This is a genomic window from Acinetobacter sp. AB03 (assembly GCF_058107045.1).
Genome location: NZ_JBUEBA010000002.1, coordinates 2,505,789 through 2,563,459 on the forward strand (window position 1 = coordinate 2,505,789; position 57,671 = coordinate 2,563,459).

59 protein-coding genes and 1 pseudogene (1 of these 60 only partly in view) are annotated in these 57,671 nt (G+C 42.8%); 16 read left to right on the forward strand and 44 right to left on the reverse strand.

The annotated features are described in order from the left end of the window. Positions 1–32: 32 nt before the first annotated feature. From ACY3FQ_RS12740 to ACY3FQ_RS12765, 6 genes are all read right to left on the reverse strand, one after another. Entirely contained in the window at positions 33–881 is an 849-nt protein-coding gene (locus tag ACY3FQ_RS12740) for a class II glutamine amidotransferase (RefSeq protein WP_010326014.1), read from the reverse strand. A 168-nt stretch (positions 882–1,049) separates the two neighbouring features. Then, positions 1,050–1,952, reverse strand: a complete 903-nt coding sequence (argB, locus tag ACY3FQ_RS12745) for an acetylglutamate kinase (RefSeq protein ID WP_004984290.1) — start codon at positions 1,950–1,952, stop codon at positions 1,050–1,052. 10 nt (positions 1,953–1,962) lie between these two features. Continuing rightward, the gene (locus tag ACY3FQ_RS12750; RefSeq protein ID WP_010326013.1) at positions 1,963–3,390 is read right to left on the reverse strand and encodes a phosphomannomutase/phosphoglucomutase; all 1,428 of its coding nucleotides are present in this window, start codon (positions 3,388–3,390) and stop codon (positions 1,963–1,965) included. A 196-nt stretch (positions 3,391–3,586) separates the two neighbouring features. Next, positions 3,587–4,039 carry a dUTP diphosphatase gene (gene dut / locus ACY3FQ_RS12755; protein ID WP_004694889.1) on the reverse strand — a complete coding sequence of 151 codons (453 nt, stop codon included), beginning with the start codon at positions 4,037–4,039 and terminating at the stop codon, positions 3,587–3,589. Between the two features lie 43 nt (positions 4,040–4,082). Continuing rightward, the gene (locus tag ACY3FQ_RS12760; RefSeq protein WP_004694892.1) at positions 4,083–6,122 is read right to left on the reverse strand and encodes a UvrD-helicase domain-containing protein; all 2,040 of its coding nucleotides are present in this window, start codon (positions 6,120–6,122) and stop codon (positions 4,083–4,085) included. A 127-nt stretch (positions 6,123–6,249) separates the two neighbouring features. Beyond that, positions 6,250–6,900: a YiaD family glycine zipper/OmpA-like lipoprotein gene (locus ACY3FQ_RS12765; protein ID WP_004694894.1), complete on the reverse strand. Its 651-nt coding sequence runs from the start codon at positions 6,898–6,900 to the stop codon at positions 6,250–6,252. A gap of 257 nt (positions 6,901–7,157) precedes the next feature. Between ACY3FQ_RS12765 and yihG the strand changes: the two genes are divergently transcribed. From yihG to ACY3FQ_RS12795, 6 genes are all read left to right on the forward strand, one after another. Next, entirely contained in the window at positions 7,158–8,090 is a 933-nt protein-coding gene (yihG, locus tag ACY3FQ_RS12770; protein ID WP_004694896.1) for a 1-acylglycerol-3-phosphate O-acyltransferase, YihG family, read from the forward strand. 10 nt (positions 8,091–8,100) lie between these two features. Continuing rightward, positions 8,101–9,150, forward strand: coding sequence for a hypothetical protein (locus ACY3FQ_RS12775; protein ID WP_004694898.1), 1,050 nt, complete (start codon positions 8,101–8,103; stop codon positions 9,148–9,150). Positions 9,151–9,273: 123 nt separating this feature from the next. Beyond that, the gene (minC, locus tag ACY3FQ_RS12780; protein ID WP_078389443.1) at positions 9,274–10,005 is read left to right on the forward strand and encodes a septum site-determining protein MinC; all 732 of its coding nucleotides are present in this window, start codon (positions 9,274–9,276) and stop codon (positions 10,003–10,005) included. Between the two features lie 69 nt (positions 10,006–10,074). Next, entirely contained in the window at positions 10,075–10,887 is an 813-nt protein-coding gene (gene minD / locus ACY3FQ_RS12785) for a septum site-determining protein MinD (protein WP_010326008.1), read from the forward strand. 2 nt (positions 10,888–10,889) lie between these two features. After that, on the forward strand, positions 10,890–11,162 hold the full coding sequence (gene minE, locus ACY3FQ_RS12790; protein WP_004694905.1) for a cell division topological specificity factor MinE: 273 nt from the start codon (positions 10,890–10,892) through the stop codon (positions 11,160–11,162). Positions 11,163–11,283: 121 nt separating this feature from the next. After that, positions 11,284–11,571, forward strand: coding sequence for a PA4642 family protein (locus ACY3FQ_RS12795; RefSeq protein WP_004694907.1), 288 nt, complete (start codon positions 11,284–11,286; stop codon positions 11,569–11,571). A gap of 56 nt (positions 11,572–11,627) precedes the next feature. Here the strand turns inward: ACY3FQ_RS12795 and ACY3FQ_RS12800 are convergent, their stop codons facing one another. The 3 genes from ACY3FQ_RS12800 to ACY3FQ_RS12810 form a co-directional block, all read right to left on the reverse strand. Next, positions 11,628–12,533, reverse strand: a complete 906-nt coding sequence (locus ACY3FQ_RS12800; RefSeq protein WP_279691920.1) for an AEC family transporter — start codon at positions 12,531–12,533, stop codon at positions 11,628–11,630. Between the two features lie 56 nt (positions 12,534–12,589). Then, positions 12,590–15,685, reverse strand: coding sequence for a DNA translocase FtsK (locus ACY3FQ_RS12805; protein WP_005400170.1), 3,096 nt, complete (start codon positions 15,683–15,685; stop codon positions 12,590–12,592). A gap of 121 nt (positions 15,686–15,806) precedes the next feature. Further along, positions 15,807–15,938: a hypothetical protein gene (locus tag ACY3FQ_RS12810; protein WP_264754357.1), complete on the reverse strand. Its 132-nt coding sequence runs from the start codon at positions 15,936–15,938 to the stop codon at positions 15,807–15,809. A 42-nt stretch (positions 15,939–15,980) separates the two neighbouring features. On the opposite strand from ACY3FQ_RS12810, the gene trxB reads away from it, so the two are divergent. The 3 genes from trxB (at position 15,981) to ACY3FQ_RS12825 (ending at position 18,589) form a co-directional block, all read left to right on the forward strand. Next, positions 15,981–16,934, forward strand: coding sequence for a thioredoxin-disulfide reductase (trxB, locus tag ACY3FQ_RS12815; RefSeq protein WP_279691918.1), 954 nt, complete (start codon positions 15,981–15,983; stop codon positions 16,932–16,934). Between the two features lie 86 nt (positions 16,935–17,020). Then, complete coding sequence (gene aat, locus ACY3FQ_RS12820; RefSeq protein ID WP_005400172.1) at positions 17,021–17,752, forward strand: leucyl/phenylalanyl-tRNA--protein transferase; 732 nt, start codon at positions 17,021–17,023, stop codon at positions 17,750–17,752. Positions 17,753–17,773: 21 nt separating this feature from the next. Continuing rightward, positions 17,774–18,589: an arginyltransferase gene (locus ACY3FQ_RS12825; RefSeq protein WP_005400173.1), complete on the forward strand. Its 816-nt coding sequence runs from the start codon at positions 17,774–17,776 to the stop codon at positions 18,587–18,589. Between the two features lie 29 nt (positions 18,590–18,618). Here ACY3FQ_RS12825 and rimI read toward each other — a convergent pair whose 3' ends face one another. The 7 genes from rimI to ACY3FQ_RS12860 all read right to left on the reverse strand — a co-directional run bounded on the left by rimI (position 18,619) and on the right by ACY3FQ_RS12860 (position 26,541). Further along, the gene (gene rimI, locus ACY3FQ_RS12830) at positions 18,619–19,077 is read right to left on the reverse strand and encodes a ribosomal protein S18-alanine N-acetyltransferase (protein WP_279691915.1); all 459 of its coding nucleotides are present in this window, start codon (positions 19,075–19,077) and stop codon (positions 18,619–18,621) included. Positions 19,078–19,181: 104 nt separating this feature from the next. Further along, the gene (locus ACY3FQ_RS12835) at positions 19,182–20,063 is read right to left on the reverse strand and encodes a metal-dependent hydrolase (protein WP_489774150.1); all 882 of its coding nucleotides are present in this window, start codon (positions 20,061–20,063) and stop codon (positions 19,182–19,184) included. A gap of 293 nt (positions 20,064–20,356) precedes the next feature. Beyond that, positions 20,357–21,547: an elongation factor Tu gene (gene tuf / locus ACY3FQ_RS12840; protein ID WP_004692776.1), complete on the reverse strand. Its 1,191-nt coding sequence runs from the start codon at positions 21,545–21,547 to the stop codon at positions 20,357–20,359. Positions 21,548–21,640: 93 nt separating this feature from the next. Beyond that, a complete protein-coding gene (gene fusA / locus ACY3FQ_RS12845) occupies positions 21,641–23,776 on the reverse strand; it encodes an elongation factor G (protein WP_005400176.1) in 2,136 nt (711 codons plus the stop codon). A gap of 130 nt (positions 23,777–23,906) precedes the next feature. Beyond that, positions 23,907–24,377, reverse strand: coding sequence for a 30S ribosomal protein S7 (gene rpsG / locus ACY3FQ_RS12850; protein ID WP_004694929.1), 471 nt, complete (start codon positions 24,375–24,377; stop codon positions 23,907–23,909). 177 nt (positions 24,378–24,554) lie between these two features. Beyond that, positions 24,555–24,929 carry a 30S ribosomal protein S12 gene (gene rpsL / locus ACY3FQ_RS12855; protein ID WP_002050319.1) on the reverse strand — a complete coding sequence of 125 codons (375 nt, stop codon included), beginning with the start codon at positions 24,927–24,929 and terminating at the stop codon, positions 24,555–24,557. Positions 24,930–25,083: 154 nt separating this feature from the next. Beyond that, positions 25,084–26,541 (reverse strand): EcsC family protein, encoded by a 1,458-nt coding sequence (locus ACY3FQ_RS12860; RefSeq protein WP_489774152.1) that lies wholly within the window; start codon positions 26,539–26,541, stop codon positions 25,084–25,086. Positions 26,542–26,819: 278 nt separating this feature from the next. Between ACY3FQ_RS12860 and ACY3FQ_RS12865 the strand changes: the two genes are divergently transcribed. Both ACY3FQ_RS12865 and ACY3FQ_RS12870 read left to right on the forward strand, forming a co-directional pair. Beyond that, positions 26,820–28,049 carry a beta-ketoacyl synthase N-terminal-like domain-containing protein gene (locus tag ACY3FQ_RS12865; protein ID WP_004694933.1) on the forward strand — a complete coding sequence of 410 codons (1,230 nt, stop codon included), beginning with the start codon at positions 26,820–26,822 and terminating at the stop codon, positions 28,047–28,049. Positions 28,050–28,072: 23 nt separating this feature from the next. Then, positions 28,073–28,525 (forward strand): CopD family protein, encoded by a 453-nt coding sequence (locus ACY3FQ_RS12870; RefSeq protein WP_005011820.1) that lies wholly within the window; start codon positions 28,073–28,075, stop codon positions 28,523–28,525. An 81-nt stretch (positions 28,526–28,606) separates the two neighbouring features. Here the strand turns inward: ACY3FQ_RS12870 and ACY3FQ_RS12875 are convergent, their stop codons facing one another. The 5 genes from ACY3FQ_RS12875 to ACY3FQ_RS12895 all read right to left on the reverse strand — a co-directional run bounded on the left by ACY3FQ_RS12875 (position 28,607) and on the right by ACY3FQ_RS12895 (position 34,271). After that, positions 28,607–29,713, reverse strand: a complete 1,107-nt coding sequence (locus tag ACY3FQ_RS12875; protein ID WP_279042848.1) for an acyltransferase family protein — start codon at positions 29,711–29,713, stop codon at positions 28,607–28,609. A gap of 183 nt (positions 29,714–29,896) precedes the next feature. Next, a complete protein-coding gene (locus ACY3FQ_RS12880; protein ID WP_176537218.1) occupies positions 29,897–31,339 on the reverse strand; it encodes an amino acid permease in 1,443 nt (480 codons plus the stop codon). A 141-nt stretch (positions 31,340–31,480) separates the two neighbouring features. Then, positions 31,481–31,840 (reverse strand): RidA family protein, encoded by a 360-nt coding sequence (locus ACY3FQ_RS12885; RefSeq protein ID WP_004694941.1) that lies wholly within the window; start codon positions 31,838–31,840, stop codon positions 31,481–31,483. 37 nt (positions 31,841–31,877) lie between these two features. After that, a complete protein-coding gene (gene alr / locus ACY3FQ_RS12890) occupies positions 31,878–32,975 on the reverse strand; it encodes an alanine racemase (protein ID WP_201950171.1) in 1,098 nt (365 codons plus the stop codon). A gap of 36 nt (positions 32,976–33,011) precedes the next feature. Then, a complete protein-coding gene (locus ACY3FQ_RS12895) occupies positions 33,012–34,271 on the reverse strand; it encodes a D-amino acid dehydrogenase (protein WP_218645688.1) in 1,260 nt (419 codons plus the stop codon). A 137-nt stretch (positions 34,272–34,408) separates the two neighbouring features. On the opposite strand from ACY3FQ_RS12895, the gene ACY3FQ_RS12900 reads away from it, so the two are divergent. Beyond that, on the forward strand, positions 34,409–34,873 hold the full coding sequence (locus ACY3FQ_RS12900) for an Lrp/AsnC ligand binding domain-containing protein (RefSeq protein ID WP_004694947.1): 465 nt from the start codon (positions 34,409–34,411) through the stop codon (positions 34,871–34,873). 84 nt (positions 34,874–34,957) lie between these two features. Next, the gene (locus ACY3FQ_RS12905; protein WP_201950164.1) at positions 34,958–35,701 is read left to right on the forward strand and encodes a sporulation protein; all 744 of its coding nucleotides are present in this window, start codon (positions 34,958–34,960) and stop codon (positions 35,699–35,701) included. 97 nt (positions 35,702–35,798) lie between these two features. On the opposite strand, the gene ACY3FQ_RS12910 is transcribed toward ACY3FQ_RS12905, so the two are convergent. Further along, positions 35,799–36,443, reverse strand: a complete 645-nt coding sequence (locus ACY3FQ_RS12910; RefSeq protein WP_201950162.1) for an HAD-IA family hydrolase — start codon at positions 36,441–36,443, stop codon at positions 35,799–35,801. 93 nt (positions 36,444–36,536) lie between these two features. Between ACY3FQ_RS12910 and ACY3FQ_RS12915 the strand changes: the two genes are divergently transcribed. Next, positions 36,537–37,304, forward strand: coding sequence for a hydroxymethylpyrimidine/phosphomethylpyrimidine kinase (locus ACY3FQ_RS12915; RefSeq protein ID WP_183174418.1), 768 nt, complete (start codon positions 36,537–36,539; stop codon positions 37,302–37,304). Between the two features lie 30 nt (positions 37,305–37,334). Here the strand turns inward: ACY3FQ_RS12915 and ACY3FQ_RS12920 are convergent, their stop codons facing one another. The 9 genes from ACY3FQ_RS12920 to rpe all read right to left on the reverse strand — a co-directional run bounded on the left by ACY3FQ_RS12920 (position 37,335) and on the right by rpe (position 44,239). Next, positions 37,335–37,988 (reverse strand): nuclease-related domain-containing protein, encoded by a 654-nt coding sequence (locus ACY3FQ_RS12920; protein WP_419381116.1) that lies wholly within the window; start codon positions 37,986–37,988, stop codon positions 37,335–37,337. A gap of 121 nt (positions 37,989–38,109) precedes the next feature. Continuing rightward, a complete protein-coding gene (locus ACY3FQ_RS12925; RefSeq protein ID WP_279691599.1) occupies positions 38,110–38,595 on the reverse strand; it encodes a methylated-DNA--[protein]-cysteine S-methyltransferase in 486 nt (161 codons plus the stop codon). 33 nt (positions 38,596–38,628) lie between these two features. After that, complete coding sequence (gene sugE / locus ACY3FQ_RS12930) at positions 38,629–38,946, reverse strand: quaternary ammonium compound efflux SMR transporter SugE (RefSeq protein ID WP_010325989.1); 318 nt, start codon at positions 38,944–38,946, stop codon at positions 38,629–38,631. Positions 38,947–39,028: 82 nt separating this feature from the next. Next, complete coding sequence (gene sugE / locus ACY3FQ_RS12935) at positions 39,029–39,346, reverse strand: quaternary ammonium compound efflux SMR transporter SugE (RefSeq protein ID WP_005400191.1); 318 nt, start codon at positions 39,344–39,346, stop codon at positions 39,029–39,031. Between the two features lie 233 nt (positions 39,347–39,579). Further along, complete coding sequence (locus tag ACY3FQ_RS12940) at positions 39,580–40,506, reverse strand: copper resistance protein B (protein ID WP_201950151.1); 927 nt, start codon at positions 40,504–40,506, stop codon at positions 39,580–39,582. Beyond that, the gene (locus tag ACY3FQ_RS12945) at positions 40,493–40,786 is read right to left on the reverse strand and encodes a hypothetical protein (RefSeq protein WP_201950148.1); all 294 of its coding nucleotides are present in this window, start codon (positions 40,784–40,786) and stop codon (positions 40,493–40,495) included. Before ACY3FQ_RS12945 ends, ACY3FQ_RS12940 begins: the two co-directional genes overlap by 14 nt. After that, complete coding sequence (locus ACY3FQ_RS12950; protein ID WP_201950145.1) at positions 40,773–42,602, reverse strand: copper resistance system multicopper oxidase; 1,830 nt, start codon at positions 42,600–42,602, stop codon at positions 40,773–40,775. The genes ACY3FQ_RS12945 and ACY3FQ_RS12950 overlap by 14 nt, the downstream gene beginning before the upstream one ends. A 45-nt stretch (positions 42,603–42,647) precedes the next feature. After that, complete coding sequence (locus ACY3FQ_RS12955; protein ID WP_201950135.1) at positions 42,648–43,121, reverse strand: hypothetical protein; 474 nt, start codon at positions 43,119–43,121, stop codon at positions 42,648–42,650. A gap of 431 nt (positions 43,122–43,552) precedes the next feature. Continuing rightward, on the reverse strand, positions 43,553–44,239 hold the full coding sequence (gene rpe / locus ACY3FQ_RS12960) for a ribulose-phosphate 3-epimerase (protein WP_201950130.1): 687 nt from the start codon (positions 44,237–44,239) through the stop codon (positions 43,553–43,555). A gap of 178 nt (positions 44,240–44,417) precedes the next feature. Between rpe and ACY3FQ_RS12965 the strand changes: the two genes are divergently transcribed. Continuing rightward, the gene (locus ACY3FQ_RS12965; RefSeq protein ID WP_004984216.1) at positions 44,418–44,693 is read left to right on the forward strand and encodes a DUF2218 domain-containing protein; all 276 of its coding nucleotides are present in this window, start codon (positions 44,418–44,420) and stop codon (positions 44,691–44,693) included. A gap of 17 nt (positions 44,694–44,710) precedes the next feature. Here the strand turns inward: ACY3FQ_RS12965 and ACY3FQ_RS12970 are convergent, their stop codons facing one another. From ACY3FQ_RS12970 to ACY3FQ_RS13010, 9 genes are all read right to left on the reverse strand, one after another. Continuing rightward, positions 44,711–45,766: a M48 family metallopeptidase gene (locus ACY3FQ_RS12970; RefSeq protein WP_201950127.1), complete on the reverse strand. Its 1,056-nt coding sequence runs from the start codon at positions 45,764–45,766 to the stop codon at positions 44,711–44,713. Between the two features lie 10 nt (positions 45,767–45,776). Then, positions 45,777–46,886, reverse strand: coding sequence for a YjgN family protein (locus ACY3FQ_RS12975; protein WP_004694984.1), 1,110 nt, complete (start codon positions 46,884–46,886; stop codon positions 45,777–45,779). A gap of 126 nt (positions 46,887–47,012) precedes the next feature. Then, positions 47,013–47,849 (reverse strand): S-formylglutathione hydrolase, encoded by an 837-nt coding sequence (gene fghA, locus ACY3FQ_RS12980; protein ID WP_279042872.1) that lies wholly within the window; start codon positions 47,847–47,849, stop codon positions 47,013–47,015. A gap of 23 nt (positions 47,850–47,872) precedes the next feature. Further along, on the reverse strand, positions 47,873–49,249 hold the full coding sequence (locus ACY3FQ_RS12985; protein ID WP_201950125.1) for a C13 family peptidase: 1,377 nt from the start codon (positions 49,247–49,249) through the stop codon (positions 47,873–47,875). Between the two features lie 123 nt (positions 49,250–49,372). Next, complete coding sequence (locus ACY3FQ_RS12990) at positions 49,373–50,191, reverse strand: class I SAM-dependent methyltransferase (protein WP_419381117.1); 819 nt, start codon at positions 50,189–50,191, stop codon at positions 49,373–49,375. Beyond that, positions 50,185–51,009 carry an undecaprenyl-diphosphate phosphatase gene (locus ACY3FQ_RS12995; RefSeq protein WP_005400203.1) on the reverse strand — a complete coding sequence of 275 codons (825 nt, stop codon included), beginning with the start codon at positions 51,007–51,009 and terminating at the stop codon, positions 50,185–50,187. The genes ACY3FQ_RS12990 and ACY3FQ_RS12995 overlap by 7 nt, the downstream gene beginning before the upstream one ends. Positions 51,010–51,021: 12 nt before the next feature. After that, positions 51,022–51,687, reverse strand: a complete 666-nt coding sequence (tsaB, locus tag ACY3FQ_RS13000; protein WP_201950123.1) for a tRNA (adenosine(37)-N6)-threonylcarbamoyltransferase complex dimerization subunit type 1 TsaB — start codon at positions 51,685–51,687, stop codon at positions 51,022–51,024. Between the two features lie 128 nt (positions 51,688–51,815). Beyond that, the gene (locus tag ACY3FQ_RS13005) at positions 51,816–52,346 is read right to left on the reverse strand and encodes a gamma carbonic anhydrase family protein (protein WP_005400205.1); all 531 of its coding nucleotides are present in this window, start codon (positions 52,344–52,346) and stop codon (positions 51,816–51,818) included. 23 nt (positions 52,347–52,369) lie between these two features. Further along, positions 52,370–52,972, reverse strand: coding sequence for an NUDIX hydrolase (locus tag ACY3FQ_RS13010; RefSeq protein WP_005400206.1), 603 nt, complete (start codon positions 52,970–52,972; stop codon positions 52,370–52,372). A 123-nt stretch (positions 52,973–53,095) separates the two neighbouring features. Between ACY3FQ_RS13010 and ACY3FQ_RS13015 the strand changes: the two genes are divergently transcribed. Then, positions 53,096–53,644 carry an NUDIX hydrolase gene (locus tag ACY3FQ_RS13015; RefSeq protein ID WP_010325974.1) on the forward strand — a complete coding sequence of 183 codons (549 nt, stop codon included), beginning with the start codon at positions 53,096–53,098 and terminating at the stop codon, positions 53,642–53,644. A 12-nt stretch (positions 53,645–53,656) separates the two neighbouring features. Here ACY3FQ_RS13015 and filD read toward each other — a convergent pair. The 4 genes and pseudogenes from filD to filA all read right to left on the reverse strand — a co-directional run. After that, positions 53,657–55,315, reverse strand: a pseudogene (filD, locus tag ACY3FQ_RS13020) (putative pilus system OmpP1/FadL family transporter FilD). Positions 55,316–55,327: 12 nt separating this feature from the next. Beyond that, on the reverse strand, positions 55,328–56,446 hold the full coding sequence (gene filC, locus ACY3FQ_RS13025; RefSeq protein ID WP_407079329.1) for a putative pilus system protein FilC: 1,119 nt from the start codon (positions 56,444–56,446) through the stop codon (positions 55,328–55,330). A gap of 59 nt (positions 56,447–56,505) precedes the next feature. Then, a complete protein-coding gene (gene filB, locus ACY3FQ_RS13030; protein WP_004695004.1) occupies positions 56,506–57,339 on the reverse strand; it encodes a putative pilus system C39 family peptidase FilB in 834 nt (277 codons plus the stop codon). A gap of 187 nt (positions 57,340–57,526) precedes the next feature. Further along, positions 57,527–57,671, reverse strand: partial view of a putative pilus system protein FilA gene (filA, locus tag ACY3FQ_RS13035; RefSeq protein WP_201950110.1) — the 3' portion only. 812 nt of this gene lie beyond the right edge of the window; the window shows 145 of its 957 coding nt (coding positions 813–957); its start codon lies off the right edge, out of view — the gene reads right to left on this strand; it ends in the stop codon at positions 57,527–57,529.

A 57,671-nucleotide genomic window follows, 5' to 3' on the forward strand; every position in this document is an offset into this window, starting at 1 on the left:
ATGCTTTTATATTCCAATCATTTTGAAATAAATTAATATTGATCCGCTTTAGTAACGCGTTTTAAAGACGGATCTTTGGCTTCTCGGATTAAACGTTCCACATGGGTCATTTGGTGGCGTATCGCTTTGCCATATTGAAATAAAATCATTTCCCCTGGTGCAAAGGCTGTCCACGCTTCATTTTGAGTCAACGGTTCGGTAGTAATCACGGCCACGCGATCCTCTGCGGTAGTCACTTGACTAAAATCGACTTCAACATCAATGTCGATCAGCTGCGCAGGTTTAAATGGGTACTCACGCACCAACCAATGCAGTTTGGTAATGGCATAACTAAACAAGGCTTGTCCATTCGATAAACAAAAATTGAACGTGCCATGCTCCGCAATCCGTGGAGAAATATCCGTTAATAAATCAAAAACTTGATCTAGACTTGGCTCGATATAGCCAAACTTGTTCACCAGCTGATCAAGTAAATAGCAAAATGCACGTTCACTGTCGGTATTGCCAACTGGGGTAAAGCGTCCTGAAAGTACAGGATCAAAGTCATGCAAATCGCCATTATGCGCAAAAATCCACTGTCGCCCCCATAGCTCACGGCTAAATGGATGTGAGTTTTCTAAGTTAATTTTTCCCTGCGTCGCTTTGCGGATATGGGCAATCACATTGCGTGATTTGATCGGATAGTTCCGAATTAATTCAGCAATCGGCGACTCAACTGCAGATTGATTGTCAACGAATAAACGGCAGGCTTTATCCTCAAAAAAAGCTATCCCGAAACCGTCACAATGGTCTGAAGTAATCCCCGCGCGCTGTGAAAAGCCTCGAAATGAAAAGGTAATATCAGTCGGTGTTGCACAGTTCATTCCGAGCAGTTGGCACATAATCTTGATCTTATTTAAACATATTTATTTATGATGGTTTTATTGTGCATGAGTCCTGACTGGCTTGCAATTCACAATGCTTCATAACCCGAACACATTCACGCATAAAACTATTTTTATAAAATGCATAGGCCTAAAAAAAGCCTCCGAAGAGGCTTTTTTAAAATGCTAGTGTTTATTACTGCGATTGGTAATTAATGTACCGACACCATGATCGGTGAAAATCTCCAACAACGTTGCATGTGGCACACGACCATCCACAATATGCGCGCTTACCACACCACCTTTCACCGCATCTAGAGCACAACCCACTTTCGGAATCATCCCGCCGTAAATCACGCCCGTTTCAATGAGACGGTCAACTTCTTGGGTGGTTAGACCCGTGAGCAGGTTTTTATTTTCATCTAAAACACCTGAAATATTGGTCAACAAAATCAGCTTTTCAGCACCTAAAGCTTCAGCCACTTTTCCAGCCACCAAATCCGCGTTGATGTTATAAGTATTGCCCTCTTCATCCACACCTAAAGGTGCAATCACAGGAATAAAATCACCACTGGTAAACATTTCCAATACATCGGTTTTAACACTGGTCACTTCGCCCACTAGGCCTAGATCAATTTTTTGTACCGTGCCATCTTCCGCAGTTTTTTCCATCAGTAACTTTTGTGCACGCAGTAAATTACCATCTTTACCCGTTAAACCAATGGCACGACCGCCATGTTGGTTAATCAAGTTCACGATAGATTTATTCACACTACCGCCCAACACCATTTCAACCACTTCCATGGTCGCTGGATCGGTCACTCGCATACCATCAATACGATCCGACTCACGCCCCAATTGCTTTAAAAACGAATCCACTTGTGGACCGCCGCCATGCACCACGATTGGATTTAAACCGACGGTTTTTAACAAAACGATGTCACGTGCAAACGAGCTCTCAAGCTCAGGATCGGTCATTGCATTGCCACCATATTTCACTACTAGCGTTTTTCCAGCAAAACGTTGAATATACGGCAAAGCTTCAGTCAGGACTTGTGCTTTGTCGAGGCCAGTATGTTGATGTGGCATGTGCCTCTCCTTAATGGGCGTCTAATAGGTCTTGTGCAATCTGCGGATAATCTGCCGTCAGCATGTGCACAAAGTTATGGCGAATTTGATGGAGCCGCTGATCACTGTCCGCGTCGAAACGCACGGTAAAATACTCGCCCGTATTCGATGCTCGAATAATGCCAAATCCATCCTCAAAATCAAGTCTTACGCCATCAATTTTACTCATTTCTGCTTGAAAGTGCTGACTTTGTTTTTCCACATTCGCTAAAACCAGCGCGGGTGAAATCTGATGGGTGCTGATATAAATATCCTCTGTACTGGCACGTTCTGGGTAGTCTGCCAGTGCTTCGGACAAAGTGCATTGCTTCAAACTTAAGTATTCCAGCACACGTAGTGCGGCATATAAACCATCGTCATAACCAAAGCCACGACCATCATTAAATACATAATGCCCTGCATATTCACCGCCAAAAACCGCATGCCCTTCAGATTGCGCCAAATATTTCCGCAAAAAAGAACTACCTGTGCGAATCATTTTTGGAATACCGTGATGGGCCAATACTGTATTTCGAACCATGGTGGAACATTTCACATCAAAAACCACTTCATGTGCTGGATGATCAGCCAAACACATGTGCGCAAACAAGGACAATAAACGGTCTGCTGAAATGATTACGCCCTTTTCATCAATCAATACAACACGGTCACCATCCCCATCAAAGGCAATACCGATATCGGCATGCTGCTGTTGCACGGCGTTTCGTAGTAGATCTAGATGTTTGGCTTGAGATGGATCGGGGGCATGTTCAGGAAATTCACCATTGGCCTCACAGCGTAAAGCATGCACCTCACAGCCGAGTTTCTTTAAGACCAAAACGGCACAACGCCCCGCTGAACCGTATAAACCATCCACCACGACTTTATAGGGTCGCGGTTGAGGCATGAGCTGTATATCATTGAGCAATGCCGCCTGATAAGCCAGACAATATTCAGGCACGATCTGATGTGGCAACGTTTGCCAGTTCATCTCTGCATGGCTGTCAAAATATTCATTTGCATCGCGTGCCACCTGTTGGATTGCCTCAGGTAAAGGAGGCTCACCCTGCATAATCCATTTGATCCCATTATCCGACTTCGGATTGTGGCTGGCTGTCACCATAATGCCATTGCCGTCGAACTGACGTGCCGTGTAATACAACACAGGACTAGCACAACATCCGATGATTTGCGCATCTAAGCCCTGTTTAAGACATTCTTTGTAAATAATTTCTGCAAAAGCAGGACTGCTTTGTCTAGCATCATAACCAATGGCTAAACGTGTCTGCCCAGTCTTTAAATATTGAGTTGCGAGCGCTTGTGTAATGGCACGAATCAGCTCAGCACTCATAACATCCAATTTGCCACGGATGTCATAGGCACGAAAAATATGTGCAGGAAATTTTGGCTGAAAATCCATAGGTCTAACTTCTAATTTATTCAGATCAACAGCTCTTTCAGCTGTCCTTGTTGTTATGCTTAACGCTGGGTTTAATTTTACTAAGGATTCAAAAAAGAGTTGTAACTTTTTATGAACTAAAAATGATCATTCAGCATTAAAACAACAAAGCCTCTTTCAAGGAGAGGCTTTGTTGTTTTACTTTATCACTGAGAGATTAGTTTTGACCAGTATGTCCGAAACCACCTGCACCACGTTCTGTCGCTTCAAATTCATTTACAATATCGAACTGGGCTTGAATCACAGGTACGAGTACATACTGTGCAAGACGTTCACCTGGCTCTAAACTGAAAGCTGTTTGGCTACGGTTCCAAACCGACACCATCAATTCACCTTGATAGTCCGAATCAATTAAACCCACCAAGTTACCCAAAACAATGCCGTGCTTATGACCTAGGCCTGAACGCGGTAAAATTAAACCAGCAAAGTGTGGGTCTTCAATATAAATAGATAAACCTGTTTTGACCAAAACAGTTTGTCCCGGTTCGATGACGGTCGCAGCATCGACACATGCACGAAGGTCTAAGCCTGCTGAACCCGTTGTCGCATAGGTTGGCATTGGCCATTCATTGCCTAAACGTGAATCCAACACTTTAACCTGAACTTTCATTCTCTTTTTCCTAGTACAATAAATTTCTAAAATAAAAAAATATTTAGCGCTTAATCAATGCACGTAAATTATCTAAATAATGCTGCGCTTGTAATTTCGGATCGACATTGCCCGCCAGTTTCTTTTTACGCCCCAGCCATTCCAACTCATCTTGCGGCAACTCATCCAAGAAACGACTTGGTGTCATTTGCTTCATTTGACCGCCCGCCTTACGTTGTTCTGCAAGCGTGATGGTTAAACCCTGACGCGCACGGGTAATGCCCACGTACATCAGGCGACGCTCTTCCTCAACCGTATCTGCGGCAATCGAGTTTTTATGCGGCAGTAACTCTTCCTCAAGACCGATCAGATAGACATATGGAAACTCAAGCCCTTTGGATGCATGCAGCGTGAGCAGGTTTACTTTGTCAGTGTCTTCTTCTTCTTGCTGCTGCTCTAACATATCCAGCAACACCATTTTACGAATTACACTTTCAATGTTTTTCTCATCAACATCTTCAGCACGGTTAATCAAACTTTGAATACTGCTATACAACACTTCAATATTATCCAGCTTGGTTTTTTCTTGCGCAGGCGTCGCCGCAGACTCTTTGACATAGTCGATATAACCCGCTTCAACCATCATCTTGCGAATAATCGGTACAGGTTCATCATCCTCAAGCAACTCACGGGTAAAGGTGGTAATAAAGTCTGCAAACTCCGCCAACTGCGTGGTGGCTTTTTTAGGAATCACCATGGTGAGACGTTGATCACCCGCTGCAGAGAGCAAAGACAAATGATTTTCTTGTGCAAACAGACCCAGCTTTTCTAAAGTCACAGGCCCAATGGCACGTTTAGGTGTATTGATAATTCGCAAAAATGCACTGTCATCTTCAGGATTAATAATGACGCGCAAATAACTCATCACGTCTTTGATTTCAGCTCGTCCGAAGAACGACTGACCACCTGATAATTTGTACGGAATCTGCATTTGACGCAGTTGTGTTTCCAGTGCACGTGCTTGAAAATTACCCCGATACAAAATGGCGTAATCTTTCCAATTTTTACCATTCATCAGTTTATGCGTAATTAAGTCTTTTACTACACGTTCTGACTCATCGTCATCATTGCGGCACGTAATCACTCGAATTACTTCACCATGACCTTTATCTGACCACAGTTTTTTATCAAAAATATGTGGATTGTTACCAATCACAGTATTGGCCGCTTTTAAAATACGACTGGTCGAACGATAGTTCTGTTCGAGTTTAATCACTTTTAAATTGTGAAAATCTTCATTCAGCAAAGCCATGTTTTCAGGCTTGGCACCACGCCATGCGTAGATCGATTGGTCATCATCACCCACCGCAGTGAACTGTCCCATCACCCCGACCAGCAATTTCACCAAAATATACTGTGCGGTGTTGGTGTCTTGATACTCATCGACCAATAAATAGCGAATACGGTTTTGCCAGCGCTCACGTACTTCTGCATTTTCTTGTAAAAGACGCGTCGGCATCACAATTAGGTCATCAAAATCGACCGCATTATAGGCACGTAAATTACGCTCATACAGTTGATACAAGTGCGCAAACTGAACATCTTCTGCGGTTTCACAGGTGGTGTGTGCTTGCTCAGGCGGAATCAGATCATTTTTCCAATCTGAAATCATCTTCATGGCTTTGGCAATCAGTTCTTTACTTTCCGCACCGGATAAATTGTCACGGTGCATCAAGTCCATCAAAATACGCTTACAGTCGTCCGCATCTAAAATAGAAAAATTATTTTTTAATGGTGTGTGTTTCAGCTCTAAACGCAGCATGTTTAGGCCAAAGGTGTGGAAGGTCGAGACTGAAAGCCCTTTTGCCTCTTCACGTGACAGCAGCTTGGTGACACGTTCTTTCATTTCGCGTGCTGCTTTGTTGGTAAACGTCATCGCGGTAATACGATAAGCAGGAATGCCGCAGTGTTTCACCAAGTAGGCAATCTTACGGGTAATCACCGAAGTTTTACCTGAACCAGCCCCTGCAAGTACTAACAAGGGTCCTTGAGTATATTTCATGGCTTCAAGTTGCTTGTCATTTAACTGACTTGCCAGTGACATAGTCTTTCCTCTATTTCATTCCGAGCTCGATTATAGTCATCTCCGCTACAGATGCATAATGCAAATTCATATTTTAACAGTCATAAAAAAAACCACCCGAAGGTGGTTTTTCAGTCTTCAATAAAAATTATTGAATTGCGTAGATGCTGATTTCTACACGACGGTTTTGCTCACGGCCTTCAGCAGTCGCGTTAGACGCGATTGGGTTTGCTGAACCTTGACCTTGTGCATTAATACGTGTTGTAGAAACACCTTGAGATGCCAAGTAGCTTGCTACAGATTGCGCACGCGCTTGAGACAGAGGAATGTTGATTGAATCATTACCTGTGCTGTCTGTATAACCTGTTACAAGAATACCGCTCTTGTTATCTTCAGTTAAGGTTTGTGCAACTTTGTTTAAAGTTGAATAAAAGTTCGGCTTGATGTTTGATTTATTGGTATCAAAGGTAATGTTACCCGGCAGAACCAAACCTACAGAGCCATCTGGATTACGGTTAACTTCTACACCAGTACCCGCCATTTGTTGGCGAAGTTTCTTCTCTTTGTTGTCAAGGTAAACACCCGTTGCACCACCGACAACTGCGCCAATCGCTGCAGCACGGTTGTTTTGACGGCTCGTGTTTGCGTTTCCTTTAGAAATACCATAACCAGCAGCAGCACCAATTAAGGTTCCTAATGCAGCTTTATCGTATTCTACACCACCAATGTTATTACCAGTGCTTTGACAACCTGTAAGAACCATTGCCCCAACGACTGCGGAAATTGCTAGTGCACGCATCGCATGCCTCCTTCTTTGTGTGTTTTGTTTATAGAACGAATATTGTCGTAAAACGATGATCTAGACCATTGATTTTTTGTTAATAATAAAGCCTTTATTTACAATATGTAATAAAAAATTTCCTTTTCAAGACTTTCTTCGTCACAATTTCTACACAGTTAATGTTTGGTGCTTTTCTATTTGATCATCCCGTACTATATTGACCTTTAGAAAATAGAACGAGTTGCGAAACGCATTATATTTTAGGGTTTATTTTTATGTCATCGCCAAACCAAAAACAACCTTTATTAAAAAAAATCACCCGTGGTCTAACTGTTGGTTCAGTCATTACAGGCAGTACTTTTTTTCATGGCCCGCCAGTGCTCGCGCTTGGCCTGACCAAACTGTTTAAAAAATCAAAAAAAGTGGATGAGACCAATATTCAAATCACCAACAGCTGGCTTGCTGTGAACAATTATTTAATCGATCATGTCCTACCCAACACGAAATGGGACATTTCTGTCGATGATGATCTTGAGCTGAGTATGCAGGGTCGTTACCTGATGACTTGCAACCATCAAAGTTGGGTCGACACCACGGTTAACCAATATTTTGGTTTAACCCGTATGCCCCTTACCCGCTTCTTTACCAAGTGGGAACTTATTTTTATTCCATTTGTCGGCCAAGCCTTTAAAATTCTAGGCTTCCCGATGATGAAGCGGCATAGTAAAGAACAAATTGCGAAAAACCCTGCGTTGAAAACACGCGATATGGAAGAGGCACGTAAGTCTTGTGAACAACTGCTTAGCCAACCATTCACCCTGTTAAATTATTTGGAAGGCACGCGTTTTACACAAGAAAAACATGCACAGCAGCAGTCGCCTTACCAAAATTTACTTAAACCGAAAGCGGGTGGCTTGGCCTTAGCCTTAAGTATTTTAGGTAATGACATTGATGCCTTGGTAGATATGACCATTGTCTATCCCGACGGCGCACCTGGCTATAGCGAATTTTGGCTCGGGGAAGTCCCACGGATTGCGGTCAATTTACGTAAAATTGATATTCCTGCATGGGTACTCGCTGGAAACTATGAAGACGATGCAGACTTTCGTGAACAATTCCAACAGTGGGTCGATCAACTTTGGACTGAAAAAGACCAGTTGATTGAAAAAATGAAAGCCAAATACTCAACCTCCAATTTAACCGAGTAAGGGTCTATGCATGATGCAGAATAACCAAGTCAAAAAGTCTAAATATCATCAGGTTGATCCACAAAGTTTGTATTTCAAACTGTTTTTGATCTATGACATTTTTATGGTGTTTCTCATCATTTTTAACTTGTTTTGTTTGTGTGCTAATTTTTTTATCATGAGCAATATCGGTGGATGGTTTTTCCATGCCATTCACCTAGAAAGTGTCTTAAGCTTCTATCGTGAGCATTTGCATCCGTGGGTCATCACCACAGAAGCTTGGTTTATTCTGTTCTTGATTACTGAATTATTGGTGCGTTGGGGCATTGCCATCGTGTATCGACACCATCGTCGCTGGTTTTTCTTTCCCTTTATTCATTGGTACGAAATTTTAGCAATTATCCCTCATTTACGCTTTTTAAGATTATTCCGCGCGGGAGTGATTGCTTTTCGACTGCATGAATTAGGCTATAACGTCATTCCTCCATCGGTACAAGCGAAGGGCAAATTTTACTATCGCGTAGTGATGGAAGAACTGTCTGACCGTGTGGTTATTACTGTATTGGATGGGGTGAAGCACGAATTAAATACCAGCTCGACCCATAAAAAAATTATTCATGACCTCGTCGATCATCATCGGACTTTATTTGCACAAGCATTGGCTGAAATTTTACAAGAATCTCTCGCCACCGAACTGAAACAACGTCAATATTTCATTGCCCAAAATGTCGGTCTGATTGTGAATCGTGCGATTGAAGATACCCCTGAACTGACCCAATTACTGCGTTTGATTCCAATTGTGGGTGGAAGAATTGAGCAACAAATTCAAAGTATCGGACAAAGACTTGGTGAAAACATCACACAAGGTTTACTGGAACCAATGGTTGTGGGAAATCCAGCACAGCCCAATGCCACCTATCGCTTGATAGCTGAAAAAGTCAGTGATTTAAAAATCGATAATCAGTCTTTGGAACAGTTGGTTGAGTCTGTTGTCTATGAAAGCTTAGATGCCATTCGCAAGCAAGTTAAGGTGAAACAGTGGTTAGAAGAGCTTGAAAAAGATGATCAAGCCAAAGAATAAGCATTAAGGTAAAAATATTACAAACGCAGCTAGTGCAATCCTTCATTTTGTTCTAGGATTTGCTCTATTTACAACATCACTTCTTTAGTAAAAAATAAATCTGAGAAGTCTTAAGGAAAAATTATGGCTGATATCCGGATAACTGGCAGAATGGTCAATGCGATTCGCATTACCCTTGACACCAATGATCATGATGCAATCCGACAGCAATTAAGTAAAACATTACAAAATGCATCGACTGCTGGGGCGTTAGTTGTTCTGGAAAGTAGCGTTGAGCAAGAATTAATTTCCTTGATTCAATTATTGCTGGATCTGGATGTACAGCCGATGGCAGTACAAGAAGGAATTTTGGCTGAACAAGCCCGTGCCATTCAATTCCCTGTGATTCCCGCGCAAGGACATGGTATTAGCTCGCAACTTCAAGAAGTCAAAGCAACCAAAGAGCAAGTGGTTGAAGCTCCTGCTCCTGCTACGACAGTTTCTACCAATACGCCAGTTGCGGCAGCACCTGTCATTCGCCATGCAACTTCATATCATGACGAAATTTTACGTACGGGGCAGTGCTTGGTTCAAAATCAAGGCGATATCATTATTACCGCAGGCATTAACAGTGGCTCGGAAGTGATTGCTTCAGGAAATATACATATTTATGGTAGTGCTCGTGGTAGAGTCATTGCCGGCGCGGGCGGAAACAGCGCTGCACGCATCTTCTGTCATGCTTTAGAAGCTGAATTGGTTTCAATTGCAGGGACCTATTGTGTTGCAGATGATATTCCAGCGCAGCATTTAAAACGCCCAACACATATTTACTTAAATGATCAACAAGAGCTTGTATTTGAAGCGCTTGAATTTTAATGTATAAATAAACACCAAAAGCCCCAAATGATAAATAAGGGGATTTAAACCATAACAGGAGTGGATTCGGTGGCGAAAATTGTTGTCGTAACATCAGGCAAAGGTGGCGTAGGCAAAACTACGACAAGCGCATCTTTTGCAACAGGTTTAGCCCTACGTGGTCACAAAACTGTTGTGATCGATTTTGACGTAGGTTTACGTAACCTTGATTTGATCATGGGTTGTGAACGCCGCGTTGTGTATGATTTTGTCAATGTATTAAATAACGAAGCTCGATTACAACAAGCGCTTATCCGCGATAAAGATATCGAGAATTTATATATTTTACCTGCGTCGCAAACCCGTGATAAAGATGCCTTAACTGATGAAGGCGTAGCACGTGTCATGGATGAGTTGTCACAAGAGTTTGACTACATTATTTGTGACTCACCTGCAGGTATCGAACGCGGTGCAATTTTAGCAATGTACCATGCCGATGAAGCGATTATTGTGACCAACCCTGAAATTTCATCTGTACGTGACTCTGACCGTATTATTGGTATGCTCGACAGCAAAACCAAAAAAGTTGAAATGAATGAAGGTCGTATTCGTAAACACTTGTGTATCACACGCTTCAACCCTGAACGTGCGGATAAACAAGAAATGTTAACCATTGACGACATTTCTAAAGATATTTTACGTGTGCCAACTTTGGGAGTGATTCCTGAGTGTAAGAGTGTTTTACAAGCATCTAACGAAGGTAAACCAGTGATTCTCTTTACTGAAGAAGCAGCAGGCCAAGCCTATGATGACCTTGTGGCACGTTTCTTAGGTGAAGAACGTCCTTACCGTCATATTACGGTGAAGCCTAAAGGCTGGTTAGCACGACTATTTGGAGCGTAGACATGGCAGGATTTTGGAGTAAGCTTTTTAGTAATGATGAAAAACCGTCTAGTGCTCAAACCGCAAAAGATCGTTTGAAAGTCATCGTAGCGTCTGAAAGCGGTTTAGGTAAACGTCTTAGCCAAGACAAAATCGACCAAATGAAGAAAGAAATCATGCAAGTGGTGAATCGCTATGTTCGCGGTGTAGATGAACAGCACATTCAAATGGCTGTCCGTTCTGAAGCGAATATTGAAATGCTTGAAATGAATATCAATTTGCCTGAAGAACGTTAATCTGATTTTTGATTAGTCAAGCAAATTGAATCAAGGCAGAATATGCGCAGATACAAGAAAGTATTTTCTTTGTCTCCCATATTTTGCCTTTTTTAATGATTAAACCAGCAAGGAGATTGCTATGGCATTATCTCAGCCAGCAACGTTCAATGAAGAATGGTCAGATGAGCGTGTATTTGCCTACTTAACTCAGCTTCCTCCTGAAGGTGTGAATGGCGACTTTCATGTGTTGTACCATGCCTTTAAACACATGCGCCCAAGTGATTATGAGCGTCTGCTCACCCAATTTAAAACGGATGGTCGCGACATTAATGCCACCAATCCAGAAGGTCAACGTATCCATGACGTAATTGCCGCTTATCCACGTCAAGCAGCACCGTTTTTAGAAGTCTTGGCTAAATTTGCCTAACTCTTCAAAAACAGCAATTTTAAAATGCCAGCTCAGTACGGTAGAACTGGCATTTTTTATGTCTGTAAAAACCACATCCAAAGTGGAAAAGTCAAACCGAAACACAAAGTTTGCAAACTAATGATTGCCGCCATGAGTTGACTATCCCCTTGAAAATATTTGGTTAGGACATAGGCTGCTGAGGCTGTTGGGAGCGAGAAGAATACCACCACAATCATGGTTTCAAATGTTGCTAAACCAAATAAAAGACAGCCTACATAGGCTAAAATAGGCACGAAGATTAAACGCCCAAAGGTATTTAGAATTAGCGCTCGGCCAGCATATTTTAACGCATTAAACTGGAGTGCTGCGCCCACACACAAGAGCCCAAGCGGAAGGCTCATCCCTGCTACTAGCTTTAAAGATTGGCTCATGCTCTCGAGCAAATGCATACCTGAAAAATTAAAAATAATCCCGACCAGACAAGCCAGAATCAGCGGATTTTTCGCAACCGACCACGCAATATTTTTATAAGACAGTCCCTGCCCTTGAGAAAAACCAAGTACGGAAAGTACATTCACCAATGGAATAACAAAGGCAATAATCATGGCAAAGACTTGCATCCCTGCAGCGCCAAAAATCAAAGCCATACTGGTCAAACCAATATAAGTATTAAAGCGAATATGACTCTGTAAATAAACGCCAAATTGCGACACAGGCGTACCATACACCGCTTTTAATACCCACAGCATCACACTCATCAGCAAGGTCACAGTAAAGACCACAGCAAGCGCTGGCAGGACTTGCCCGACATTAAAATAAACGGTGGCTAGACTACTGAACAGCAAAACAGGAAACAAAATCCAATAATTCAGTCTTTCAGCGCCTTGCCAAAATTCTACCGTTAAAAAGCGATACCGCTTTAATACATACCCCATGGCAATGAGTACTACCAATGGAATTAATGCATCAATAATTTGCATGACTGGATGCCTAAACTGAATAATTAAGAAAAGCCTGCAATCCGCAGGCTTTCTTTTTAAACTAAAATTTCTCGCTTACCGTTCGCACCTTGCGCACTCACAATCCCATTTTCTTCCATTTGGTCGACAATCCGCGCGGCACGGTTATAGCCCAAACTAAACTTACGTTGTAACGAGGACACCGAAACCTTGCGTGTTTCCAATACAAAGGATACGCACTGGTCATAAAGTGCATCACGGTTTGGATCGCCATCGCCATCTTCAAAACCACGAGAACTTGGTTCTTCATCAAATGGCGTTAAGATTTCATCGACATAGTTTGGTGAGCCGCGCTCACGCCACGCATCGCAGATGCGGTTGACTTCATCATCGGCAATAAAGGCACCATGTACACGTTCAGGTTCAATTTTACCCGGCCCTAAGAACAACATATCACCATGACCCAATAAGTCTTCCGCCCCACCAGCATCCAAAATCGTGCGTGAATCAATTTTCGAGTTCACACGTAAAGCCACACGTGTTGGGATATTGGCTTTAATCAGACCCGTAATTACATCGACCGATGGACGCTGCGTTGCAAGTAACAAATGAATGCCTGCGGCACGTGACTTTTGTGCCAAACGCGTAATCATTTCTTCAGCTTTCTTACCGACCTGCATAATCATATCGGCAAACTCGTCCGCCACAATCACAATCGATGGTAATGGGGTCAAACGTGGTGCACGCTCACCAGCAACCGAATCACTGGCTTTCCAAGTCGGATCAATCAGCTCTTCACCATTGGCAATCGCTTCTTCCACTTTACGGTTATAGTCCGCCAGCTTACGAATTTTTAAGAAAGACATCAGTTTATAACGACGTTCCATCTCATTCACACACCAGTTCAAAGCACTGACCGCATCTTTCATGTCCGTGACCACTGGAGTAAGCAAATGCGGAATATCGTTATAGTTCGCAAGTTCTAACTGTTTCGGGTCAATCAAAATTAAACGCAGCTCATTTGGCGTATATTTCAACAACATCGATAAAATCATCGAGTTCACTGCAACAGACTTACCTGAACCAGTGGTGCCTGCAACTAGCATGTGCGGCGCTTTACCTAAGTCAGCAATCACTGGATTACCCGAAATATCTTTGCCCATTGCCATCGAAAGAATGCTATTTGGATCGGTAAAAGCAGGAATGGTCAACAACTCGATTAAACGTACCATTTCACGTGTGCTATTCGGCACTTCAATCCCGATATACGGTTTACCCGGAATGACTTCAACCACACGTACAGATGCCATGGACATTGAACGTGCCAGATCTCGTGAAATATTGGTCACTTTAGAGGCTTTCACACCTGGTGCTAAATCCAACTCAAAACGAGTTACTACTGGCCCTGGCTGCGCTTCGACCACTTTAGCTTTGACATTGAACTCTTGTAGTTTAATTTCAAGTAATTCAGATAAACGCGCCAACTGTTCAGCAGTGAAATTGACTTTTTTATTCAGGTCAACTTCATCCAGCAAATCCAATCCTGGAAGGGGTGATAAATCACGACGACGCTCTGCTACTTGCATGGACAAAGACATTGGACGGCCTGATGCATCAGTCAATGGCGCATCAAAGTCAAACTCTTCTTCGTCTTGCGGTTTTCCAGCGGTGTCCTGCCATGCTTCAATAAATGCTTCTTTGGACAAAACTTCTTTGGCTAAAGCCGCTGTAGCACTTGTGCTCACTGTATTATGATGCTGAATAGGTGCTTGTACAAAAGCAGATGACTGCGCATAGCTACTGCTGGTCCGCACATCTGAAGCAGCTACTTTCTGCTCCGACCAATCTTCAGCAAGGAATTCGTCTAAATCATCCAATTCATCAAGCTGTGCTTTTGCAATTCCACTCGGCGCTGGTTGTAATGCAACGGGACTCGCCGTAGCACTCAAGGTTGCAACCTCAGCTACCGCAATTGGATCTTCAACCACATGTAAATGAGACACAGGTTCAGGCGTATTGAATGGGCTGTGAACATCCGTTGCTGTTTTGCCATTGGGTACGGCAGCAAGCAGCTCATCAAAGATTTCATCATCATCCCAATCGACATTTTTCTTCTGTGTAGGGGCATCGTCTTGGAAATAATGAGGATCAGCAATTGGCGCTGTATGATCTTGCACCACTGCTTGAAAATGTTGTTCTGGGCTAAATGGGCGATCTTCTTCGGCAGCACGAAGTAAAGCATCAATATCATTTTTATGACGTTGATCTTCACCTGAGTTTAATGCACGCCACACTTCTCCTGTCGCCACCACGCGCTGACTGTCTTGTTCTAATTGGTGCGCTTTTTCTATAGTCCGCTCAAGTTCTGCTTCATCATCTACGTCCACCTGTTGTTCTTGAACACGTTGCTCTTTAGCCACCATGTCATTAAACAAATGCTCTGCTGAATAGTCGCGCTGAGGTGCTTTAACTGATGCCTCTTGCACGGCTACTGGCGCCTCGACCAATTCCGTTGCTTCAACATCCTTTTTCGGTGCCGTTGCAATCACTTCTTTTTTGACGCTTGGCGTCGTACGATCAAAGGCAGACTCGCTTTCAGGCACATTACGGTAAAATAAATCTTGTAAATAAGCAGGAGTTGCTTTGAGGGTCGCGAAAGTACGGTTCCATTTGATACCGAAAGCTAAGGTCAATAAGACCACGGTAAACACGACCAAAAATAAGGTTGCACCGTAAATGGTTAAAATCTGCGACAAACTTTGTCCCAGTTCATAACCAATAATGCCGCCAGAGGCATTGTCTAAAGTGTCCGCTGGAACTTTCCAAAACAAGAACAGTAAGCTGGCGGTTGCAAGCAAAATAAAGAATTGTGCAGCATAACGAAATGGGCGGTTTAAAAAACTATGCGGCCACCATACTTGAATGGCTTCAATGAACAAAAACACAGGAATAAGTAGACTTGCCCAGCCTAAAAAACCGAACAATAAGTCAGCAATCCACGCCCCAGCAACGCCACTGGCATTCGAGACTTGCAAGGTATCACTTGATATATGCATCCAGCCCGGATCAAATGGGGTATAGGTCACGGTAGCAAGGAACAAATAAATGCCAAACGAGACTAAAAATAATGTCATTAATAAGCGCTGTGCATAAGCACCCGACACCTCAGTCATATACTGTCCTGTAACAAATTCTTCATTAATGTTTTTGTTCGAAACCTAAAGCAAAAGTTTCACAATAAACGTCATATTATGCACCTCTTCTTTATAAAAAGATGCACTATTCTTAAATGCTTTATGTATAGCGAGCAGATGATTTTTCCACTTTTTCCCGCTCTACACCGCATATTTCTTCTATATAGCTCAAATCGATTTGATTGATCAATAATATCGACATTGAACTCACACAACTGTTATAGAGTTTCACGTATAATTCCACAAATTTCTAAATAAAAAAAGGATTCTACGTATGAGCGCTCGTCACTCACGTTTGATTATTCTCGGTTCAGGCCCTGCGGGTTACAGCGCTGCGGTATATGCTGCGCGTGCCAACTTAAAGCCGACATTGATTGCGGGTATCCAACTCGGTGGTCAGCTAACGACAACGACTGAAGTGGATAACTGGCCAGGTGACCCTGAAGGCTTAACAGGTCCTGCACTGATGGAACGTATGCAAGCGCATGCTGAACGCTTTGGTACTGAAATCATCTACGATCATATCAATGAAGTTGATCTTTCTGTACGTCCATTTCTACTCAAAGGTGACATGGATGAGTTCACTTGTGATGCACTGATTATTGCCACAGGTGCGACCGCTCAGTACTTAGGTCTTGAGTCTGAAGCTGCTTTTATGGGCCAAGGCGTAAGCGCATGTGCAACCTGTGATGGTTTCTTCTACAAAAACCAAAAAGTCATGGTTGTGGGTGGCGGTAATACTGCCGTTGAAGAAGCACTATATTTGTCTAACATTGCATCGCATGTGACTTTGGTTCACCGTCGTGATTCATTGCGTTCTGAAAAAATCCTTCAAGATCATCTATTTGAGAAAGAAAAAGAAGGCAAAATCAGCATCATTTGGAATCACCAAGTGGATGAAGTTTTAGGTGACAACACGGGTGTAACCGCAGTTCGCTTAAAATCGACTCAAGACGAATCTACACAAGATATTGATGTTCAAGGTTTGTTTGTTGCCATTGGCCACAAACCAAACAGCGCAATGTTTGATGGTCAATTGAACTTACGTGATGGCTATATCCAAGTTCAAAGCGGTACATCTGGTAATGCCACAGCTGCTTCCGTCGCTGGTGTATTCGCAGCAGGCGACATTGCTGATAGTGTTTATCGTCAAGCGATCACTTCAGCGGGTTCTGGCTGTATGGCTGCGCTAGATGCGGAAAAGTATTTGGATGCTTTAGGCGAATAATCTAAGCCTTGAAAAAGACCGCCTTCCATAGGCGGTTTTTTTATGTATGATCTTAAAGTCATTTTTTATCATGTATACACACCACTATGCAGCAGTTACCACCTTCTGAGTATATCTTTCCCGATCCACTTGAAGTTGACCCCGAAGGTGAAGGCTTAATTTGTATCGGTGCAGACCTCTCCCCTTCTACCCTGTTTGAAGCCTACAGCCATGGTTTGTTTCCATGGTTCTCAACAGGCGAGCCCATCTGCTGGTGGTGCCCCGAGCCACGTTGCATCATCCGTCCGCAGGATTATCAGCCCAGTAAAACTCTCCTTCGGAGCATGAAAAAGCAAGATTATCGCATCACCATCAATCAAGCTTTTGAACGGGTGATCCGTGCCTGCTCACTACCACGCAGCTACGCTGATGACACGTGGATCAGTGAAGACATTATAGATGGCTACTGCGCAATGTTTGATGCGGGTTATGGCTATAGCGTTGAAGTTTGGGATCAAACACGCTTGGTTGGTGGACTATACGGCGTCAGCATTGGACACGGCTGTTTTGGAGAGTCCATGTTCAGTACCGAAACGGATGTCTCAAAAATGGCATTTTATACGCTGATGTTGATTGGACGTGAAAATAAGCTGCCTTGGATCGACTGCCAATTGGTCAATAATCATCTGTTAAGCCTTGGTGCTTGTACACTTTCTCGGCAAACCTACTTAAAATCGTTACAAGATGTTGTAAATCAACCCGCTATCGATTGGAAAATGTATCAGGACGGTGTATTTTCAAGTAAAACAATAGCGCAAAATGCGCGACTGACTGAATAAAGAATAATAGAGGGATTTATCATGAATTCGTATCACCCGAAGTCCCTACTGAATGATTTACAGTATTACATCACGCCACCGCATGACTGTAGCTATCTAGAAAAAAAGTCAGCTCGGATGGTATTTCTCGATCCAGCACATCGTATTGATGTCGTCACGCTGTCTGAACTTTCTCGGGTTGGTTTTCGCCGGAGTGGTGATTTTGTTTACCGCCCAGAGTGTCATCTATGTCGACAGTGTCTATCTAGCCGCGTACCTGTGCGCGAATTTAAAATGAACAGCAGTCAAAAAAAAGCATGGAAACGCAATCAAGATCTCACTTTAAAAATTACCCGCACTGCAGACGCCACCCAAAAACATTATGACTTATATGAGCGTTATATTTTTAAACGCCATGCCGATGGAGACATGTTCCCGCCTAGCCGTGATCAATTTGATAAATTCCTCGTGCATAGCTGTACTGAGAGCTTTTTCTTAGAGCTATGGAAAGAAGACCAGCTCATCTGTGTGTCTACCTGCGATCCTCTAGATGATGGTTTATCTGCGGTTTATACTTTTTTTGATCCCGATGAAAACAAACGCTCACTAGGGACTTTCGCCATTTTAAAACAAATCGAGCTCGCCAAAGCACGCGCTTTACAGTTTGTGTATTTAGGCTATTGGGTGCCGCACTCAGAAAAAATGAACTACAAATCGCAGTATTTACCGCTAGAATTGTTGATTGATGGTCAGTGGCGCAGACTCAATCATAGCCTGAGTAGCGAGGAAGTACAGCAACTGGGAAACTCCTTAATGACCACCCTACCTTCGGGGTGGAATAACGCCATTATTAAATAATGACGTTATACAGAAGCTCGACTTTTCTCTTATTTAAATAACTCGGAAAAGTCATCACTACACGATTTCACCATAATAATGGCATGCTCACGACCACCATCTGGTTTAGGATAATAATTTTTACGCAAATCAATTTGATGAAAACCGGACTTTTCATACAAGGCAATAGCTGCTTGATTGCTCTCACGGACTTCTAAAAATACCTGTAGCGGGTTGTTTTTAAGTTGTGCCAGTGAAGCATCTAATAGCAGATAACCCAGCCCTTTGCCTTGCTGGCTTGGATGAATGGCCATCAACAATAAATTGGCCTCATCAAGAACGGGCTGGAGGATACAAAAGCCTACCACCTGCCCTGCCTGTTCAATCACGGTACTGTGATAAGACTGCATGGACTCTTGGAACTGTTGTAGGCTCCAAGGATGGGTTTGAACTAAATTTTCAATCTGCGCAACTTGGCTTAAGTCCGCAGCTTGCATTAAACGAATCATCTTCGTTTATCTTTCTAAAATGTGGAGGTCACAGTATAAAAAATTTGTGCTAAAAACCGAACAAAAAAAAGAGCGATTTACATCGCTCAAAGAGCCAAAACTGCTTAAAACCCTAATTTTAACTTCCACTTCTCAAGTAACGCATCGGTGTCGTGATGATTAGGATGAAAATCCGGTTTAAAGTACATGATCATTTCACGTGCCATCCCTGTAATAATCCCTTTCGATGGACTATATGCATAGGTATAAATATCTTTCAGCGCCGCCCTGTTCAGCTGTTTATCTTGCTGTAATAAACGAAATACAAAGTACGACTGCACGCATAATAAAATGGCCATGGCTGCAACCAGTGATCCCGTTCGTAGTAAATAGGATTTGACTCCCTTACCAAAAACACCTTCAAACACATCATAAGCCACAGCTTTGTGCTCATTTTCTTCAATGGCATGCCATAACCACATGGTTTTCATGGTTTCATCGCTCATCAGCTCTTGAATGTGGTTATTGACCAACAACTGAGAGGCAATGGTTGCAGTAAAATGTTCCAGCGCGGTGGTTGCCGTTAAATCCACCATCTCTTGAGTAATACCCACAGGCTTGCCGAGAAAAGCAAACACTTTACGCGTGGTTTGAATTGCACGATCCGTATAGCGATCAAGTGTTGCAACATCGTGCCCATACTTTTGTGCCGAAGCATTAAAACCTTCATGTTCTTGCGTATGCATCGCTTCTTGACCAATAAAGGCTGAAATCTCTTTTTGTAGTTCGGCATTATCTTTGATTGAGGGATGCTGTCTAACGACACGAACACTGTCGATAAAAAACATTTCACCTGCTGGAAAGAGTGCCGAAAGCGCAGTCATAAAATGGGTCAGTCCAGCTGAACCATTCATCCAATATTCAGGTACGCTTTCAAACTCAAAGTTCATCCGACGTACAGGGAAACTCGCGCCCGCACGGTTGGTGATTTTTACCTTTGCATTCATCTTTCTGCTCCTATGAATATCCTGAAGACATCCATTACTTATAGTTGTTTTCGTCTTTTTATCTTACGTGATTGGGCTCCGCCCATAAGTGCAGTTAGGGTCAGCAAAATATCAGTTTAGGACAGTTTTAAGCGTAGATTGTTAGACAATTTAGTGTGCGTAAACTTCTACGCTATTTTTAGGATGAACACTAAAACATGATGTATCTTGCCTAAAATAATCACTTTCGCAGTAAAATGAATAAATAAAAAAAGCGCCCCAAAGGAGCGCTTTTTTTTCACACAATCAGATGATTATGCAGTTACTTTAGCAACTACACCAGCACCAACTGTACGACCACCTTCACGGATCGCAAAACGTAGACCTGGGTCCATTGCGATTGGGTGGATTAATTCTACTGACATTTCTACGTTGTCACCAGGCATAACCATTTCAACGCCATCTTGTAATTTGATCGCGCCAGTTACGTCAGTTGTACGGAAGTAGAACTGTGGACGGTAACCGTTAAGGAATGGAGTGTGACGACCACCTTCTTCTTTAGAAAGTACGTATACTTCTGCATCGAATTTAGTGTGTGGCTTGATTGCACCTGGTTTAGCAAGTACTTGACCACGTTGTACGTCTTCACGCTTAGTACCACGTAGAAGAACACCACAGTTCTCGCCCGCACGACCTTCGTCAAGCAATTTACGGAACATTTCTACGCCAGTAACTGTAGTTACTTGAGTATCACGGATACCAACGATTTCAACTGATTCGCCTACTTTCACAATACCAGTTTCTACACGGCCAGTTACTACTGTACCACGACCAGAAATAGAGAATACGTCTTCGATTGGCATTAAGAATGCTTGGTCGATTGCACGTACTGGCTCTGGAATGTAAGTGTCAAGCGCGTCAACAAGCGCAACAACTGCTTCTTCGCCATACTGACCAGCGTCACCGTTAAGTGCAAGAAGAGCTGAACCACGGATAACTGGAGTGTCATCACCTGGGAAGTCATAAGTAGAAAGAAGTTCACGAACTTCCATTTCTACTAATTCAAGAAGTTCTTCATCATCAACAAGGTCACACTTGTTAAGGAATACAAGAATGTAAGGTACACCAACCTGACGAGAAAGAAGGATGTGTTCACGAGTCTGTGGCATTGGACCATCAGTCGCAGCACATACAAGGATCGCGCCGTCCATCTGAGCAGCACCAGTAATCATGTTTTTAACATAATCGGCGTGGCCCGGGCAGTCTACGTGTGCGTAGTGACGAGTTGGAGAATCGTATTCTACGTGTGAAGTATTAATTGTAATACCACGTGCTTTTTCTTCTGGTGCAGAGTCAATTGCAGCGTAGTCTTTCGCTTCGCCACCGAATTTCTTCGCACATACAGTTGCAATTGCAGCTGTTAAAGTTGTTTTACCATGGTCAACGTGACCGATTGTGCCCACGTTAACGTGTGGCTTATTACGTTCAAACTTAGCCTTAGCCATGAGATCTTCCTTTTTAAACTACTCATGCAGGATCACTGCATGAGCACTTGGTTTTTAACTATGAATTAGTTTGGGCTTATAGTAATCGAAAGATTACTCGTCGTCACCTTTTTTACCGCCAGACTGAAATTTAGAAATGATGCCTTCAGCCACGTTACGTGGAGTTTCAGCATATTTAGCAAATTCCATAGAGTATGTTGCACGGCCTTGAGACATAGAACGCATTTGAGTCGCGTAACCAAACATCTCTGCAAGTGGAACTTCAGCTTTAATTGCTTTAGTACCGCCAGGCAAGTCATCCATACCTTGAACCATACCACGACGACGGTTTAAGTCACCCATGATATCGCCCATGTAGTCTTCTGGAGTTTCTACTTCAACTTTCATGATCGGTTCAAGCAAGATAGGATCTGCTTTCATGAAACCGTCACGGAATGCGTAAGAACCTGCCATTTTGAACGATAATTCGTCCGAATCGACATCGTGGTAAGAACCGTCAAACAATGTAGCTTTGATGCCAACAACTGGGTAACCAGCAAGGACACCATTCTTCATACGCTCTTGGATACCTTTATCCACAGCACCGAAGAATTCTTTAGGAACTACACCACCAACAACTTCTTCAACGAATTCGTAATCTTTTTCTGATTCAGGATCCATTGGCTCTAAACGTACGTATACGTGACCAAATTTACCTTTACCACCAGTTTGACGTACGAATTTACCTTCTTGTTCAACTGTCTTCTTGATCGTTTCACGGTAAGAAACCATTGGTTTACCAATGTTTGCTTCAACACCGAATTCACGCTTCATACGGTCAACAATGATGTCAAGGTGAAGTTCACCCATACCAGCAATAATTGTTTGACCTGACTCTTCGTCAGTACGAACGCGGAATGATGGATCTTCCTTAGCCAAACGACCTAAAGCAATTGACATTTTTTCTTGGTCAGCTTTAGTTTTTGGTTCAACAGCCAATGCAATTACTGGCTCTGGGAATTCCATACGCTCAAGTGTGATGACATTTTTCTCATCACAAAGTGTATCACCCGTAGTAACGTCTTTAAGACCTACACACGCAGCGATATCACCCGCACGAATTTCTTCAACGTCTTGACGATCGTTCGCGTGCATTTGCACGATACGGCCGATACGTTCACGTTTAGATTTAACTGGGTTATAAACAGAATCACCTTGTTTAAGAACACCAGAGTAAACACGTACGAAAGTTAAGTTACCTACGAATTTGTCGTTCATGATTTTGAACGCAAGCGCAGAGAACGGAGCTTCGTCAGATGCTTCACGAATCGCTTTAGTTTCAGCTTTGTCGTCAAGAACACCTTCAATCGCTTTAACTTCTGTAGGCGACGGTAAGAATTCAATTACTGCGTCCAACATACGTTGAACACCTTTGTTTTTGAACGCTGTACCACAAAGCATTGGTTGAATTTGACAAGCCAAAGTTTGAACACGTAGACCAGCAACGATATCTTCTTTAGATAGTTCGCCTTCTTCTAGGTATTTGTCCATTAGCTCTTCAGAAGCTTCAGCAGCAGCTTCAACCATGTTTGTACGCCATTCTTCAGCAGTAGCTAGAAGTTCAGCCGGGATTTCACCGTATTCGAACTGCATACCTTGTGAAGCTTCATCCCAAATGATCGCTTTCATTTCGATCAAGTCGATTACGCCTTGGAAGTTTTCTTCAGCGCCAACAGGGATTACTACAGGTACAGGAGCTGCACCTAAACGTGTCTTCATTTGTTCAACAACACGGAAGAAGTTTGCACCAGTACGGTCCATCTTGTTCACGAATGCTAAACGAGGCACTTGGTATTTGTTCGCTTGACGCCATACAGTTTCAGACTGAGGTTGTACACCACCTACAGCACAGTAAACCATACACGCACCATCAAGAACACGCATAGAACGTTCAACTTCAATTGTGAAGTCAACGTGTCCCGGTGTATCAATTACGTTGATACGGTGTTCAGGGAACTGTTTAGACATACCTGACCAGAATGTAGTCGTAGCAGCAGAAGTAATGGTAATACCACGTTCTTGCTCTTGCTCCATCCAGTCCATTGTTGCTGCACCGTCGTGTACTTCACCAATTTTGTGAGATACACCTGTGTAGAACAAAATACGTTCTGTAGTTGTGGTTTTACCCGCATCAATGTGCGCAGAAATACCAATGTTACGATAACGAGAAATTGGGGTTTGACGAGCCATGATTTCTTGCATTCCTAAATTTTGTTGTTTAAAACAGGCGCTTTAAGCTGACGAACAGCTTAAAGCGATTCGATGACAGTTTGGCGTAAGCCAAGCTATCACCCTCCTGAATAGGGGCTGTTTTAGTCGCTTAGAAGCGGTAGTGAGAGAATGCTTTGTTGGCTTCAGCCATACGATGCACGTCATCACGTTTTTTAACCGCTGCGCCTTTACCTTCAGCTGCATCAAGCAACTCACCAGCAAGACGTAAAGCCATAGTTTTTTCAGAACGCTTAGCAGCAGCATCTACTAACCAACGCATAGCTAGAGCAGTACGACGGGATGGGCGTACTTCCATAGGTACTTGATAAGTAGCACCACCAACACGGCGTGCTTTTACTTCAACCATAGGACGAACTTTTTCAAGAGTAGTCTCGAAAAATTCAACTGGGTCTACTTTGTTTTTTTCTTGAACGCGGTCTAAAGCACCGTAAACGATACTTTCAGCAATAGATTTTTTACCATCTTGCATTACGTGGTTCATGAATTTAGCGATTGTTTGGCTGCTGAACTTAGGATCCGGAAGGATTTCACGAGCAGCAACTACGCGACGTCTTGGCATTTTAAACTACCTATATATATGACACTTCAGGTTAATCCAGCCGTAGCACAAAGTGTCATGTGCTTTCGCTGGCCTTACTACACGTCGCTTGAATTTCACAAAATTAATGCAGAAATCAGACAAGCGAGACGATAAAGGATTGCAGTTCTAGCGAACTAAGAGGTTAATCTCGAAAGATTATTTCTTAGGACGTTTAGTACCGTATTTAGAACGAGACTGGTTACGATCTTTCACACCAGCACAGTCTAAAGAACCACGAACGGTATGGTAACGTACACCTGGTAAGTCTTTAACACGACCACCACGGATAAGAACAACACTGTGCTCTTGTAGGTTGTGGCCTTCACCACCGATGTAGCTAGAAACTTCAAAGCCAGAAGTTAAACGCACACGGCAAACTTTACGCATTGCTGAGTTAGGTTTTTTAGGTGTAGTTGTGTAAACACGTGTACAAACACCACGACGTTGTGGACAAGCCTTCAACGCAGGAACTTTAGATTTTTCAACTAAAGTCGTACGACCCTTACGGATCAACTGATTTGTTGTTGCCATTTGGCAATTCTCCCGTTAATAAAAAACCCAAAAAAAGACGACTTTTTGAGGGCATGCAATTGTAAGCTAAGACGTAAAAATGGTCAACATTTCAAACTACATGTAATGTTGACCAAATCAGGGCTTTTACAAATTTCTATCTATTTTAAAGGGTTTATTTTTTACTTGGCGCATTTCGTCTTTTTGTAACCTTTTTTTCAGTCGGCTCTACAGCGGGTTTTGCTGTGACTTTTGAAGCCATATTGGGTTCATTTTCCGTAAAAGACTCATTATTGTTCTGTGTGGTCTCCTCAACCTCATCCACTGGATATAAATCTGCAAGATCCTCTTCCATTTGTAGGGCTGGTTGCTGCGGTGCAACAGCATCATGGGGTTCAATCATTTGATCTGCGAGTTGTTCCAGCCCTTGTTGAACACGTTCTTCGGTTGCGACAGGCTCTGTAACTTTGTCAGACTTTTTCTGGATTTTAACCTTGGTAATGCTTTGATGACCATTTAACTCCACTTCAGCCCCAAGTTTCAAATCTGAACCATCGGTCTCTGATGTACTGCGCTGTGACAATAGTCTTGGTGAGGCTTTCACCAAAAGCTCAAGTGAGCGTTCATATGCTGTTAAAGCACTCAGGCTGGTATCTTTTTGTTGAATGATATACTGGCGGGCTTGTGAAAAAACCAGTTGTGCTTTTTGATGTACATCATCAACAAGGCGCCAACTATAGGCTGCACTCACTCCTGCACTGGCAATTGGTGTGAGTTTTGCCAGCTTATTCAGTAGCGATAGATTGGCAATCGACTGTCCCCATTTCAGCTGACCATCGGCATTGGTCAACCATTTCTTTAAGGCTTCAATATCATTACTTGAACCTAAAAGCTGTTGTAACTGAGAGACATCATGGGTTTGCAAGGTACTTGAAATGGCTTTTATCGCTATCAACAAAGTTTGTTTTTCAGCAATCAACCCAAGATCAATCTGTTTAAAAATAAACTGTACGATGTCTTGATCGGATTCTTTACTTAAGTCAAAACCATAAGAACGCCCCACTTGGTAGATCATACGTAACGACATCACTAAAGAAGCAGGGACATCTACGGTTGAACCCACAAAGCCCGTTGCTCCAGTCAGTGCGCCCTGAAGAATAGCAATGATCTTATTTTGTTCAGACAATGCCTGACTAATCCGTTTTGAACGGTCGACATCTTGGGTCAACATCTCTAAATCACGCACGCCCGCTTCATCTAAAACGGCATCGACCGAGCTCATACTCGAGCTAAATTGATTAAGCTGGCTAAAAAAATAATCTGCGGCTTTATCGGAAAGTTGTGGCGACACAAAATGCGCGACTCGATTTGCGTTGACATAATGACGTCCCAATAAATGCCGTGATACTGTCGGCAGATGGTCTCTTAAGACTTGCTGCGGATTTTCATAACGCTTATTTTTCGATTTTGTTTTTGTACTCGCACTATCACCAGTTGTAGCATTGGTCAGTGCTGAAGCCGTATCTGGGCTCACTTGGTTTAATATGTTTAAACCTGTATGGCTGAGCTTTTTAGCCACTCCGAAGGCATTTGAAAAGAAACCACTGCGCTGTTTATTGTTTGAATCCGCCATTCCGTACCCCGTACTTTATAATCTTTCATTTCTAGCTAAATACTAGGTGTAGTACGCATTTATCTCAATAAGAATATGTGTCTTTTAGTAAAGTTGAAATGCCCTACTCCTGATTTTAAGACAAGTCAAATTGGCATAGGATTTGCCATAAGAATTAAAAATTCTTTCTGCTATTATGATCTGCATTGAAAACATAAGAGTTGCAATTGGCTTAGAAATAAATTGTTGATTCATCTTTAAGCGTAACTCTGCAAAACCACCATATAAGGGATCTTTAAATGAAACGTGTAGTAATCACTGGCATGGGTATCAACTCATGTATCGGTAATACTTTGGAAGAAGTTACTCATGCATTACAAAACGGGATTTCTGGGACACGTTTTAACCCAACCTATGCTGAACTCAATTTTAAAAGCCATATCAGCGCTGCTGCTGAACAAGACTTTGATGGCATCGACCGTAAGCTAAAACGCTTTATGGGTGTTTGTGCCATGTATGCATATAACGCTGCAGTTGCTGCAGTTGAAAATGCTGGCTTAACAGCAGAGCAAATTGGTGGCAATCCACGCTATGGTATCGCGGGCGGTTCAGGTGGTGGTTCAACTGCATCTGTCGTTGAAATGAAAGAATTGTTAGACACCAAAGGCGCACGTAAAGTTGGTCCGTTCTTCGTACCACGTAATATGTCGAACACAATTACGGCAAACGTTGGTGTTGCTTTTAAAATGCAAGGTGTTGCACACACCATTACCAGCGCATGCGCAACGTCTGCTGATGCAATTGGTTATGCCTACAACCTGATTCAACTCGGCAAGCAAGACCTCATGCTTGCAGGCGGTGGTGAAGAAGATCACTGGTCTCAAAGCCTGTTATTTGATGCAATGGGTGCACTGTGCTCAAAATACAATGACACGCCAGAAACAGCGTCTCGTCCTTACTCTGCTGACCGTGACGGTTTTGTGATTGCTGGCGGTGGCGGATTTGTAGTGCTTGAGTCTTTAGAACATGCGCAAGCACGTGGTGCCAACATTTTGGCTGAAGTTGTGGGCTATGCGGCAAACTCTGACGGTGCAGACATGGTTGCGCCATCGGGTGAAGGTGCGACACGTTGTGTACTGATGGCACTTGAAGAAGCAAAACAACACGGCGTAGACAAAATTGACTATGTGAATACGCATGGTACGTCAACGCCTGCTGGTGACATCACTGAATTAAAAGCAATGGAACGTGCATTTGGCGAAGGTCAAGTTCCTCCACTCAGCTCGACCAAATCAATGACAGGTCATAGCTTAGGTGCTGCTGGCGTGCAAGAAGCGATCTACTCAGTCCTAATGATGCAAAATGACTTTATTGCACCAAACATCAACGTGACTGAACTGGATGAAGGCGCAAAACCATTTGATATCGTGCTTGAAAAACGTGACGCAAAATTGAATACTGTGATGAGTAACAGTTTCGGTTTTGGCGGCGTAAATGCATGTCTCATTTTCAAAAAGTGGGAAGGCTAAGCCGCCCATTTTAGGGTGACTTGATGGATGCTCCTTCTGATGCTTTCTTATGGGTAAAAGCATTACATATTATTGCCGTGGTGTGTTGGTTCGCTGCATTGTTCTACTTACCACGGCTCTATGTTTACCATGCCATGAGTGATGATGCCGTCAGTCATCAACGTTTCGAGGTCATGGAACGCAAGTTGTACCGTGGCATTATGTGGCCATCGATGATTGCAACACTGATCACGGCACACTTCTTGGTGGATTGGGGTGATGCAACGCGCCACTACCATGAAGCCCTGTGGTTCTACCTCAAAGTCGGTTTGGTTGGATTGTTGGTGATTTACCACTTTGTTTGCGGTTATTACCGTAAGAAATTGATTGGTCATGCGCACTACAAGTCACACAAATTCTGGCGCTTCTTTAATGAAATGCCGACCCTCATTTTATTTGCTGTGGTGATTTTAGTCGTGGTTAAACCGACATTTTAAAATCCCACACTTAAAAAGCCCCGATTGATTCGGGGCTTTTTAATGTCTGTACAAAATCAACAGCACAGTTCAAGATCAGTATTACGAGCGTATCCAAGATTGACGAATTTTTAAATTGAGCGGGGTTGAATAATATTTCTCAATCACCCAACTCAAAATAAACACTGCGATAAAATAAACAGGCAACAACATCAACTTTTCAGCCGCTAAAGTTTCTTTTGGGAAATACACCACTTTCATTAAGCCGAGAACAATCAAATGAAACAGATACATTTCATAGCTACGCTGTCCAATCCAGACCAAACTCCGTGCCGTGTATGAGATAGGTTTAACTTTCAGGTCTTGGGTAAAACACAATATGAGTAACGCTGTAAGTAAAGCAAATACGCTGATGCCCCAACTACTCACCTCTTTGATGGGTGCATAAAAATATAAAGCGGTCATTAGAAACGCTGTTACTGCAACAATCATTTTTTGATTGTAAATTACACCTTTAATATGTTGCGCATATATTGCGGTGAGGCAGCCAATGGCAATTCCATCGAAACTAGAAAAATAATGATACAGATAAGCGCCGCTTCCCTCGCCAAAATGGAGGGCACGAAAATACGGTGCATACGCAATGACAACGAGCAGAAAAATAATAAAGCCTTTGCCCCGACCCAGTGCTAAACACAGGACAGGAAACGCTAAATAGAAGACTTCTTCAACCGATAAAGACCACAATACGCCCAAAGCATAGTTCACCCAGCCGTATTCAATAATCAGTAGATTCATCCAGAAGCTCAAAGCTGAAAGGACGGTGACAGCATAGGACACTTCTACGCCATTGGGCGACTGATTGATAAAGGGTTGTAATCCTAAGCTTCCGAGCACACTGACCATCGTGACCAATAACACCAGACACGGCATGATTCGAGCAAGACGACGGATATAAAAATCTTTCAGCTTAATCTGCGCCAAAGATCCACTGCGCTGCAAGGTATGCTGAGTAATCAAAAAACCTGAAATGACAAAAAACATGGTCACACCATAGTTGCCATTTCTTGCAATCAAAGTACTTAAGCTCTCGCCCCCAATTGAGATGCCGAGAAAGGTATCGTGTAATTTATAAGGAATATTGAAATGGTGAATCAGCACCAACAGGATGGACACGCCACGCAGGATGTCTATTTTATAATTACGCATAAATCATTATTAAAATTTTAAAGTGCCTCATTAAAAGTGAAATCACCTGATTTAGACAGCTTTTATATATAAAATCATACAATTATCTAACACTGAATTAGAACCCATTAATTCAGCTCAAGCAAAAAGAAAGCCCTACTTATGCAGGGCTTTCTTTCAAACATCACGAGTACAGAATGAATTTTAGTTATCCAGTTGCTGCCCTAACAGACGTTTTTTCATACGAGGCTTGTACAGCAGTTGATACGTCACGGCTAGAACAATCACCCATAGTGGACTGATCATGAGTGCACGAAGAGTATCCGCCTCTAAACTCAAAATAATCAACGTAAAGAACAAGAAGATTAAGACCACATAAGACATCCAAACACCGCCCGGCATTTTAAAAGTCGATTTTGCATGTAGCTCAGGACGCAATTTACGGTAGCGGATATAGCACACCATAATAATGCTCCAGATACTGATGAACAGAATCACACACAATGAGCTGGCTAATGTAAAGGCTTCAACCGTGTTTGGTACAAAGTACTGCAGCGCAGCACCTGCCATGATAAAAGCACATGAGAAGAATAAGCCTTTTGCTGGCACCGCACGTTTTGACAGACGCGCTAGGCTCTGTGGTGCTTGCCCTTCTCTTGCCAAACCAAACAGCATACGTGATGTAGAGAACACACCACTATTCATTGAAGACATCACTGAAGACAGTACCACCAAGTTCATAATGATGGCTGAAGTTGGGATACCTGCATGTAAAAATAGTGAAACGAACGGGCTTTGATCCGCAGGAATTTGATTCCACGGCGTCACCGACATCACCACAAATAGCGACAAGACATAGAACAAAATGATACGGGTTGGAATCGCATTCACTGCTTTCGGTAAGTTCTTTTCAGGGTCTTTGGTTTCAGCAGCCATGGTTCCAATCAGCTCTACACCGACAAAGGCAAAGAGTGCAATTTGGAAGCCTGCTAAAAAGCCACTGCCACCTTGAGGGAACATCCCGCCATGCGACCAAACATGACTAAAGCTTGCAACTGAACCGCCCGGTGCTTGGAAATGGCTAAACACCATAAAGCCACCAATCACGATCAGCCCTAAAATGGCTAAAATTTTGATTAAAGCAAACCAAAATTCAATTTCACCAAAGAGTTTCACGGTCAGCAAATTTAACCCAAGGACAAACAGCACACAGCCGACACTGATTAAAGCCTGTCCCATAGGAGTAAAGGCCATGTCTGGTGGGAGCCAAAAGCCAAGATAGTTAATAATGGCTGCCAAGTCCGCAATACCGACCAAGACCCAACCGAGCCAATAGGACCAACCGATATAGTAACCCGCACCTGGCCCAATCAGATCATGAGCCATATCGATAAACGACTTATAGTGCAAATTTGACAATAAAATTTCGCCCAATGCACGCATCAGGAAGAAGAACATGGTCCCGATAATCATATAAATGATTAAGATAGAAGGACCAGCAAGAGAGATGGTTTTGCCCGAACCCATGAACAGGCCCGTACCAATCGCGCCACCAATGGCAATCAATTGCAGGTGGCGGTTGGATAATTTCCGTTGTAATTCATGCGATGATGCATTTGCACCGTCAGCTTGTGGGGTAGTCGTCATAATTTAACATCCTGTTAAAGTCCTTTTTTGCGTATAAACCATGTTCATACAGTGCTCGTTATCCTAACGGGCGGCATTTATACGCTCATCAGCACTTCGGTTGAAACCCAAGCGCTGATATACACGGGGAGAGTTTAAAAATTAGTTTTGTGCAGCCGTCACTGCAATTTCGATCAACCAGTTTGGATTAACCAAATCAGCCTGAATCGTGGCACGTGAAGGTGCTACACAACCATTCATCCAGTCAATCCAAATCGCATTGACTGTAGAAAAATCAGAGAGATTTTTGATGTAAAGCTGAGCAGATAACAAACGTGATTTATCTGTATTTGCCAAAGCTAAAAGCTCATCAATTGTTGCTAAAATTTCACGGGTCTGACCTGCGACATCATTGTCGGTATTTTTTGGCACTTGCCCTGACAAATACACCACTTGATTAAACACAGTGACTGCACTCATGACTTCGTTGGTGTTGAATTTTTGAATGTCTGAATGTGACATAGGTCTTTCCTTGTATGAAACTGTATAAAAATAAAATTTAATCTTGGATAAAATTGACACGTGCAGTGACAGCACACATCAGCTCATAGCCAATCGTGCCTGAACCTGCTGCGACTTCATCAATGCTGAGTACAGCACCCTGTTTCGATGTACCCCACAGCACCACTTCACTGCCGACTTGGGCATTTGGAAGGTGAGATAAATCGACCGCCAACATGTCCATGCTGACACGCCCGACCAAGCTGCTGCGTTGTCCATCAACTAAAATAGGCGTACCTGTTGCGGTAATCCGTTGATAACCATCGGCATAACCACAAGCCACAATACCCACACGCATGTCGCTTTCAGCAATGAACTTTGAGCCATAACCGACGCTATCGCCTGCTTTTAATTGCTGAATGGCAATCAACTCGCTGCGCAAACTCATGGCAGGTTGCAAGTCCCAGTCCTGAATCGAATGGCTTGGATAATCTGGAGAACTGCCATAGAGCATGATGCCGCTACGGATCACATCCGACTGCAACTGTTCATGGCGTAAGATGGCTGCACTGTTGCTAACAGAACGTGCACCCGGCAGATCATGGGTAATGGCATCAAATAACTGGCATTGATGCGCAATGCCTTCACGTCCGAAACGCTCACCATCGGCATCCGAAAAATGCATCATATGGGTCAAGCGTTGAACTTGAGGCAAACTGGAAAGCTGCTGCCACACTTGACGGTATTGTTCAGGACGGAAACCTAAACGATTCATGCCGCTGTTCATTTTTAAATAAACATCGAACTGCGCCTCTAAAGGAAAACGCGCTAACCATTCGAGTTGATATTCACTATGAATACTGAAACTTAGGCCCAGCTCATGGCAGTCAAATAGGTCTTGCTCTGAAAAAATACCTTCGAGTAACAGAACCGGACCTATCCAGCCTAAAGCGCGGATGCGTTTCGCCTCTGCCAAATCGAGCAGCGCAAAACCATCGGCAGATTTGAACGCTTGATAGACGCGTTCAATCCCATGACCATAGGCATTGGCTTTGACCACCGCATAGACTTGGCTATTCGGCATTTTCGTGCGAGCAACATTTAAATTATGCTGCAGTGATTGACTATGAATCACTGCAGTAATTGGACGTGGCATTTTCTTCTTCCTTGAATCAATATGACCTAAAACGAATTAGGCTGCTGAAGGATAACGTTGAATCGATAGGCCTTCAGTACTGATGTCTGGTTGATGGTTCATCACCAAGTCACTAATAAGCTTGCCTGAACCACATGCCATGGTCCAACCCAAGGTGCCATGTCCTGTATTCAAGAATAAGTTTTTAAAACGAGTCGCACCAATAATCGGCGTAGAGTCTGGTGTCATTGGACGTAAACCCGTCCAGAAACTTGCTTCAGCTAAATTTCCACCTGGGAATAAGTCTTGAGTCACCATTTCCAAGGTCGCACGGCGGTCTTGGTTTAAACCGTGGTTGAAACCACTCAGTTCAGCCATACCACCCACACGGATACGTTGGTCAAAACGCGTAATGGCAATTTTATAAGTTTCATCAAGAACCGTAGACTGCGGTGCAAATGCAGGATCTATAATTGGAATGGTCAATGAGTAGCCTTTGACAGGGTACACAGGCAAATTCAAATTCAATGGTTTTAAGAAATCACGTGAATAACTACCAAAAGCAAGCACATAACGGTCTGCTGTAAGCACTTGACCATCAACCACCACGCCTTTGATTTCATCCCCTTCAACCACTAATTTTTCAACATTTTGGTTAAATTTAAATTCTACGCCCATGTCTTTCGCAAGATTTGCCAAAGCATTGGTAAATAGGTAACAGTCACCTGTTTCATCATTCGGTAGATGTAAACCACCAACCAGTTTGTCTTTGGCATAGGCTAAAGCTGGCTCGACTTTGGCTAAGTCATCTTTTAATAATAATTCGTAGTCGACGCCACATTCTTTTAATACTTGGATGTCACGTTGTACTGCATCTAGTTGTGCTTCATTACGGAAAACCTGCAAAGTTCCTTTCGCGCGGTTTTCATAGTGAATGCCTGTTTCTTTACGCAGTTCACGTAAGCAGTCACGGCTGTATTCAGCAACACGCGTCATACGTTCTTTGTTAATAGCATAGCTTTGTGGATTGCAGTTTTTCAACATTTGCGCCATCCAGTTCAACTGCCACATGCTACCATCGATGTTAATCGCTAAAGGTGCATGGTGTTGGAACATCCACTTTACGGCTTTAAACGGAATACCGGGTGCAGCCCACGGTGTAGAATAACCTGGAGAGATTTGCCCTGCGTTACCAAAGCTAGTTTCTTCAGCAGGACCAGCTTGACGGTCTAAAACCGTAACGCTTGCGCCTTGTTGTGCAAGGTAATATGCACTTGCAACACCGATGACACCACTACCTAAGACAATTACACGCATGACTGATCCCTTACACACACTAGTTTATTTCACTAGTATATTTTTAGGTTAATAGTTTTTTTCACTGTTTTTAATATTATAATCTAGGTAAATCGCCATTTTTGTCGCGCTAAAATTCTAAACATAGGAAATTTATAATGCGTAAATTAGATCGGATTGATCAGCAGATTTTAGACATTTTACAGCGTGATGGACGAATTGCGATTAGTGAATTGGCCTCTCGCGTCAACCTCTCAACCACACCCTGTTCAGAACGTGTCAAACGCTTAGAGCGCGATGGTATTATCATGGGTTACTACGCACGCCTCAATCCACAACTGGTCGATCGAAACTTATTGGTATTTTTAGAAATTAAGCTATCGGCCAAGTCTGGCGATGTGTTTGATCAAGTGGCACGTGACTTGGTCGAAATCCCTGAAGTTTTAGAATGCCATCTGATTTCAGGTGAATTCGATTATTTGGTCAAAGCCCGTTTAAAAGAAATGAGTGCCTACCGACGCCTATTGGGTGATTTACTAAAAAAACTGCCCTCTTCAGCGTCATCGCACAGTTATATTGTGATGGAAGAAGTCAAAGAAAGTTTTTATTTGGATATTCGCTAACAGCTTATTAAAAATATGCATTTTAAAAATGCATTCACTTTAAATGTTTAAAATCTATCGATTCCCTATTGGAAGTTCTGCACCTTGTTTAACAAACTTATGTCTAGTCTTGGCTTACAAGGCATTCAAGTCGATACTCGTCTACACACCACCGCACCACAAGCGGGTCAAGCCATTCAAGGTGAGGTTATTTTTAAAGGTGCCGCGTCTAATAAAATTATCAACGGTATTTATTTAAAGCTCATGACCACAGCCGAGGTTGAATCGGATGATGCTGAGTACAATAGTGCGTTAAGTATTGCCGAATGGCACATTAGCGGGACTTTTGAGTTACAAGCCCATCAGTCACATGCATTTCCTTTTTCGATTCAACTGCCCTTTGAAACGCCAGTTACAGATGTGCCTTGCCGCATCAATAAAACCCGAGTGTGGTTACATACGCATTTAGATGTGGGCTGGGGACTCGATGCCACTGACAAAGACTATTTACAGATTTTCCCGACACCGGCTATGCAGGCGTTTATTCAAGCCATGCAGCAATGCGGTTTTCAGTTAATGACCGTCGATGTTGAAAAAGGTCAACTATGTGGCAACGGCTTCCACTCGAGCATTGGTTGTTATCAAGAACTTGAATTTAAACCTACGCAATTGTTCAACAGCATCAATGAAGTTGAAGTGTCCTTTGTGGCAGAGCAACATCAAACCCATGTACTTTTGGAAGTGGATCGTAAATTTCGTGGTGATAGCTTCAACAGCCTTAGCATTCCGCATCAACAGGCCAATCCTGCACTGTTAGCAAATGAAATTAGACGTATGTTAGGCATTTAATTTTTAATCCCTGCGCACGACTGTTTCAATATAGAAAAGTCGTGCGCAGTCGAAAAAGACGTTCTTTAAATCCTGTCCGAATTAAATCCTATCTGCGTTAAATCAAGTCCAAGACATCGGCAAAGGTTTTAATTCGTGCTTTAGGTGCGGCTTCCGTCAACTCTTGATCAGAACCATAACCGTATTCCACCGCAATGGTTTCAATGCCGTTACGACGTGCACCCAAAATGTCATGCTCACGATCACCAACCATCAGACACTCTTCCGCTTTTAACTGCTCTTTTTCTAAAATATAAGCAATCAACTCTCCCTTATTGGTGCGCTCACCGTTCAGTTCACTGCCATAGGGATGGATAAAGTATTGCAGTAAATTGAAATGCTCTAAGATTTGACGTGCATAAATTTCAGGTTTTGCTGTCGCCAAATACAAGTGATAGCCCTGCTCGGTCAGTTTTTTTAAGGTCGGTTCAACATCGGCAAATAAATGGTTTTCATATAAACCTTTCACCGCAAAGCGCTCACGATAGCCCAATAAAGCTTGCTCTGCCAAAACATCGTCCACTGCAACATTTAAGAGTTTTGCCAAAGACGCTTTTAGGGGTGGCCCAATAATCCAGTCAATGTTTAGATCTTCAGCAATGGGGTGTCCGACTTTGTTTAAGCCATAACGCGCACTTGTGGTAATGCCAACTTTCGGATCTGTTAATGTTCCATCTAAATCTAGCAAAATATGTTTAATCACAGCTGATCCTTCTTGGGCTTTAAATAAAATACTATCGAGAGTTCTGCCAAAGTTGCCTATACTATCGCAAATTTTCGCAACAAGGATATTTCTGTGCGCGCAACCGTACTGTGCTTTTCTGGTTTAGACCCTTCAGGTGGTGCTGGTTTACAGGCCGATATCGAAGCGATTGGTCAAAGTGGTGCGCATGCAGCCATTGCGTGTACAGCACTCACTGTTCAAAACTCGCAACAAGTGTTTGGCTTTGAAGCGACGTCAAAAGAATTGCTGTTAGCTCAGGCGAACGCTGTTGTCGGTGATTTACCGATTAAAGCCGTCAAATCTGGCATGTTAGGCACCACTGATAATATTGCAGCACTGGCTGAGTTTCTACGTGAACATCCTGAGTACAAATATGTACTCGACCCTGTTTTAGTGGCGAACAGTGGCGGTTCACTGGGTGATCAAGCAACCTTAGTCAAAGCTTTTGTTGAGCTGATCCCATTGGCGGACATTATTACCCCAAATACAGTTGAACTACGAGCGTTAACAGGTCTCGATGACTTAGCTACCGCAACGCAAAAACTATTTGAAATGGGTGCCAAAGCGGTACTGGTCAAAGGTGGTCATGAAGACACACCGGACTATATTCGTAATGCCCTGTTTGTGAATGGCGAGCTCATTTCTGAAACTCGCTGCCCGCGTTTAGCTGGTGAATATCACGGTTCAGGTTGTTCGCTGGCAAGTTTTATTGCGGGTCGTTTGGCGCAAGGTGACAGTGTTAAAGTCGCAGTACATCATGCCGAAACATGGCTCTTTGGTGTATTAAAACAGGCAGAAACACCTGTTGAAGGCGGTCAAAAAATTCCCAAGCGTTTTTAAGTAGAAAACCCTGCGTATGCAGGGTTTTGTTTAACGGTCTTGATGGCGTTGTTTTAAATGTGCGACATGCTCACGGTTGGTTTTCCATGACTTTTCTAACACTTCTTTTTCAATCCGAAGCTGAATCCGTTTCAGTTTCATCGCTGGAATCACTTCTGTGTTAAAGGTCTTAATATAATCGACCCATGTTTTACCTTTAAATACTGTACTGGGCATTGCAGTTTTAAACTCACATTCAGGCATAAACACCACAGCAGAATGGATATAATCTACATCAACAATATCTTGCAACACACTTTGCAGCACTTTGACGTGTTTATAATTTTGATGCAGCGGATTTTGAAATTTAAAGCTCTTTTTATAAATTTTCTGCGTCCACATCTTTTGACGCTCACCACCAAAAATCCAGCCCTTATAGTTTTTGGTTTCAATCACAAAAACACCAAAGGGGCTCAATACAATATGGTCAATTTGAGTCGTTCCGCCCTGCTCATCAGGCAAAGTCACATCGTTAATTAGAGTATAACGCTCATCCAAATACAATTTCACATGCGCTTGAACTGCGAACTCGCCAAACCTCCCTTTCAGATAGGGCTTAAACGCTTTTAAAAGGCCGATCCCGAACAAGATCAGTAGCATCCACCACAGCTCTGAAAACACATTCCCCACAATTTGACTCATCATATTATTCATCGTTATTTGAGTTAGAGACACGATTCTTCAAAAGAATACAGATTAAAAAACAAAGTACTTACTTTTAAATTATTAAACTAAAATACGAACGTAAAAACCCCGAAACACACGCTTAATTCGCAATTTTCTCAAGCGTCAATAAAATATCTTTATTGTCCAGACCGCCTGCAAAGCCGACCAATTTTCCATTCGCCCCCACAACCCGATGACACGGCGCAATGATTGAAATTGGATTTTTGCCATTAGCCGCACCCACTGCACGAACGGCTTTGACATTACCAATCTGTAGCGCAATATCTTTATAGCTTCGGGTTTCACCAAAAGGAATTTGCAATAAAGCCTGCCAAACTTGCTTCTGGAAATCTGTCCCCAAAAAATCCAAAGGCAAATCAAAACTTTGACGTTTTGTCGCAAAATATTCGCTCAACTGTTTCTCTGTTTCCAGCAAAATCGGATGCTGATTGTGTTCGACCAGTTCAGCTAAACGTACCCGTTTGGGATTTTCATTTTCCCACAATACGGCAACCAAGGCTTGATCATGTGCCACCAGTCTCAGTACCCCGACAGGAGATGGCATATATTTAAAAAATAAGCGCATGGTTCACCACAAAAATTGTCTATGTATGTAACATTATGACGATGAAAGTTTCATCAGTACAAGCCCAGAAATAATTAAAACCGCTGCGAGCATCCGCATGGCATTGGCAGGTTCACCTAAAATCAAGATACCCACCAAAAATGAACCAATCGCGCCAATCCCTGTCCAAACCGTATAGGCAGTGCCCAAAGGTAAGGTCTTCATGGCATAAGACAGCAACGCAAAACTGGCCACCATAAATACGAGGGTTAAAATACTCGGTGTCAGTTTAGTAAAACCATCCGATACTTTCATTGCATAGGCCCAAACCACTTCGAGCAAACCTGCAACAATTAAAATCACCCACGCCATACGCAAAACACCTTTTATTCCGAGCAGAAACAACAAAGCTTCAAACGAAGGATCGCTTGAAGCTCTACATATTTAAATGAATTTAGCTGGATGAGAGTTTCATCAAAATCAGGCCCGATACAATCAGCACCGCAGCAAACATCCGCATAGCAGTTGCTGGCTCACCTAAAATAAAAATCCCCACCAAGAAAGATCCAATCGCACCAATCCCAGTCCAAATGGTATACGCGGTTCCTAGCGGCAATGTTCGCATTGCATAGGCCAGTAAACCAAAACTTAAAATCATGAACACAATGGTAATGATGCTGGGTGTGAGTTTGCTAAACCCTTCGGACAGTTTCATTGAATATGCCCAAACGATTTCAAACAGACCCGCAAAGATAAGAAAAACCCAAGCCATGCTACTGACTCCTCTTCACTAGAGTCAGGCCGTCCTGACGAATTTTCTCAATATGAGGGAGGTCGTTCATCCTAAATATGCCTCAAATTATAGCAAAGAGCGCACCAAAATGAATTATTTTCATACTTAGAAATCATTAAAGCGCAAAAAAGAGTGATCCGAACCAGCAGATCACTCTTTCAGCACAACATTGGTGCAATCTCAAATATTTACTTTAAACCTAAACGTCCGACTTAAAACTTAAAGCGAATACCCATTCCATACTGCCAACCTTTCTCTTCGTCACTTTCAGCCTGCCAAGCCGTCGCTTCATTGCCTTTGCTATATTCATAGGCAATGTCCACATAAGGCATGACTTTTTTGCTGATCTCATAACGTGTCTCAAGACCAACGGCTGCACTACTGAGACCCGATTTTTTGGCATATTTAGAGTCATCACTGAAAATAATATTCATATCTAAATAAGGTTTAAAAATCAGCTTTTGGGTCAGTAACAAGTCCCGCTCGGTTTCTAAACTAAACGCAGCATAGTTGTCTGCACCAGCATATACGTAAGCATCAGTTTCAAAGAAATACGGCGCTAAACCATGTAAGCCAAGCACCCCATCCACTTTTTCTTCCGTATCCCATCCCTGCTGTTCATACTCTACTTTTTCAGCTCGGTATCGTGCACCTGCCTGTATATCCCAAAAGTCTGAAATCATACGGCTATACAGCACTTTGGCATCATATTCAGCCTTATGCGCTTCCTGCTTATCCGCATGTACCTTGATAAACAGCTTATTTTCATCTGTCCCGATACGGGTTTCAAACTCAGACTTTAAACCACCATCGCCATCTTCATTCAGCAACCACTTGTTATCGACGGTGGTGACCGCATAAATTTGCGCGCCGTGCTCTTTGCGGTGATCATGCGTATGTGCTGTTGAATCATGATTCATCTGCTGTACATGTTGTGCGCTAGTCTGTGGAACAGCTTGAGTTGGAGTGGTCATCGCCTGATGCTGTGCATGTTGTGACATCACGGACTCAGTTGTCATGGACATATTTGCATTTGCTTCAGCAGGCATATGATGCCCTTCATGCGCCATAGCCGCAGCACTCATCAACACGAAAGAACTGCTCACTATGCTTTTAGAAAAAAGATTAATGGTGTACATGATGATCTCCTTTCTGAGCCTTCGACTGTTTGCTTGGTTGAGTCTGAGCTTGCTTCTCCGATGAAGGCAGACCAACCGCATTTTTCTGTTTCAGCATCTGAGTATGCTCATCGGCACTATGCTGATGATGCTCATGTGCCATTTCTTTGGACTGATCTTGGCTTGTAGATTTGGCTTTTTGTTTTTCATGATGTGCATGAGATTCGGCAGCCATAGCAAACGAACTCAATAAGACACTAACAGCTAGGGCAAAACCTGAAAAAAGATTAGTGATGCGCATGTTCATCTCCTTTTGGTTCAGCTTGAGCTGCTGTTTTTTGCTCTTGAATTGGGGTGGTGGACACTTGACTATCACTCACATTGGCCACAATCAGTTTATTCATCATGCCTGAGCTCATGTGATACAGCAGATGACAGTGAATCGCCCATTCGCCTAACTCATCTGCGGTCAGTAAAGCAGTCACTGTTTTGCCCGGTGGTACAATCAAAGTGTGCTTATTCGGCATATCAACGGCGGCTTGTCCATTTTCCAGTTGCATAAACATACCGTGCAAATGCATCGGATGCGCCATCATGCTGTCATTGATAAATTTGATCCGAATACGCTCGCCATACTTCACTTTCAACGGTTCAGCGTCGCTAAATTTTTTCCCGTTGATGGTCCACAAATAGCGTTCCATAGTTCCACCCAAACGAATCACTAACTCGCTCGTCGCCTCACGGGTATCTTTTTGAGGCTCTAAGGATTTCAGATCGCTATATTGCAATGCCTTATCACCTTTAGGCGTAGAGGCATTCGCCCACCCATACACTGGTGTAACAGCTTCCTGTACCGAACTTGCTGTCGTATTCTGTTGCGCATGACCCATCTGTGTATGATCCATCTCAGATATGGTCTTATGATTCATCTTTGAATGATCCATACCAGCCATCGCTTCAGGGTTCATTTTGGAGTGATCCATTTCAGGCATTGTTTCATGGTTTATCTGTGAATGATCCATACCTGAATGTTCTGAGCCGTGCCCCATATCTTCCATGGTCAACAATGAGCGTGGACGTGGCGCAGGCATATGTATGCTCTGTGCCATTGGAGTCAACTCATTGTGTAAAGTTCCAATGGCGTAGCCTGAACGGTCAATCGACTCTGCTTCAATTTGATAATGCCCTGCTTTCGGTTCCACAATCACATCATAAGTTTCAGCAGTTCCAATCCGAAACTCATCCACAGGAACGGGTTTGACGGGTTGACCATCTGCACTGACCACGGTCATTTTTAAGTGAGGAATACGGATATCAAAAAATGACATGGCTGAAGCATTGATAAAACGCAACCGAACCTTCTCATTCGGCTTAAACATACCTGTCCAGTTCTGCTCAGGCGTTTTACCATTGATCAGGAAGGTATAACCCGTGACATCGGACAGATCCGTTTTTAGCATGCGCATTTGGTTCCAGATGGAACGGTCTTGCCACGCGGCTTTTAAGCCCTCGCGCTGTACTTGTTTCCACACATCAGCAACGGTTTCACGCTGATTTTGATAATATTCGGCAGAAATTTTCAGATTCTTCTGAATTTGTTCACTACTCTGCTCATGGAAGTCCGACAGCATCACCACATAGTCACGCTCAGTTTTTTCATGCTGAGCTAAAGGCTTTTTGTCTTTGGGATAAATGACCAATGCGCCATACAGCCCATCTTGCTCTTGTCCTTTCGAGTGTGCGTGATACCAATAGGTTCCACTTTGGCGCACTTTGAACTTATAGACAAATTCGCTCTTCGGCTGAATACCATTAAACCCGTTAAAACCTGGCACACCATCCATTAGCCCGGGCAAAAGCAAACCATGCCAGTGGATCGATGAATCCTGTTTTTTTAAGTTGTTTTTAACCCGAATGACCGCATCATCGCCCTCCTCAAATTCAAGCAGAGGTGCAGGAAACTGCCCATTAACGCTAATGCGTTTTAACGACTTTCCCGTTAAATTGACGGGACTTTCATCAATGACTAATTGGTATTCTTTGACTGCGCCAAAGCTCCAAGAAGATGACATCAGACACGCCCCAAGGATGAGGCTTTGTTTAAATTGAATAGACATGACTAAATCCTAATAATTTTAAAAATAAAGTTTTAAAAATCAGGATTAGGCTTTAGGAGGACGTAGAATTTCTTGCCAATAGCCCACTAAATGTTGAGCTTGATAACGAAAATGGGGGGATGATTGTACTAAAGCGGCTTCAAGCTGAACCACTGCAAGCGGTTCAACGTCTAAAAGCGTCAGCGTCGTTTGGCAGTGATACTGTGCACACTCCTGACACTGAACTTGCTTATTTTGCAGCATATCCGAGGCATGACAATTGCTCTTCGCTGTTATGTCGGTCTGAGCCATATGCATTTGATGTCCAGAGACTGGACTCGATGATTTCGTTTGATGACAGTCGGGCATGCTTTGCATACCTGTTGCATGCGCAGAACTTTGCTCACTGGTTGCAGCCTGCATACTCAGCTGCATCATTTGATGCATCGGCGCTGCCGAAGCTTGGGCAATACCACTCCACCCCATTACCAAGGTAATGAGTAAGACAAACCAAGAATGTGTCTTGAGCAGTGAACGCACAATCAATCCTATTTAGTCAGTGAAGAATGATATTTCAACGCAACAAAACGTTCTGTGCATGTAAATGCCTAAGCTTTTGTTGCTGATCCCAATCTACAGGATAAGCAAAGAATAGTTTATACACAAGTTTATAAATTTAAATTCAATTACTGCGACGGTTTAGCCACTACGCACACTTAAACAATAAAGTTATTTTTTAAACAGTGCTATTTTTAAGTAAAGATGAATAAAGCATCAGTAAGAATCAGGCTTTCACACCATAAAAAAGGACTCAAATGAGTCCTTTTTATACATTTAACGTCTAAATACTAAACCATTGCTGTGTAAACGTTTGAATATTAATCAAGTTATCCATATCGTTATCAACATAGATATCCACCAGTTTATCCATAAAGTTATCCACAGAACGCATAGTATTTATACCTATGAGCTTAAACCTTTACCGCACCGACTTTTGCAAGCTCTGCACGCATATCATCAATCACAGCTTTATAATCTGGTTTTCCAAAAATAGCTGAACCAGCAACAAACATATCTGCACCCGCTTCTGCAATCTCGCGAATATTTGCAGGTGACACACCACCATCCACTTCTAAACGAATATCACGCCCTGAAGCATCAATAATTTTGCGTGCTTCACGTAGTTTGTCTAAAGTCATCGGAATAAACTTTTGACCGCCGAAACCAGGGTTCACACTCATCAACAAAATTTGATCGACTTTATCGAGCACATAATCTAAATAATATAACGGCGTTGCTGGGTTAAAGACCAAACCCGCTTTTGCACCGCCTGATTTAATCAACTGTAAAGAACGGTCAATATGGTCAGAGGCTTCTGGATGAAAGGTAATAATGTCCGCGCCTGCTTCTAAGAAGTCACCAATCATGCGATCGACAGGCTTGACCATCAAATGCACATCAATTGGGGCTTTGATGCCATAGTTCTTGAGAGCCTTACAAATACCCGCACCAAAAGTCAGATTTGGCACATAGTGGTTATCCATCACATCAAAGTGAACCACGTCTGCACCTGCTGCAAGTACATGTTCAACGTCTTCACCTAAACGAGCAAAGTCAGCAGAGAGAATAGATGGTGCAATTAAATAAGGCTTGGACATGCGTGTACCTGGCTTATACAAAAGGGAATGAACGCATTATAGCAAATTCAGCTTTTGAACTGGGACTTGTGAAAAAAGAAAGCGCTAAGCTTTCTAAATTTGCAACGTAGCGTTGCAACATTCAACTTTTCATTTGGCTTGAAACTGCTATGGTAAATGATCAATCGACGAGGTAAATATGAAAAGTACTGCGGATATTGTCACGACAGATGCGGCTCGAATTGCAAAACGACTGGTGAATCACTGGAAACATAAGTTTGAAATCGAACAAGAACCCAGTAGTTTTACCATTATCATGCCTGAAGCACGGGTACTGTTAAGCCCTCAAGCCGAACATTTACATGTCAGCATTGAGGCGAGTGAAGAAAAATTGAGTCACTTAGAACACGTGGTCTTAGACCACCTGATCCGTATGGGACAAACGCCACTCACAGCAACATGGACACAAGTTTAAGTCAACGGCTGAATGAATTAGTTTGATAACCGTTGCTGTTGGTTAAATTGGCGAATAGCTGCAATACGCTCTTGGGTCGCAGGGTGACTTTGGAAAAATGAACCAATGCCACCGTCCTCCTCTTCTTCGGACTTCCCTTGCGGCTGCTTTTCTTCCTCTTCGGCACGTGCATCATCTTCCATACGTGCTAAAAAGTTTGCCAAATGTAAGCTGGAGATATGGTTTTTATCCAGCACTTGCATGGCATACAAGTCCGCATCACTTTCAAAATTGCGTGAATAACTGGCACCAACCAAAGCCACGGGCAAAGTTGTAAATAAGGCCGAACTGTCCCCCGTCACCGCAATCAATAGCACACTAAAACCTAAACTGGATAAGGCTTGCTGTAAGCTATGTCGCTCGACCAAGTGCCCTTGCTCATGTGCTAAAACCCCAATAATTTCATGATCATCTTTAGCTAAATTAACCAGTTCATCGGTCAGAATAATGGTGTTGTTTGGCAGCGCTAAAGCATTCGTTCCAATTTGTCCACCTGCACGAAACAATACTTTGGCAGGTTGCCCATTGGCAACAAGGTCTTGATAGCTTTGCATGATTTGTTTTTGACGTGCAAGAGGGACAGTCGAAGGTCCCGTCAGCTTAAACACTTGTTCTTGCGCTTCATCGCCGAGTTTATAGATGGTATCGGCAGGTAGTTGCATCGCGACATAATGTGCTGCGCTTGGAATACCCCATCTTAAAATGGCAAAGATAAAAGCGGCAACAAACACCACACTAAATAAGATGAGACTTGGTGAGCGTTCTAATTTCCAAATCGAATGCTGTACATGCTTTTTGTTCAGCTCAAACCAGTCAGGCAATGCTTGTGGAAATTCAATCCGTGCATCATCTTTCAACTCAATCACAGGTTGAATCTGCCCCAATGCCCCAATCAACTGCATATCGGCATAGTAATAACGACGCTGCTGCTGGTTATAACAGATCAACACCGTTTCTCGGTCTATCGGTGCAATCGTGGCTGGATAAGGCTTAGAAATCTGCCCATCGTAAAAGGTGATGTTTTGTTCCTGCATTTAAGCCTCGTTACAGCGAAATATCGATGTCAAAAATATCACTCAGCTCTTCAGCAATAGCATTCGGGTCATCTTGAGCCAAATTGTACATACGATCTGGATCATTTTTTAGGGTTAAAGTTAATGACTCAATTTGATACTGATACAAACGCACCGCAGCCCATGCAGATAACAAACCGAGCGAGAGGATTTTTAAAATCCAGTTGGTCATCACGATCCATGCATAATGCATCTGACCGCAGTCCGTTTGGAAAGGACTACGCCCCAGCGTGGCTTTATTCCATGTGGTAATAAAAATACGCGCCATCATCAACGGCCAAATCATAAAAGCAGCAATCATATAAATCACCGCCACGATGATCCCAAACTGGGTTGGAGAACTGCTCCCAACTTGAAGAGTGAAGGCAACGAATAATCCTAAAACAAAGACAATTCCAATAAACAAAAACACAGGGACGTACATAGCACGCATATAGTCAGGCCAATCGGCATGTAACTCAAAACGTAATTGCCCGAGTTGTAAATTATCCAGCGTGTATTTTTTAAAATACCAAAACAGCACTGGGAAAAAGATCCCGAGGGTAAAGATGTAAATCAAAATGCCTTTCAGCGCCAAGATATAGGCTTCTTTGGTTGTGCCTGTAAAATAAAAGCGGCTATTGCCAAATTTACTGTTCCGCGCTCGGAAACGAATGGTTGAACGCACCAACCACGGAACCAATAAAAAGATGATGAGGAAACCAATTAAAGAAGCTTGCCAAGATACCTGAGCCAAAGCTGAAGCGCCAAAGTACACGCCCAAAGCAATAATTCGACCAATCAGGATACGTGTAGGTACACCCGTAAAATCAAACTTGCGGCGATAAAACACCGTGTTGCCATAAAAATAGCGTAAGCGTCTAACCTTCGCCCAAGGCGCATATAAACTGAAGGTAACAATGGTCAATAAGATATTCACAATCCAAATGCCAAAGTACTCACGGGCATTACCACGGAATTGGAAACGAAAGGTCTGTCCCAAATAGGCGTTTGGCTCATCCGTGGGAACGGCTGGTGGAGGTGGCCAGCTTGCTTCAAAAGAAGCCTCTACAGGTGGCAAAGATGCCTCTGAATTTTGCATGTATACCCTATCTATTATTTTACTGTTTTATTTTTCAAGAACAAAAAATCAATCACCCAACCATGTTAATGCCAGTGCTGGATGATTTCTAGTCAAAAATTAAGAATAAATACGACAAATCAAGATTTAAGCTTCGAGCTGTACGGCATGAAACTGCAGGTGATCATCAATAAAACTTTGAATAAAATAATAACCATGGTCATAGCCTGCATGTTCGCGAAGCGTCAGTGGCTGGCCCGCAGCCTGACAGGCTTGCTGAAATAATGCAGGACTGAGCTGGCTATAAAACTGATCACTCAAACCCTGATCAATTAAAATATCGGCAAAATGAGCTGTTTTTGTTTGGACCAAAGCGGTTGCATCATGTTTCAGCCACTCAGCTTGATCTGAACCTAAATAGTTTGAAAACGCTTTTTCGCCCCAAGGACATTGGCTGGGTGCGCAAATCGGAGCAAATGCAGACACCGACTTAAACTTCTCAGGATATTTCAAGGCCAAGGTTAAAGCGCCATGACCGCCCATGCTGTGCCCGAAAATACCAATACGCTCTGCTTGTACAGCAAATTGCTGAATCACTAAATCATACAACTCTTCAACAACATAGCTTTCCATCTGGAAATGCTCAGCCCACGGCGCTTGGGTGGCATTAATATAAAAACCTGCCCCTTGCCCAATATCCCAATGATCACCTTGCGCAACCTGTTCACCACGAGGAGAAGTATCAGGCGTTACCAAAATCAGACCTAGCTGTGCTGCTAAACGCTGCGCATGCGCTTTAATAGCAAAGGTTTCTTCGGTACAGGTTAAACCTGCCAAATAAAATAATGTTGGGCACGCTTGCCCTGCTAGCGCTTGAGCCGGCAAATAAATGCCGAACTTACTCTCGCCTTGAAGGCTGATGGAATTAAATCGGTAAATACGCTGTTCACCATCAAAACTACGGTTAGATTGTACTAATTCCATCAGGGTTCCTTTTTAGATCCAAATTAAGGGTTTGCAACAGCTTTAGGTGGAAACAAGCGCTGTTCAAGTTGAGGAAGCATCAGCTCCATATTTTTACCCATCGACCACTGTGGTTCAGACGGTTCAAAACCTTGTGCTGTTTCCCATTGGCTCACAGTCTTTTGTGCTTGGCTAAACGCCGTTTCTATACTGTTTTGTTCACGCATTGCTTGATCAAAAAACGCCCGACCAAAATAAGTATAATCTGCTTCATTGGTACAACCAAAAGACTGACGGTCTGCTGCCGAAGCGGTAATGATCAAAGTATTGTCATTTTGCAGTGCTGGTACAAAGCTTCCAGAGAAGCACGATGAAATAACAATCACACGCCAGCGAATACCCGATGCATCTAAGGTTTCGCGTAACCATTTCGGGTCGACCTGAGTTAAGTCTAAAGGTGCATTTTCCATTTCGAATTGGTTCGGTAAACCATGCGAAGTCATATATAAAAATAACACATCGCTTTCACGGTTCATCTGCTGTCCCATACGACGCAGCGCCATTTCAATACTGTGTTTAGAGGCAATCGGAATTTCTGTTCGTGTAGCAGGGTTATTCACCAACATCATCGAACGGCCCAACGTACCAAAACGCGTATCGAACTGTTCTTTTATTCGCTCGACTTCCGAACGGAATACATCTTGATAACTCGCTCCCGCCACCCCAAGGAAATACCAATGTGACTGGGCAAATTCGCCATATTGCACGGACTCTAGTGCTTTATTGAGTAAGCGACTTTGTGCATAGAAGGCATCTTCTGCAAAGGTTGGTGGCGTTTCTTCTACTTTCCAAATCGGCTGACTGGTCACTGACATTTGCCAAACCACAAGGGTAAACAGCGTGGCCAAGACAATCAGGGCACGCTCCCACCAAGGCCATTTCAGCTCACGCGAAAACACCCACACCACAGCCAAACTCTGCCAGACAAACAATACCATGAATACATTCGGCAGGTAGTCGTAGAAGAAATACGGCAGGACATCAACCATGCCTAAATATTGGATAAAACTTTGTAATAACGCGATATGCGTATCCAACACCAACCAGAGCAGTGCTGGTACCAACATCAAACGCGGATTATTCACCCGTTGAGACAGAAAAATCCCGACAATCAGGGCAATGAAAGGCCAAAGTGCGTAACTAACCAAACCTTGTGGGTTAAAGTCACCGATCTCTCCTGCGCTCAACCAGCTAAATAAAGTATTGGCTGAGCCACCTAAAATCCCCCAAAAAATGAGCTGCATAATCGAAGGATGGACAATTTGCAAAGAGCGTCGTGAACCTAGAAACAACCACATCCCCGCAGTTTGGTTGCTTTTAAAATCATGCCAAAAGTTGATGGAGGGTTTGAAGTCGATCATAAGATTCTAATTAAATTGTGACTTGCGTAGGGACACACTAAGTTTATGCTTGATCAGCATTTTATCAATGATGTTTTTAACTATATAACAAATCTTTGCATACTTTTGAAGCAGTCTTCCACTTCAGTCTAAGCGTTCATGCTGAAAATAGGCATCAAAACGGCATGCATCCCCCAGCCACTGATGAGTAGTTTCTTGATTTGCCAAAAATACGGCCAAGCGAGGACGTTTGACCACCACCCGTTTTGCCACTTTTTGCGCTAAGCCAAGCAGATTATCGCCCAAATCCATCTCACCATCTTCAGGCAATAACATATGTAAAAGTTGCATTTGCTTTTTCACTTGTGCCTGTTTTTTCACCGCTTGCTGATTTTGATCCCGTTGCGGAAACATCGGATCTAGATAAACCACATCGACCGTATTGCCCTGCTCTGCTTGTTGCTGCAGATACTGTGCGGAATCTGAAAAAACCAAGTGAATTCGAGTCACCACAGGGTTTAAAAATGCATCCTGCAAAGCCTGTTCCTTACTTGACTCTAACAAGGTGAATAAAATGGGATGGCGTTCTACCAAAGTGACATTGGCGCCCAAATATGCCATGAGCAGTGAATCATGCCCAAGCCCTGCCGTTGCATCAATGAGCTTAGGTTTTTCAGTCAAGTAGCAAGCACGAGCAATCATTTCAGACTTTAACGACGCACGCTTTAAACGTGGAACTTCAGCTTTCCAATCCGGCTGCATTTTCATGCCATTGGCACAAAGCCAAAGCCCATCGGCATCGGCACACAGACCCAGTTCAGGATGAAAACGGAAGAAACGTGCATTTAACTTTTCGGCGACTTCGATGCTGACCTCGACACCGCGAGAAAAAAGCACAGCAACATAGTGCTGTGCTTTTTCTAAATGCTCTTGTTCCACATATAAGCGCATTGGGCCTACCATAACTTCCAACCCGTAAAGGCAAACAGTAGAATCACTAAGCCTGAAGCGATGCGATACCATGCAAAAATCATGAAATCACGCTTCGCCACATAAGCGACTAAAGCACGAATCAACAGTAAAGCCGAGATAAAAGAAACAATAATGCCTGTTGCCAATACGATCCAATCTTGTTGTCCGTCAAACACATGTGCGCTTTGGTATAAATCTAAAAGACCCGCACCAATAATTACTGGAATACCCAAGAAGAATGAAAACTCAGTGGCTGCTTTGCGCGATACACCTAAAAACATCGCACCAATAATGGTTGCCCCTGAACGTGATGTCCCTGGAATTAAAGACAGTACTTGAATCAGACCAATCCAAATCGCATCTTTGATACTCAGGTCTTCAACTTCATGGACGCGCTCTTGTGGTGGATGCTTTTCAATCCAAATAATAATCAAGCCACCTACAATCAAACCAATGGCAATGGCAATATCATTAAATAAAAGCTCTTTCACCGTTTGACCAAATGTCAGACCAATCAGCACAATAGGAATCGACGCTAAAATTAGCCCAATCCCAAGACGCCGACCTTGGGGTTCACCACTAAAAATCCCCGTTGCTGCTCCCCACAAACGTGCCCAATATTCATAAATGACGGCTGCAATTGCCCCCATTTGAATGGCGATCACAAAGACATCACTTTTTTCTTTGGTCCAGAAATTCATGAGTTCTGAAGCTAAAATTAAATGTCCAGTACTCGAAATGGGTAAGAATTCAGTAATACCTTCAACAATACCCATAATTGCCGCTTTGAGCAGCAGTAAAAGATCCATAAAAAACCCTAATTATGCTTTGCCCTGTTCCGGGATTTTTTTCCAAGCGTTATCACGTAAATAGACTGGAAGTGCAAGTTCAGCACTCACCCAGTGTTGTTGCTGTGCATTCTTGCGCGCAATTGTGGCAATATCTTGCGCAGTTGCACTTAAATCTTTGTATTGTATTTGTGATGGATCAATTAAGGTTGCACCTGAACCAACTAAAGTAAACGGTGCACATTCAGTAGCTGCTGCATAGCTTAAAAGCTGTTCTTCATCGACGGCTTGCATGATGCCGTCCGTATCTAATTGAAAACTCGCAATATAGACTTCACTCATACGAGCATCTAAAACTGCGGTGACTGTGGTTAGACCATGCACGCGATATGCGGCTTGTGCGAGCGCTTGTAAGGTTGAGACAGGAACCACAGGCAAATCATGCGACCATGCCAAAGCTTGAGCCACGGCAGCATTAATACGAACGCCGCTAAAAGAACCAGGACCACGACTAAAAGAGATACAAGACAAATCTTCTGTCTTTATATCCAACTGTAAAAACCCTTGTTCAATCATTGGGAGAATCGTTTGCGTTTGTGCTTTTGCGCGCGTATCCAATTGGAAAAAAAGTTCTTTATTTTCATCTACAATAGAGACGGAACACTGCTCATTTGCAGATTCCAATGCCAGCACTTTCATGCACAACCTTAATGATTTAATCTATAAAAACGTGGCTATGATACTCCACTCAAAAGCACTAGGCGAGATGTTCTCAGAACAGAACTAAAAAAGCCTAGAGAAATCTAGGCTGAATGGGAAAAATAAGCTTATAACTGTGCCGGCTCTAAATCGATAAATTGTTTAAAGTGTTCTGCATAATGCAGTGCACTCATTTTCAAACGAGCCTCAGCCGTTTCATCCAAAGTTTTGACCACTTTACCCGGTGAGCCCATAACTAGAGAATTATCTGGAATGACTTTCCCTTCAGGAATCAGCGCATTCGCGCCAATAATACAATTTTTACCAATCACGGCATTGTTTAAAACTACGGCATTAATCCCAATCAGACTATTATCTCCCACAGTGCAACCATGCAACATGGCTTGATGCCCAATCGTGACATAATTGCCAATATTCATTTCAATCCCAGCATCTGTATGTAAAACCGCATTTTCCTGAATATTGGTAAAGTCACCTAAACGAATTTTGCAATTGTCTGCACGTACGACCACCCCAAACCAAATACTAACCTGTTGCCCCAATTCGACTTGACCGATCACTGTGGCATTTTCCGCAATCCATCCATTCCATGGTTGATGCATTGCTTGTGGGGAATGACCTTTAAATTTGTACAACATATTTTTTCCTTAAAATACTCAACTTACTTTGGGAACCGAAAAGTCGGTGAATTGACTAAAAATGGCCACTCTTTATGGTAGCCTAAACCATATTGAAATAATGCAACCAACATCCGTGCTGTCAGCCCCCAAACAATTTCATTTTCCACCCGCATACTGGGAAAATAGAGAGATTGATGGGCAAAACGAACTTCATAAGGCACCGCAGGTACTTCCATCAGCTGTTTAAGTGACGCAAAGAAAATACGATCAATTTCTGTCGGCTGGGCAACCAGTTCAACTTCAGGCGGAATCAGCCCGACCACAGGTTTGACCAGCATACCATTGCGGGCCTTTTGCATCGGCAAATCACCGAGCAGCTGTACATCAAAAGGATTCAATGCGGTTTCTTCATAGGCTTCACGTAAGGCAACCACAATATTACTGGTATCTTGCGGATCTCTTTTTCCGCCAGGAAAAGACACTTCACCAGCATGATTAGATAGGTAAACAGAGCGGCGGGTCAGTAAAACTTTGGGATTGTCTTCATTGGTGATCGCGATTAACACAGCTGCATCTGCCGATTTAATTTTGTTTGAAAACCGTAACTGTTGCTGCAGTATGCGTGTTAATGAATGTTCATCCATTGAACGTCGTCCCCATCATTCTTTTTTTCATCATAGCTGAATTTGATACTGAAAAAAGAGAAATGATGCCAAAATTTAATTTTTAAGTTATGCTGAGTCTGAACTTTATCATTGATGATGAATATGGACTTTTGCAGCAATTGCGGACAAAAAACAACAGAACAAATCCCTCTTGGCGACCATCAATTGCGTCGTGTTTGCACCTCTTGTAGTTCTATTCATTATGTGAACCCTAAAGTAATTTGTGGTGCACTCGCACTTTGGGAAAATAAAGTATTGTTATGCCGCCGTGCCATTGAACCACGTTATGGGCTATGGACCTTACCAGCAGGTTACATGGAGTTGTTTGAAACCATGGAACAAGGTGCTGCACGAGAAACCCGTGAAGAAGCTGAAGCGGAAGTTGAAATTGAACAGCTATATTGCATGTACAATATTCCGCGTATTGGTCAAATTTATGTGCTCTTTAAAGCGAACTTAGTAGATGGAAAATTCGGTGCTGGCGAAGAAAGCATTGAATGTCGTTTATTTGAAGAAGATGAAATTCCTTGGTCAGAACTGGCTTTCCCTAGTGTCGAACATACCTTACGTCACTATTTTGCCGACCGTAAAAGTAATCAATTTAATCTTCATCTCGAAACCCTAGGTACACGCTTAGACCATACAGGTTAATGTTGCCTAATATCAAAAAAAGCCCATCGATGATAAAATCGTAATGGTTGTATCTGTTTTTACATTTAAACCGGCATACGGGTTTAATAAAATATTATTTACCCCAGTTTGGTTCGCTAAGCTACTAGAATTTGCAGGAATTTTATCTCGGCTTTGCAAAAAACCAATCGATAGATCTAAATCAGTATCTGCATCAAAACGATAACCAACACCCAAACCAAACAAGCGTGCATTGTTAATCGGCACCATCGTATTCCGTTTATCATCAGGGATCGCACTGGTCCGTGGCTCATAGCCTGCACGGAGTTTTAAACGATCTGTTGCTGAATATTCAATCCCAATACCTTAGTTCCATGGTGACTCAAATGCCAAAGGCAAAGCCAAACTACTATCTGAAATATTGGCTGAAAGCAATTTTGCAATTTTGAGCGCCGAAACTTGACGGTCAAATTCAAATTTAAATTTGTCCCATGCTTTATAGTCGGTCCAACCTACATCGACATTGACTTGTAAGTCGGGTAAAAGTTTATACTTAATCCCGGCTTGGAAATGTGCTGGATATTCTAGATCCATTGATACCAGACCCGACTCACTGGCTGGTACTGAACTTGGAAAACCTAAAACTGCAGCCAGAATCTGCCCTGTTGGGGAGGACATCAATCCCTTAATGAGTTCTTGTGGTGCTTTAGCATTGTCTATGTGATATTTACCTTTCATCCGCATTTTTGCGGCACTTTGGTAGACCACACCAAAACTAAAATCTTCTGTCGGCTCCCACAGTACACCTAAGTTATAGCTTGGACTCAGAGATTGTTCTGCTGAAAGTTCGAGTTGGCCAAAACGCCCAAAGGGATTCATACCCTCTTGTGCATTACACATTCCCAGCAAGAGAATGTCGGTAATCACATCAGAGTTTTCTTTGAACGGGGTACAAACGACATCATCAATCATACGCAGCATCCCAATCAACTCATTGGGAAAACGTAGATCATTTTTTAATGCCAAAGCTTGATAAGACATCCCAATTGAACCACCAATGGAAAGTTGATCATTGATTTGGTAGGCCATAGACGGTGATAAATAGGTGATCCGTTCTAGCGCAACTTGTTGACCCATAAAGTTGCCAGGATTGCCATCTTCCACACCGAACCCTGCAATTAATGGCGCATACATGGCAGTTGCAAATGTCATTTTAGAGCCCGGCGGATTATATGCTATACCCGCAGTCGGGGCAGCCACAGGCATACCTTTACCCAAGTCCACCATTTTCTTCAAACCAGGTACATATAAGCTCGGGTATTCAACATCACCGCGGACTGGCCCTTTAAAGTCGGTACAGATATCGGCATCTACTTCAGGCCCATCATTACAAACAATCGGGTCATCTGAATAGCCAAATACGTTATAACCTGCAGGAACAGAGAACTCACGCTCGATATTAAAATCAGCGAGAATACCCTGTACATCCGTTTGTAAGCCTTCAATTTTGGTCAGTGCTGCTGGGTTAAAGTGAATGGCACTGATCCCAGGTGGATCAGCAGTGACTGCATTTCCCATTGCCAAAGAGCGAATATCAACTGATAAGTTTTGTCCTAAAGCAGCAAAGGTAACACTAGAATAGCCCGTTAATAATATGGCAGACACCAAAGGGCTAAGTCGGATATTTTTCATACGACCCCCCTATTATTTAAGCTTTTTTCCAAAACCAAGAATATCTAACGGGAAAGACAACCCTAATGAGACATCAGGTGCATCTTCTGTTAAACCAAGGCCAACCGTCCCATTCACAATTGTTTCAGGTGAAACGCGTACACCTAAGGAAATCGCAAAAGTTGAACTGGTTTGATCTGCTGGAGAGTAGCGTTCCCCTGAACTGTAAGTAAATTCAGCCCCAGTATTGAAACTTTGTTGGTATGACATCGTCATTGAGACATCATAGTTAAAGGAATAGGCAAAACCGAAGGCAAAACCACCACTAATCCCTGGTTCAAACGCTTCAATCACACGACTACCACGGCGCTGATCTAAGCCCGATTCTTTGAAACCATAGTTTGCAGAGACCGATGCAAACAGCACCACGGGATCAATATATTTACGCGTACTTGCTCCAACACCTGCTGAATAATACCCCTTGCCTGTTGCTAAGTCTGAAGTAGCATTAATTTCATAAGGACTATCCCCAGTTTTAGTAGATACGTTACCAAATAAAATTAAAGGCAAACGGCCAGCTTTGAGTGGAAACGGTTCCCAACGTGCACCAAAAGAAATGTCCCCAAGACCCGCTGTAGAGGTGTCTTTTAATAAGTCTGTTTTGGCAACTAAAGGCAATGATGCTGTTAAGGTCAAGTTATCTCTTAAACCATACTGTGCCGTAAAGGTATTGGTTAGACTGTGTGTTGCATTCTCTTGTACCCGCAGTTGATAGAGCTGACCCTGTGCCATCTCTAAATCAAGTTGAGTATCTCGGTAATAGGTATAATCGATGTCGTAGTAAGATGAAATGTCACCTTGTTTAATCAATGAATACTGACGTTCATTTGAGGTAAAAACTTCTTCTAAGTTAGTCTCTTTAGTTGCATCACCCTCTTGCTGCTGCAATGCAGAAGACGCTGCTTGTTCAACACTTCCAGTAGTTACGGATGCTGATTTTGCTGGTTGCTCAGGTTCACTTATTTGATCAGATCCTGCTTGTTCTGTCACAGTTTCACCGACTGTTTCATATCCTCCTAAGCTCGGTTCTTCCGCAGCATAGGCCACCCCAAGAATCATCTGCACACTCACTGCGAGGAGTGTTTTATTCATCCATGTCTTCATCATTGTCCTTACCTATACCATTGTTCTTGTTTTATTTTTTTCACACTTTATTTGTTTTTATAATAAAGCCTGAGAAAATTGTATGTCGGCTGTCCATAATATTCCGACTCTTTATTTTTATTACGCTCTAGGCGAATTGTAGATGCACGATCGGCTATTTTTTCCATATAGTGTTGCGGATATTGAATATCGACGAGTGCATAGCGATTGACCGTAGCATCATCTACATGTCGCAGATCGGCTTCCTGTAAAGCCAACATATTTTTACGCATTTCAGTCGGAACATTAATTAAAAACAACGTGTTATTTTCCCAAACATCCTTGAAACGTTGTTCATCAAAACTAATATTTCCTAAGGCAGGATCGGCAACATAGACCCGTCCATCTTTATAGCCCTTATACACCACAAAATGTTTAAAACCAGCATAGGAGATTGGAACAATGGCAGGTTGACCTTGCTTAACCAAATCTTCAAATTCGCCCTTGTAGCCTCCACTTTCTAAACCAAGTGCAGTCACAAAGCGTTTCATGTCCAATAAAGAAAAACTACGACGCTCAATAATTCGCTCATATTCGCCATAGCGAAGCAAGCCATCCATGGTTTGTTGTTCTGTAAGTTGAGCACCGACATAGCCATTGATTAAGGTGGTCAGTGCTGCTGAACCACAACTATAGTCATAAGCTTGACGGACAATACCTCGAAATTGGTCTTCTACAGCAGGGTTAATTAGGACAGGTTCATGATGCATTCTGGTAAAAGATGCATTTCGAGAGTCTAAAACTTCAGTATAGTAAACCGCTTCCGCTGGTTTTTTCTTAATATCAAAGGCTTCGGTGGCAAAGTAATACATCATTGCTGAGCCCAATGCGATCTCTAACATAGCTTTTTACTTTTTTTAATAATATAGGCATCCCGCCCATTTTTTGTTTTTAGAGTTAATACTCTATATCCATACATTCAAGAAGATACTGTGTTTTATCTAAAAAAAATAGTCTTTTTTTGCATTTTTTATGAATATATTTTGGAAAAAAAGCGCGTGAATTCACGCGCTTTCTTAAAGGCTAATTTTAGTGACCAGAAATAGTAATCACAGCACCTGGCATATACACACCAGCAGCTGGGCTAAAGTAAGTTTGCATACCTTGAACTTCTACATCACCAATGGATGCAGCATCACGGCTACCCAAATGCACACCTTTTACATAAGTATCG

What these genes read in the sequence shown, in the direction of transcription:
- filB (WP_004695004.1), bottom strand. Translation starts at nt 57,339, where the DNA reads ATGTTAGAGATCGCATTGGGCTCAGCAATGATGTATTACTTTGCCACC.
- ACY3FQ_RS12860 (WP_489774152.1), bottom strand. Translation starts at nt 26,541, where the DNA reads ATGGCGGATTCAAACAATAAACAGCGCAGTGGTTTCTTTTCAAATGCC.
- ACY3FQ_RS12765 (WP_004694894.1), bottom strand. Translation starts at nt 6,900, where the DNA reads ATGCGTGCACTAGCAATTTCCGCAGTCGTTGGGGCAATGGTTCTTACA.
- ACY3FQ_RS13005 (WP_005400205.1), bottom strand. Translation starts at nt 52,346, where the DNA reads ATGTTGTACAAATTTAAAGGTCATTCCCCACAAGCAATGCATCAACCA.
- ACY3FQ_RS12900 (WP_004694947.1), top strand. Translation starts at nt 34,409, where the DNA reads ATGCGTAAATTAGATCGGATTGATCAGCAGATTTTAGACATTTTACAG.
- ACY3FQ_RS12880 (WP_176537218.1), bottom strand. Translation starts at nt 31,339, where the DNA reads ATGACGACTACCCCACAAGCTGACGGTGCAAATGCATCATCGCATGAA.
- ACY3FQ_RS12975 (WP_004694984.1), bottom strand. Translation starts at nt 46,886, where the DNA reads ATGCAAAATTCAGAGGCATCTTTGCCACCTGTAGAGGCTTCTTTTGAA.
- aat (WP_005400172.1), top strand. Translation starts at nt 17,021, where the DNA reads ATGCAGCAGTTACCACCTTCTGAGTATATCTTTCCCGATCCACTTGAA.
- ACY3FQ_RS12805 (WP_005400170.1), bottom strand. Translation starts at nt 15,685, where the DNA reads ATGACTGAGGTGTCGGGTGCTTATGCACAGCGCTTATTAATGACATTA.
- ACY3FQ_RS12965 (WP_004984216.1), top strand. Translation starts at nt 44,418, where the DNA reads ATGAAAAGTACTGCGGATATTGTCACGACAGATGCGGCTCGAATTGCA.
- ACY3FQ_RS12950 (WP_201950145.1), bottom strand. Translation starts at nt 42,602, where the DNA reads ATGTCTATTCAATTTAAACAAAGCCTCATCCTTGGGGCGTGTCTGATG.
- ACY3FQ_RS12775 (WP_004694898.1), top strand. Translation starts at nt 8,101, where the DNA reads ATGATGCAGAATAACCAAGTCAAAAAGTCTAAATATCATCAGGTTGAT.
- ACY3FQ_RS12750 (WP_010326013.1), bottom strand. Translation starts at nt 3,390, where the DNA reads ATGGATTTTCAGCCAAAATTTCCTGCACATATTTTTCGTGCCTATGAC.
- ACY3FQ_RS13015 (WP_010325974.1), top strand. Translation starts at nt 53,096, where the DNA reads ATGGACTTTTGCAGCAATTGCGGACAAAAAACAACAGAACAAATCCCT.
- minC (WP_078389443.1), top strand. Translation starts at nt 9,274, where the DNA reads ATGGCTGATATCCGGATAACTGGCAGAATGGTCAATGCGATTCGCATT.
- rimI (WP_279691915.1), bottom strand. Translation starts at nt 19,077, where the DNA reads ATGATTCGTTTAATGCAAGCTGCGGACTTAAGCCAAGTTGCGCAGATT.
- trxB (WP_279691918.1), top strand. Translation starts at nt 15,981, where the DNA reads ATGAGCGCTCGTCACTCACGTTTGATTATTCTCGGTTCAGGCCCTGCG.
- ACY3FQ_RS12970 (WP_201950127.1), bottom strand. Translation starts at nt 45,766, where the DNA reads ATGCAGGAACAAAACATCACCTTTTACGATGGGCAGATTTCTAAGCCT.
- ACY3FQ_RS13010 (WP_005400206.1), bottom strand. Translation starts at nt 52,972, where the DNA reads ATGGATGAACATTCATTAACACGCATACTGCAGCAACAGTTACGGTTT.
- ACY3FQ_RS12985 (WP_201950125.1), bottom strand. Translation starts at nt 49,249, where the DNA reads ATGATCGACTTCAAACCCTCCATCAACTTTTGGCATGATTTTAAAAGC.
- rpsL (WP_002050319.1), bottom strand. Translation starts at nt 24,929, where the DNA reads ATGGCAACAACAAATCAGTTGATCCGTAAGGGTCGTACGACTTTAGTT.
- minE (WP_004694905.1), top strand. Translation starts at nt 10,890, where the DNA reads ATGGCAGGATTTTGGAGTAAGCTTTTTAGTAATGATGAAAAACCGTCT.
- tuf (WP_004692776.1), bottom strand. Translation starts at nt 21,547, where the DNA reads ATGGCTAAGGCTAAGTTTGAACGTAATAAGCCACACGTTAACGTGGGC.
- ACY3FQ_RS12865 (WP_004694933.1), top strand. Translation starts at nt 26,820, where the DNA reads ATGAAACGTGTAGTAATCACTGGCATGGGTATCAACTCATGTATCGGT.
- ACY3FQ_RS12740 (WP_010326014.1), bottom strand. Translation starts at nt 881, where the DNA reads ATGTGCCAACTGCTCGGAATGAACTGTGCAACACCGACTGATATTACC.
- alr (WP_201950171.1), bottom strand. Translation starts at nt 32,975, where the DNA reads ATGCCACGTCCAATTACTGCAGTGATTCATAGTCAATCACTGCAGCAT.
- rpe (WP_201950130.1), bottom strand. Translation starts at nt 44,239, where the DNA reads ATGTCCAAGCCTTATTTAATTGCACCATCTATTCTCTCTGCTGACTTT.
- sugE (WP_005400191.1), bottom strand. Translation starts at nt 39,346, where the DNA reads ATGGCTTGGGTTTTTCTTATCTTTGCGGGTCTGTTTGAAATCGTTTGG.
- ACY3FQ_RS12835 (WP_489774150.1), bottom strand. Translation starts at nt 20,063, where the DNA reads ATGAATGCAAAGGTAAAAATCACCAACCGTGCGGGCGCGAGTTTCCCT.
- ACY3FQ_RS12800 (WP_279691920.1), bottom strand. Translation starts at nt 12,533, where the DNA reads ATGCAAATTATTGATGCATTAATTCCATTGGTAGTACTCATTGCCATG.
- ACY3FQ_RS12895 (WP_218645688.1), bottom strand. Translation starts at nt 34,271, where the DNA reads ATGCGTGTAATTGTCTTAGGTAGTGGTGTCATCGGTGTTGCAAGTGCA.
- ACY3FQ_RS12885 (WP_004694941.1), bottom strand. Translation starts at nt 31,840, where the DNA reads ATGTCACATTCAGACATTCAAAAATTCAACACCAACGAAGTCATGAGT.
- filC (WP_407079329.1), bottom strand. Translation starts at nt 56,446, where the DNA reads ATGAATAAAACACTCCTCGCAGTGAGTGTGCAGATGATTCTTGGGGTG.
- ACY3FQ_RS12920 (WP_419381116.1), bottom strand. Translation starts at nt 37,988, where the DNA reads ATGATGAGTCAAATTGTGGGGAATGTGTTTTCAGAGCTGTGGTGGATG.
- ACY3FQ_RS12940 (WP_201950151.1), bottom strand. Translation starts at nt 40,506, where the DNA reads ATGTACACCATTAATCTTTTTTCTAAAAGCATAGTGAGCAGTTCTTTC.
- ACY3FQ_RS12925 (WP_279691599.1), bottom strand. Translation starts at nt 38,595, where the DNA reads ATGCGCTTATTTTTTAAATATATGCCATCTCCTGTCGGGGTACTGAGA.
- ACY3FQ_RS12990 (WP_419381117.1), bottom strand. Translation starts at nt 50,191, where the DNA reads ATGGTAGGCCCAATGCGCTTATATGTGGAACAAGAGCATTTAGAAAAA.
- ACY3FQ_RS12945 (WP_201950148.1), bottom strand. Translation starts at nt 40,786, where the DNA reads ATGCGCATCACTAATCTTTTTTCAGGTTTTGCCCTAGCTGTTAGTGTC.
- ACY3FQ_RS12870 (WP_005011820.1), top strand. Translation starts at nt 28,073, where the DNA reads ATGGATGCTCCTTCTGATGCTTTCTTATGGGTAAAAGCATTACATATT.
- fusA (WP_005400176.1), bottom strand. Translation starts at nt 23,776, where the DNA reads ATGGCTCGTCAAACCCCAATTTCTCGTTATCGTAACATTGGTATTTCT.
- ACY3FQ_RS12825 (WP_005400173.1), top strand. Translation starts at nt 17,774, where the DNA reads ATGAATTCGTATCACCCGAAGTCCCTACTGAATGATTTACAGTATTAC.
- fghA (WP_279042872.1), bottom strand. Translation starts at nt 47,849, where the DNA reads ATGGAATTAGTACAATCTAACCGTAGTTTTGATGGTGAACAGCGTATT.
- tsaB (WP_201950123.1), bottom strand. Translation starts at nt 51,687, where the DNA reads ATGAAAGTGCTGGCATTGGAATCTGCAAATGAGCAGTGTTCCGTCTCT.
- ACY3FQ_RS12995 (WP_005400203.1), bottom strand. Translation starts at nt 51,009, where the DNA reads ATGGATCTTTTACTGCTGCTCAAAGCGGCAATTATGGGTATTGTTGAA.
- ACY3FQ_RS12875 (WP_279042848.1), bottom strand. Translation starts at nt 29,713, where the DNA reads ATGCGTAATTATAAAATAGACATCCTGCGTGGCGTGTCCATCCTGTTG.
- ACY3FQ_RS12795 (WP_004694907.1), top strand. Translation starts at nt 11,284, where the DNA reads ATGGCATTATCTCAGCCAGCAACGTTCAATGAAGAATGGTCAGATGAG.
- rpsG (WP_004694929.1), bottom strand. Translation starts at nt 24,377, where the DNA reads ATGCCAAGACGTCGCGTAGTTGCTGCTCGTGAAATCCTTCCGGATCCT.
- ACY3FQ_RS12760 (WP_004694892.1), bottom strand. Translation starts at nt 6,122, where the DNA reads ATGTCACTGGCAAGTCAGTTAAATGACAAGCAACTTGAAGCCATGAAA.
- argB (WP_004984290.1), bottom strand. Translation starts at nt 1,952, where the DNA reads ATGCCACATCAACATACTGGCCTCGACAAAGCACAAGTCCTGACTGAA.
- yihG (WP_004694896.1), top strand. Translation starts at nt 7,158, where the DNA reads ATGTCATCGCCAAACCAAAAACAACCTTTATTAAAAAAAATCACCCGT.
- sugE (WP_010325989.1), bottom strand. Translation starts at nt 38,946, where the DNA reads ATGGCGTGGGTGATTTTAATTGTTGCAGGTTTGCTCGAAGTGGTTTGG.
- dut (WP_004694889.1), bottom strand. Translation starts at nt 4,039, where the DNA reads ATGAAAGTTCAGGTTAAAGTGTTGGATTCACGTTTAGGCAATGAATGG.